This window comes from Pseudomonas wadenswilerensis, from assembly GCF_900497695.1.
Lineage (GTDB): Bacteria > Pseudomonadota > Gammaproteobacteria > Pseudomonadales > Pseudomonadaceae > Aquipseudomonas > Aquipseudomonas wadenswilerensis.
This window is the reverse complement of record NZ_UIDD01000012.1, coordinates 455,649-511,256: the sequence shown is the minus strand read 5'-3', so window position 1 is coordinate 511,256 and position 55,608 is coordinate 455,649. Positions and strand designations below refer to the sequence as shown.

52 protein-coding genes (2 of these 52 running past the window's edge) are annotated in these 55,608 nt (G+C 63.2%); 39 read left to right on the top strand and 13 right to left on the bottom strand.

The genetic code is table 11. From position 1 onward, the window contains the following. The 11 genes from CCOS864_RS27095 to CCOS864_RS27045 all read left to right on the top strand — a co-directional run. A protein-coding gene (locus CCOS864_RS27095; protein WP_115089469.1) for a TonB-dependent receptor crosses the window boundary here: on the top strand, window positions 1–2,261 show its 3' portion. Its footprint begins 82 nt before the window's first position; only the last 2,261 of its 2,343 coding nucleotides appear in the window; its start codon lies off the left edge, out of view; its stop codon occupies window positions 2,259–2,261. A 247-nt stretch (window positions 2,262–2,508) separates the two neighbouring features. Further along, a complete protein-coding gene (locus CCOS864_RS27090; protein ID WP_115089468.1) occupies window positions 2,509–3,309 on the top strand; it encodes an energy transducer TonB in 801 nt (266 codons plus the stop codon). Window positions 3,310–3,337: 28 nt separating this feature from the next. Next, on the top strand, window positions 3,338–4,066 hold the full coding sequence (locus CCOS864_RS27085) for a MotA/TolQ/ExbB proton channel family protein (protein ID WP_115089467.1): 729 nt from the start codon (window positions 3,338–3,340) through the stop codon (window positions 4,064–4,066). Between the two features lies 1 nt (window position 4,067). After that, window positions 4,068–4,469, top strand: coding sequence for an ExbD/TolR family protein (locus tag CCOS864_RS27080; protein WP_045201768.1), 402 nt, complete (start codon window positions 4,068–4,070; stop codon window positions 4,467–4,469). A gap of 210 nt (window positions 4,470–4,679) precedes the next feature. After that, complete coding sequence (locus tag CCOS864_RS27075; RefSeq protein WP_115089466.1) at window positions 4,680–5,261, top strand: alpha/beta hydrolase; 582 nt, start codon at window positions 4,680–4,682, stop codon at window positions 5,259–5,261. Between the two features lie 69 nt (window positions 5,262–5,330). After that, window positions 5,331–6,272, top strand: a complete 942-nt coding sequence (locus CCOS864_RS27070) for a sigma 54-interacting transcriptional regulator (RefSeq protein WP_115089465.1) — start codon at window positions 5,331–5,333, stop codon at window positions 6,270–6,272. Window positions 6,273–6,448: 176 nt separating this feature from the next. After that, entirely contained in the window at window positions 6,449–7,234 is a 786-nt protein-coding gene (locus CCOS864_RS27065; RefSeq protein WP_115089464.1) for a MetQ/NlpA family ABC transporter substrate-binding protein, read from the top strand. Window positions 7,235–7,684: 450 nt separating this feature from the next. Beyond that, the gene (locus CCOS864_RS27060; protein ID WP_038997719.1) at window positions 7,685–8,350 is read left to right on the top strand and encodes an amino acid ABC transporter permease; all 666 of its coding nucleotides are present in this window, start codon (window positions 7,685–7,687) and stop codon (window positions 8,348–8,350) included. Continuing rightward, a complete protein-coding gene (locus CCOS864_RS27055) occupies window positions 8,331–8,990 on the top strand; it encodes an amino acid ABC transporter permease (protein ID WP_115089463.1) in 660 nt (219 codons plus the stop codon). Before CCOS864_RS27060 ends, CCOS864_RS27055 begins: the two co-directional genes overlap by 20 nt. Then, entirely contained in the window at window positions 8,987–9,760 is a 774-nt protein-coding gene (locus CCOS864_RS27050; protein ID WP_115089462.1) for an amino acid ABC transporter ATP-binding protein, read from the top strand. The genes CCOS864_RS27055 and CCOS864_RS27050 overlap by 4 nt, the downstream gene beginning before the upstream one ends. Next, window positions 9,757–10,635: a transporter substrate-binding domain-containing protein gene (locus CCOS864_RS27045; RefSeq protein ID WP_115089461.1), complete on the top strand. Its 879-nt coding sequence runs from the start codon at window positions 9,757–9,759 to the stop codon at window positions 10,633–10,635. Before CCOS864_RS27050 ends, CCOS864_RS27045 begins: the two co-directional genes overlap by 4 nt. Window positions 10,636–10,748: 113 nt before the next feature. Here CCOS864_RS27045 and CCOS864_RS27040 read toward each other — a convergent pair whose 3' ends face one another. Next, window positions 10,749–13,118, bottom strand: coding sequence for a penicillin acylase family protein (locus CCOS864_RS27040; protein ID WP_115089460.1), 2,370 nt, complete (start codon window positions 13,116–13,118; stop codon window positions 10,749–10,751). Between the two features lie 84 nt (window positions 13,119–13,202). On the opposite strand from CCOS864_RS27040, the gene CCOS864_RS27035 reads away from it, so the two are divergent. Further along, on the top strand, window positions 13,203–13,751 hold the full coding sequence (locus CCOS864_RS27035; protein WP_115089459.1) for a sugar O-acetyltransferase: 549 nt from the start codon (window positions 13,203–13,205) through the stop codon (window positions 13,749–13,751). Here CCOS864_RS27035 and CCOS864_RS27030 read toward each other — a convergent pair. Continuing rightward, entirely contained in the window at window positions 13,748–14,317 is a 570-nt protein-coding gene (locus CCOS864_RS27030; protein WP_115089458.1) for a DUF6436 domain-containing protein, read from the bottom strand. The two genes, CCOS864_RS27035 and CCOS864_RS27030, sit on opposite strands and share 4 nt — an antisense overlap. 98 nt (window positions 14,318–14,415) lie before the next feature. Here CCOS864_RS27030 and bipL point away from each other — a divergent pair, with 98 nt between their 5' ends. Then, window positions 14,416–15,357: a phospholipase BipL gene (gene bipL / locus CCOS864_RS27025; RefSeq protein ID WP_115089457.1), complete on the top strand. Its 942-nt coding sequence runs from the start codon at window positions 14,416–14,418 to the stop codon at window positions 15,355–15,357. Here bipL and CCOS864_RS27020 read toward each other — a convergent pair whose 3' ends face one another. Continuing rightward, on the bottom strand, window positions 15,358–16,107 hold the full coding sequence (locus tag CCOS864_RS27020) for a DUF2059 domain-containing protein (protein WP_115089456.1): 750 nt from the start codon (window positions 16,105–16,107) through the stop codon (window positions 15,358–15,360). A gap of 114 nt (window positions 16,108–16,221) precedes the next feature. Here CCOS864_RS27020 and CCOS864_RS27015 point away from each other — a divergent pair, with 114 nt between their 5' ends. Both CCOS864_RS27015 and CCOS864_RS27010 read left to right on the top strand, forming a co-directional pair. After that, the gene (locus CCOS864_RS27015) at window positions 16,222–16,854 is read left to right on the top strand and encodes a 2OG-Fe(II) oxygenase (RefSeq protein WP_115089455.1); all 633 of its coding nucleotides are present in this window, start codon (window positions 16,222–16,224) and stop codon (window positions 16,852–16,854) included. A gap of 1 nt (window position 16,855) precedes the next feature. Beyond that, window positions 16,856–17,338, top strand: coding sequence for a 2-thiouracil desulfurase family protein (locus CCOS864_RS27010; protein ID WP_115089454.1), 483 nt, complete (start codon window positions 16,856–16,858; stop codon window positions 17,336–17,338). A 72-nt stretch (window positions 17,339–17,410) separates the two neighbouring features. Here the strand turns inward: CCOS864_RS27010 and CCOS864_RS27005 are convergent, their stop codons facing one another. Beyond that, on the bottom strand, window positions 17,411–18,184 hold the full coding sequence (locus CCOS864_RS27005; protein ID WP_115089453.1) for a transporter substrate-binding domain-containing protein: 774 nt from the start codon (window positions 18,182–18,184) through the stop codon (window positions 17,411–17,413). 226 nt (window positions 18,185–18,410) lie between these two features. On the opposite strand from CCOS864_RS27005, the gene CCOS864_RS27000 reads away from it, so the two are divergent. Then, window positions 18,411–18,887 (top strand): DUF4399 domain-containing protein, encoded by a 477-nt coding sequence (locus CCOS864_RS27000; protein WP_115089452.1) that lies wholly within the window; start codon window positions 18,411–18,413, stop codon window positions 18,885–18,887. Window positions 18,888–18,944: 57 nt separating this feature from the next. Here the strand turns inward: CCOS864_RS27000 and serA are convergent, their stop codons facing one another. Then, window positions 18,945–20,174, bottom strand: a complete 1,230-nt coding sequence (gene serA, locus CCOS864_RS26995; protein WP_115089451.1) for a phosphoglycerate dehydrogenase — start codon at window positions 20,172–20,174, stop codon at window positions 18,945–18,947. 172 nt (window positions 20,175–20,346) lie between these two features. Between serA and CCOS864_RS26990 the strand changes: the two genes are divergently transcribed. The 4 genes from CCOS864_RS26990 (at window position 20,347) to CCOS864_RS26975 (ending at window position 24,532) form a co-directional block, all read left to right on the top strand. After that, window positions 20,347–21,744: an FAD-binding oxidoreductase gene (locus CCOS864_RS26990; RefSeq protein WP_115089450.1), complete on the top strand. Its 1,398-nt coding sequence runs from the start codon at window positions 20,347–20,349 to the stop codon at window positions 21,742–21,744. Window positions 21,745–21,785: 41 nt separating this feature from the next. Next, window positions 21,786–22,451 (top strand): fumarylacetoacetate hydrolase family protein, encoded by a 666-nt coding sequence (locus CCOS864_RS26985; RefSeq protein WP_115089449.1) that lies wholly within the window; start codon window positions 21,786–21,788, stop codon window positions 22,449–22,451. Window positions 22,452–22,601: 150 nt separating this feature from the next. Next, entirely contained in the window at window positions 22,602–23,534 is a 933-nt protein-coding gene (locus CCOS864_RS26980; RefSeq protein ID WP_115089448.1) for an SdiA-regulated domain-containing protein, read from the top strand. Between the two features lie 86 nt (window positions 23,535–23,620). Continuing rightward, window positions 23,621–24,532 (top strand): SdiA-regulated domain-containing protein, encoded by a 912-nt coding sequence (locus tag CCOS864_RS26975; RefSeq protein ID WP_115089447.1) that lies wholly within the window; start codon window positions 23,621–23,623, stop codon window positions 24,530–24,532. Between the two features lie 93 nt (window positions 24,533–24,625). On the opposite strand, the gene rpiA is transcribed toward CCOS864_RS26975, so the two are convergent. Continuing rightward, window positions 24,626–25,297, bottom strand: a complete 672-nt coding sequence (gene rpiA / locus CCOS864_RS26970; RefSeq protein WP_010222132.1) for a ribose-5-phosphate isomerase RpiA — start codon at window positions 25,295–25,297, stop codon at window positions 24,626–24,628. Between the two features lie 136 nt (window positions 25,298–25,433). Here rpiA and ilvA point away from each other — a divergent pair, with 136 nt between their 5' ends. After that, window positions 25,434–26,948, top strand: a complete 1,515-nt coding sequence (ilvA, locus tag CCOS864_RS26965; protein WP_115089446.1) for a threonine ammonia-lyase, biosynthetic — start codon at window positions 25,434–25,436, stop codon at window positions 26,946–26,948. Between the two features lie 41 nt (window positions 26,949–26,989). After that, entirely contained in the window at window positions 26,990–27,418 is a 429-nt protein-coding gene (locus tag CCOS864_RS26960; RefSeq protein WP_115089445.1) for a DUF2269 family protein, read from the top strand. Between the two features lie 64 nt (window positions 27,419–27,482). On the opposite strand, the gene CCOS864_RS26955 is transcribed toward CCOS864_RS26960, so the two are convergent. Beyond that, complete coding sequence (locus CCOS864_RS26955) at window positions 27,483–28,139, bottom strand: histidinol-phosphatase (RefSeq protein ID WP_115089444.1); 657 nt, start codon at window positions 28,137–28,139, stop codon at window positions 27,483–27,485. 140 nt (window positions 28,140–28,279) lie between these two features. Here CCOS864_RS26955 and CCOS864_RS26950 point away from each other — a divergent pair, with 140 nt between their 5' ends. Together CCOS864_RS26950 and ptsP are read left to right on the top strand one after the other, a co-directional pair. Then, window positions 28,280–28,759 carry an RNA pyrophosphohydrolase gene (locus tag CCOS864_RS26950; protein ID WP_010222140.1) on the top strand — a complete coding sequence of 160 codons (480 nt, stop codon included), beginning with the start codon at window positions 28,280–28,282 and terminating at the stop codon, window positions 28,757–28,759. Window positions 28,760–28,781: 22 nt separating this feature from the next. Next, a complete protein-coding gene (ptsP, locus tag CCOS864_RS26945) occupies window positions 28,782–31,061 on the top strand; it encodes a phosphoenolpyruvate--protein phosphotransferase (protein WP_115089443.1) in 2,280 nt (759 codons plus the stop codon). A gap of 98 nt (window positions 31,062–31,159) precedes the next feature. On the opposite strand, the gene CCOS864_RS26940 is transcribed toward ptsP, so the two are convergent. Next, window positions 31,160–31,906 (bottom strand): NRDE family protein, encoded by a 747-nt coding sequence (locus tag CCOS864_RS26940; protein WP_115089442.1) that lies wholly within the window; start codon window positions 31,904–31,906, stop codon window positions 31,160–31,162. Window positions 31,907–32,035: 129 nt separating this feature from the next. Here CCOS864_RS26940 and CCOS864_RS26935 point away from each other — a divergent pair, with 129 nt between their 5' ends. The 3 genes from CCOS864_RS26935 to CCOS864_RS26925 are packed head-to-tail and all read left to right on the top strand — an operon-like array spanning window position 32,036 to window position 34,661. Continuing rightward, window positions 32,036–32,818, top strand: a complete 783-nt coding sequence (locus CCOS864_RS26935) for a sulfite exporter TauE/SafE family protein (RefSeq protein WP_115089441.1) — start codon at window positions 32,036–32,038, stop codon at window positions 32,816–32,818. Window positions 32,819–32,832: 14 nt separating this feature from the next. Continuing rightward, window positions 32,833–33,642: a prolipoprotein diacylglyceryl transferase gene (gene lgt / locus CCOS864_RS26930; RefSeq protein ID WP_115089440.1), complete on the top strand. Its 810-nt coding sequence runs from the start codon at window positions 32,833–32,835 to the stop codon at window positions 33,640–33,642. 47 nt (window positions 33,643–33,689) lie between these two features. Next, window positions 33,690–34,661 carry a thymidylate synthase gene (locus CCOS864_RS26925; protein WP_115089439.1) on the top strand — a complete coding sequence of 324 codons (972 nt, stop codon included), beginning with the start codon at window positions 33,690–33,692 and terminating at the stop codon, window positions 34,659–34,661. 110 nt (window positions 34,662–34,771) lie between these two features. On the opposite strand, the gene cadR is transcribed toward CCOS864_RS26925, so the two are convergent. Beyond that, window positions 34,772–35,215: a Cd(II)/Pb(II)-responsive transcriptional regulator gene (gene cadR, locus CCOS864_RS26920; RefSeq protein ID WP_010222147.1), complete on the bottom strand. Its 444-nt coding sequence runs from the start codon at window positions 35,213–35,215 to the stop codon at window positions 34,772–34,774. 82 nt (window positions 35,216–35,297) lie between these two features. On the opposite strand from cadR, the gene CCOS864_RS26915 reads away from it, so the two are divergent. The 7 genes from CCOS864_RS26915 to CCOS864_RS26885 all read left to right on the top strand — a co-directional run bounded on the left by CCOS864_RS26915 (window position 35,298) and on the right by CCOS864_RS26885 (window position 44,335). Beyond that, window positions 35,298–37,559 carry a heavy metal translocating P-type ATPase gene (locus CCOS864_RS26915; RefSeq protein WP_115089438.1) on the top strand — a complete coding sequence of 754 codons (2,262 nt, stop codon included), beginning with the start codon at window positions 35,298–35,300 and terminating at the stop codon, window positions 37,557–37,559. A gap of 7 nt (window positions 37,560–37,566) precedes the next feature. Next, window positions 37,567–38,436: a LysR family transcriptional regulator gene (locus tag CCOS864_RS26910; RefSeq protein WP_045201837.1), complete on the top strand. Its 870-nt coding sequence runs from the start codon at window positions 37,567–37,569 to the stop codon at window positions 38,434–38,436. 206 nt (window positions 38,437–38,642) lie between these two features. Then, entirely contained in the window at window positions 38,643–39,707 is a 1,065-nt protein-coding gene (locus tag CCOS864_RS26905; protein ID WP_115089437.1) for a putative 2-aminoethylphosphonate ABC transporter ATP-binding protein, read from the top strand. Window position 39,708: 1 nt separating this feature from the next. Then, window positions 39,709–41,433, top strand: a complete 1,725-nt coding sequence (locus CCOS864_RS26900) for a putative 2-aminoethylphosphonate ABC transporter permease subunit (protein ID WP_115089436.1) — start codon at window positions 39,709–39,711, stop codon at window positions 41,431–41,433. Between the two features lie 39 nt (window positions 41,434–41,472). Then, window positions 41,473–42,498 (top strand): putative 2-aminoethylphosphonate ABC transporter substrate-binding protein, encoded by a 1,026-nt coding sequence (locus CCOS864_RS26895; RefSeq protein WP_115089435.1) that lies wholly within the window; start codon window positions 41,473–41,475, stop codon window positions 42,496–42,498. A gap of 119 nt (window positions 42,499–42,617) precedes the next feature. Then, window positions 42,618–43,745 carry a TIGR03364 family FAD-dependent oxidoreductase gene (locus CCOS864_RS26890; RefSeq protein WP_115089434.1) on the top strand — a complete coding sequence of 376 codons (1,128 nt, stop codon included), beginning with the start codon at window positions 42,618–42,620 and terminating at the stop codon, window positions 43,743–43,745. Between the two features lie 2 nt (window positions 43,746–43,747). Beyond that, window positions 43,748–44,335 (top strand): phosphonate degradation HD-domain oxygenase, encoded by a 588-nt coding sequence (locus CCOS864_RS26885; protein WP_115089433.1) that lies wholly within the window; start codon window positions 43,748–43,750, stop codon window positions 44,333–44,335. A gap of 4 nt (window positions 44,336–44,339) precedes the next feature. On the opposite strand, the gene CCOS864_RS26880 is transcribed toward CCOS864_RS26885, so the two are convergent. Beyond that, the gene (locus CCOS864_RS26880; RefSeq protein ID WP_115089432.1) at window positions 44,340–45,704 is read right to left on the bottom strand and encodes a GTPase/DUF3482 domain-containing protein; all 1,365 of its coding nucleotides are present in this window, start codon (window positions 45,702–45,704) and stop codon (window positions 44,340–44,342) included. Beyond that, entirely contained in the window at window positions 45,697–47,088 is a 1,392-nt protein-coding gene (locus tag CCOS864_RS26875) for a DUF2868 domain-containing protein (protein WP_115089431.1), read from the bottom strand. The genes CCOS864_RS26880 and CCOS864_RS26875 overlap by 8 nt, the downstream gene beginning before the upstream one ends. 63 nt (window positions 47,089–47,151) lie before the next feature. Between CCOS864_RS26875 and CCOS864_RS26870 the strand changes: the two genes are divergently transcribed. After that, window positions 47,152–47,670, top strand: coding sequence for a dihydrofolate reductase (locus CCOS864_RS26870; protein ID WP_115089430.1), 519 nt, complete (start codon window positions 47,152–47,154; stop codon window positions 47,668–47,670). A gap of 101 nt (window positions 47,671–47,771) precedes the next feature. Here the strand turns inward: CCOS864_RS26870 and CCOS864_RS26865 are convergent, their stop codons facing one another. Further along, window positions 47,772–49,163, bottom strand: coding sequence for an L-cystine transporter (locus CCOS864_RS26865; protein ID WP_115089429.1), 1,392 nt, complete (start codon window positions 49,161–49,163; stop codon window positions 47,772–47,774). 240 nt (window positions 49,164–49,403) lie between these two features. Between CCOS864_RS26865 and CCOS864_RS26860 the strand changes: the two genes are divergently transcribed. The 4 genes from CCOS864_RS26860 (at window position 49,404) to CCOS864_RS26845 (ending at window position 54,583) form a co-directional block, all read left to right on the top strand. Continuing rightward, complete coding sequence (locus CCOS864_RS26860; RefSeq protein ID WP_115089428.1) at window positions 49,404–50,459, top strand: HAD family hydrolase; 1,056 nt, start codon at window positions 49,404–49,406, stop codon at window positions 50,457–50,459. Between the two features lie 80 nt (window positions 50,460–50,539). After that, window positions 50,540–51,073 (top strand): RNA polymerase sigma factor, encoded by a 534-nt coding sequence (locus CCOS864_RS26855; protein WP_115089427.1) that lies wholly within the window; start codon window positions 50,540–50,542, stop codon window positions 51,071–51,073. Between the two features lie 29 nt (window positions 51,074–51,102). After that, window positions 51,103–52,047: a FecR family protein gene (locus CCOS864_RS26850; RefSeq protein WP_115089426.1), complete on the top strand. Its 945-nt coding sequence runs from the start codon at window positions 51,103–51,105 to the stop codon at window positions 52,045–52,047. A 130-nt stretch (window positions 52,048–52,177) separates the two neighbouring features. Beyond that, the gene (locus tag CCOS864_RS26845) at window positions 52,178–54,583 is read left to right on the top strand and encodes a TonB-dependent siderophore receptor (RefSeq protein ID WP_115089425.1); all 2,406 of its coding nucleotides are present in this window, start codon (window positions 52,178–52,180) and stop codon (window positions 54,581–54,583) included. Between the two features lie 164 nt (window positions 54,584–54,747). Here the strand turns inward: CCOS864_RS26845 and ilvD are convergent, their stop codons facing one another. Next, on the bottom strand, window positions 54,748–55,608 hold the 3' end of the coding sequence (gene ilvD, locus CCOS864_RS26840) for a dihydroxy-acid dehydratase (protein ID WP_115089424.1). The gene runs 981 nt beyond the window's last position; the window shows 861 of its 1,842 coding nt (coding positions 982–1,842); its start codon lies off the right edge, out of view; it ends in the stop codon at window positions 54,748–54,750.

The following is a 55,608-nucleotide window of genomic DNA, read 5'->3' as shown; positions in this document are numbered from 1 at the left end:
CCCACTGGTTGCCGGCCCAGGCCGCAGAATCGGTAAAGCCTGAGGTCAAGGCCAGCGACAGTCAGCTCAAGACCGTCACCGTCACCGCCCGGCGCCGCGAAGAGAGCGCGCAGAGCGTGCCGACGCCGATCAGCGTGCTCGACGGCCAGGCCCTGGAAAGCCAGCGGGTCTATCGCATCCAGGACCTGCAGCAACTGGTGCCCAGCGTCAACGTCGCTTACATGCATGCGCGCCAGTCCAGCGTGTCGATTCGCGGTCTTGGCAACAACCCGGCCAGTGATGGCCTGGAAGGCAGCGTTGGCCTGTACCTGGACAACGTCTACCTCGGCCGCCCGGGCATGGCGGTGTTCGACCTCATGGACATCGAGCAACTGGAAGTGCTGCGTGGCCCGCAAGGCACGCTGTTCGGCAAGAACACCACCGCCGGGGTGATCAACATCAGCACCCGTGCGCCGAGCTTCACCCCCGAGCGCAGCATCGAAACCTCGGTGGGCGAGGATGGCTACTTCCAGACCAAGGGCACCCTGTCCGGGCCCTTGAGCGAGACCCTGGCCGGGCGCATTTCGGCCTACCGCACGCGCAACGACGGCGACATCAAGAACGAGTTCGACGGCCACACCCTCAACGGCGGTTCGCGCCAGGGCTTTCGCGGCCAACTTTTGTACAAGCCCAACGAGCAGTTCAACCTGCGCTGGATCGGCGACTACAACGAAGAGGATTCCAGCGCCGGCACCCGCCTGCTGTACAGCACCGGGCCGACCATCAATGGCGTCAACCGCTATGAAGCGCGGGCCCAGGCGGCCGGGGCGACGCTGGTCGATGGCAGCAAGCGCAAGGTCAATCTCGATGACGATCAGCAGGTCACGGTGTTCCAGGGCGGTACTTCGCTGGAAGCCAACTGGACCCTGGCCAACGACTTCACCCTGACCTCGGTGAGCTCCTACCGCTGGTGGGACTTCACCCCGCGCAACGACGATGGCCTTAACGTACCGGCGGCCTACAACGCCGGGGTCTCGGTGCGCGATAAACAGTACTCGCAGGAATTTCGCCTGGCCTCGCCCACTGGCGGCTTCTTTGACTATGTAATCGGTGCCTACTACTTCGGCTCGGATCTGGATAACAAATCCTTCGTTCATTACGGTCCGCAGGCCGATATCTGGAACGGCACGCCGGCCGGCGCATTGGCCAACGTCAGCAGTGTCGGCAAGGGGCATATCGAGACCGACAGCTTCGCCCTGTTCGCCCAGGGCACCTGGCACCTCACCGAGCGTCTGGACTTCACCGCCGGGGTGCGCGGCACCTATGAAGAGAAAAGCGCCTGGGTCGATCGCGCCGCGCCGGTGGGTGGTGCAGCGGTTGCAGGCGCTGCGGCAACCGCGCGCCAGGGCCGGGTTGGCGCCTATGATTCCGGCGACCTCAACCAGTACAGCACCAGCCCTTCGGGCTTGCTCAACCTGAGTTATCGCTTCACCGATGACCTGCTCGGCTATGCCACTTTGTCCCACGGCGAGAAGTCCGGTGGCGTCAACCTGGCGGTGGGCACGGCGCCGGTGGCGGGTGCCGACTCGCTGCTGATCGGCACCGAGCGCGCCAATAACGCCGAGCTGGGCTTGAAGAGCACCCTTTGGGACCGCCGTCTGCAGCTCAACGCCAACCTGTTCTGGACTGAGGTGCACGGCTACCAGACCAACGCCTACGACGACGCCAACCGCGTGCAATACCTGACCAACGCCGGCTCCGTGCGCTCACGCGGGGTGGAGCTGGAAAGCACCCTGATCCCGGTGCGCGGTCTGACCCTGAACCTCAATGGCTCCTACAACGACGTTCGGTACCTGTCCTACAAAGACGCCCCGTGCGCGCCGGAAGTCGCCTTGCAACCGGGTGCACCTGCGGCATGCGACTTGAGCGGCCATCAAGTGGTCGGCGCGTCGAAATGGATCGCCAACGCCAATGGCCAATACCAGTGGGACCTGGACAACGGCCTGCAGCCTTACGTCACCGCCAGCTACGCGTTCCGTTCCAAGGCGGTGGGTACGGTCGAGGATTCGGACTTCGCGCAGATCCCCAGCTATGCCGTGGTCAACCTGTCCACCGGCCTGCGTGGCGACCTAGGCCAGGGCCAGTGGGACGTCTCGCTGTGGCTGAAGAACGCCTTCGACAAGACTTACTACACCACCCTCTGGAGCGCGGCCAACGGCGGCTATGAAGGCCTGCTGGGCACCCCGCGAACCTTGGGTGTAACTGGCCGCTACGACTTCTGAAACGGCGTTTTGCCATGCCTTTGCCGAATATTTTTCATGCCGTAGAGGCATGGCGTTTCAGGTGATTAGCGCCAGCCCTTGAATGGCGCGGCTTAGAGCGGTTCGGTTGATTTGTATATGTGTTTTTGTTCTATCTATAACCTTAAAAATTACTTTAAGACATAAGTAACAGAAGTTGATGATCCACCCCAGCGAAGGCAACTGACCTGCCTTCGACGAAACGCACTCACGTCCCAGGAGTTGATCAATGGGTAATGTCCAGACCGCCGCCAGTGCTCACGATGTGCTTTGGCGCCAGACGCCGAGCGGCGAGCTGGTCGACCTCGGTCGCCCGCTGCGGTTGCCGCTGGCGCAGTTGCGCCTGCAAAGCACACCGAAAAGCGCGCTGAGCCGTCGGGAGAAAATTCTGCTCGGGGTGTTTGCCCTGGCCTTGCACGGAGCGGTGGCGTACTGGGTCAGCCAGGCGCCAACCCCGGTGTTGCCGGTGGTACCGCCGGAAATTCCGCCGATGACCATCGAGTTTTCGCAACCGGCGACCCCGGCTGTCGAGCCGCCACCGCCGCCACCGCCGGCAGTGGTCGAGCCGCCGCCACCGGTCGTCGATGAACTGGCCGCCAAGCCTGCACCGAAACCTGTACCCAAGCCCAAGCCTAAACCTGTGCCCAAACCGGTACCCAAACCTGTGCCCAAGGCTGTCGAGCAACCGCCTGCACCGCCACAACCGGCAGCACCGCCAACGCCTCCCGCACCCGCGGCGCCAGCCCCGGTGACGCCGGCTTCGGCCAACGCCGGGTACCTGAAGAACCCGGCGCCGGAGTACCCGTCGCTGGCCCAGCGTCGCGGTTGGGAAGGCACGGTGTTGTTGCGGGTACAGGTGCTGGCCAGCGGCAAGCCGGGAGATATCCAGATTCAGAAAAGCAGTGGCCGCCAGCAACTCGACGACGCCGCCCTGGCGGCGGTCAAGCGCTGGAGCTTCGTCCCGGCCAAGCAGGGCGACGTAGCCCAGGACGGCTGGGTCAGCGTACCCATCGACTTCAAGATCCGCTAATTCGCGCTAACAGAAGAGAGTATTGATCATGACTGTATTGGCATCCCCCCTCGAATCCATCGAAAGCGCGGTGATCTGGCTGCTGGTGGGCTTCTCTGTCGTCACCTGGGGCCTGGCCCTGGTCAAGGGCGTGCAGTTCGTGCGCCTGAAGAACCAGGACAAACGCTTCCACAAACAGTTCTGGGCGGCTTCAAGCCTGGATTCAGCTGCCGAACTCAGCCATGCACAACCCGGTGCCGCAGCCCGTGTCGCCCAGGCCGGTTATGCCGCCATTGCTGTCGGTGAACCCGGCCAGCAGGCCAGTGACCTGAGCCAGGCGATCAACCATCAGGACCGCCTCGAACGCGCCCTGCGCCAGCAGATCGTTCGTGAGCGCCGTTCGCTGGAAACCGGCCTGGCGGTAGTCGCCAGTATCGGCAGCACCTCGCCCTTCATCGGCCTGTTCGGCACGGTGTGGGGGATCATGGAAGCACTCAAGGGCATCAGCGCCGCAGGCTCGGCGAGCCTGGAAACCGTGGCCGGGCCGATCGGTGCGGCGCTGGTCGCCACCGGTGTGGGTATCGCCGTCGCGGTGCCGGCGGTACTGGTCTACAACTACTTCCTGCGCCGCCTGAAGCTGACCGCCGCCGACCTTGATGACTTTGCCCACGACTTCTACAGCCTGGCGCAGAAGAGCGCGTTCCGGGTGCTGGTGCACCCTGCTGCCTACAAGGCCGTAGCCGGCCAGAACACCCAGAAAGTGAAGGAGGCATCCTGATATGGCCTTCTCGACCCAGGACAGTGACGAAGTACTCAGCGAGATCAACGTAACGCCGCTGGTGGACGTGATGCTGGTGCTGCTGGTGGTGTTCATCGTCACCGCGCCACTGCTGACCAACGCCATTCCGATCAACCTGCCCAAGACCGAGGCCGTGGCCCCGGTGGAGCAGAAGGACCCGCTGGTGGTCAGTATCGACGGTGGCGGCAAGCTGTTCATCAACAAGGACGAGATCCAGCCCGATCTGCTGGAAACCAACCTGCAGGCGGCCAAGGCCAAGGACCCGGAGCTGCGCGTGCAACTGCAGGCCGACGATGGCGTGAATTATGGGGAAGTGGCACGGGCCATGGCCTCGATCGAACGTGCGGGTATCACCAAGCTGTCGGTGATCACCGCTCGCTGAGCAACATCTCTCAGGCAATGCTTCAGGGACCGGTCCTTCGGCAGGGGGTGGTCCCTTTTTTTATGGACCCTGTAGGAGCGGGCTTGCCCCGCGATTAGCCCAGTCCTTTTTGCAGTTTGGTTATTAATAAATAGCTTCTTATTCCTTTACGAATATAACCACCCCCCTATACTTGGCCTCATGCACGCAAACGCAGCAGGAGGCGTCCCCATGCGCAACGAGTCGATCCGTTACCTGATTGTGCCGGGCTGGCAAGGTTCGCCAGACGATCATTGGCAAACTCACTGGCAGCAGGTGCTGCCCAACAGCGCCCGGGTCGAACAGGCCGACTGGTTGACCCCGCAGCGCCAGGACTGGGTGGCCGTACTCGAACAAGCCGTGGCTGCCGAGGAATCGCCAGTGATCCTTATCGCTCACAGCCTGGGTTGCATCACCGTTGCCCATTGGGCGGCACAAGCCAGCGCGACCCTGTTGCGCCGCGTACGGGGTGCCTTGCTGGTGGCCCCGGCGGACGTCGAACGCCCGACCTGCGCACCGGCGCTGCGTAACTTCGCACCAATTCCCCAACTGCTGCTGCCGTTCCCCAGCCAGGTGGTCAGCTCTGACAACGATCCGGCCGTGAGCGCCCCGCGGGCCATGCAGCTGGCCCGTGCCTGGGGCGCCGAGACGGGCTTTCTCGCCGGTGCCGGGCATATCAACGTCAAGTCCGGGCACCGCCGCTGGGAGCAGGGTTTCGCCTACCTGTACCGCCTGCAGAACCGTCTGGAACAGCACGCCCTACGCCGCGCCTGAGCTTCAGGCGCTGACCATTTGCCTTGATTCGAACGCCCGGCCGGATAGCGCCAAGGGCGGGAGTTTGCCATGAGTAATCACGACACCTTCGGCCAGCCTTTGCTGACGTTTCCTGAACTGGACAAGAGCCCGTTGAGCATCCGCGCCAAAGCGCTGGTGTTCGTCGACCCGCGTTCGCGGCAACTGCGCGAGGAGCTCGAGCTGCTCGCACCCCTGGCCCTGCCGGTGCTGATCCGCGGCGAGACCGGGACCGGCAAGGAGCTGCTGGCCAGGCAGATTCACCGCGCCAGCGATCGCGGCGGGTTATTTGTTTCGGTCAATTGCGCAGCGATCAGCCCGACCTATGCCGACGCCGAACTGTTCGGTTACAGCGCCGGTGCCCACAGCGGCGCGGCCAGCAGCCGGGCAGGCTGGTTTGGCTCGGCCAATGGCGGCACCCTGTACCTGGACGAAATCGCCGACTTGCCGCTGCCGATCCAGGTCAAGCTGCTGTCGGCACTGGAGAACCGCGAAGTCACCCGCGTCGGTGCCCAGCAACCGAACCCGGTGGATGTGCGCCTGGTCGCCGCGTCGAGCATTGACTTGGCTGAGGCGGTGCGCGCCGGCAAGTTCCACGACCGCCTTTACCACTACCTGCGCGAAGGCCGGTTGGAGCTGCCGGCCTTGCGCGAGCGGGTTGGCGATATCCTGCCGCTGGCCGAGTATTTTGTCGGAATCTACAGCCCGCGGCTGAACCTGGCGGTGCCCTTGATCAGCGATGCGGCGCAGCGGGTGCTGGAGCTGCACAGCTGGCCGGGCAATACCCGGGAGCTTGAGAACGTCATTCACTTCGCGCTGCTGGTCAGCAGCGGTGAAGAAATCCTCCCGCAGCATCTGAACCTGCCGACACCGTTGAGCGCTCTGACCAGCCAGTTGGAGCAGTTGCTCAGCCTTGGCGAGCCGGGTGAGCGCAGTGCGCTGCAACAACTGCTGGAGAAGACGCTGTTGCGCCTGGCGCAACCAGTCGCCTGACCCCATGCATGGGGTGCATGGAGGCGTCCGTTAAAAATGGAATAAGTAGCTAAATAAAAGATATTGTTCCGGCATAAAAAATCTCGGTATTGTCCGCTTCAAGCCAGCTAGCAAAGTGCTGGCAACCCTCACCTTCGCCGTCGCCCGATGGCCGTGTATTCGAATAAGGACTGCGCATGAAAAAGGCTCTGTTGTTGACTGCTCTGGCGGCCGCTCTGTCGGTTGCAGGTTTTGCCCAGGCGGGTGAGAAGCTGGTAGTTGCCGCTACCCCGGTTCCGCATGCGGAAATCCTCGAGCTGATCAAGCCAACCCTGGCCAAGGAAGGTGTGGACCTGGAGATCAAGGTATTCACCGACTACGTGCAGCCTAACGTGCAGGTCGACCAGAAGCGCCTGGACGCCAACTACTTCCAGACCCTGCCGTACCTGAAGAACTTCAACGAAGGCAAAGGCACCCACCTGGAAACCGTGATTGGCGTACACGTCGAACCGTTCGGCGGCTACTCGAAGAAGGTCACCAAGCTGAGCGAACTGAAGGACGGCGCTACCGTTGCCATCCCTAACGAAGGCAGCAACAGCGGTCGTGCCCTGCTGCTGTTGCAGAAGGCTGGCCTGATCACCCTGAAGGATCCGAAGAACGCCCTGGCGACGCCGAAGGACATCGCCGAGAACCCGAAGAAGCTGAAGTTCCGCGAGCTTGAATCGGCCATGCTGCCGCGTGTGCTGGATCAGGTCGACCTGGACATGATCAACACCAACTACGCCCTGGAAGCCGGCCTGAACCCGGCCAAGGATGCCCTGGTGATCGAAGGCGCTGATTCGCCGTACGTGAACTTCCTGGTGGCCCGTCCGGACAACAAGGACAGCGACGCCATCCAGAAGCTGGCCAAGGCACTGACCAGCCCAGAAGTGAAAACCTTCATCGAGAAGAAGTACAGCGGCGCGGTACTGCCGGCGTTCTAAGAGGCTACACACACATCCTGTGGGAGCGGGCTTGCCCCGCGATGCGATCTACCAGTCAAATCGCATCGCGGGTCAACCTTGCTCCCACAGTGCATTCAATTCCCCGCATTGACCGCCCGGCGCAATGCCGTCAGCCACTTGATCAGTTCTTTTGCATCGAGAGTGGGGGCGCTATTCATCCTTTGTCTTCCTTGTTGGTGTGATGGGTCGACAGCGCTTGGATAGCATTTGCAGCAGAAAGATCCCGCCACCGCCAAGGATTTCGCAGGTTAGCTGTTTGAGTGATATCAATATGCAATAAAGGTATTTAAATAAATATTTTTATACCTTTAGAGTCTACTTATTGTGCTCACCCGCACTGACAACCCCTGTGTAGAGCCGCCCGTTACCCTCGGGCCGGTCCGAGATCCTGTCCATGTCGCATCGTCATCGTCTGCCGAGGCTCACTCCATGAGCTTCGACTTCGCCTTTATCCTTAGCACATTGCCAGCCTTTCTCAAGGCGGTGGGGGTCACACTGCAAGTCGGCCTGATCGCCATCGGTACTTCGCTGCTGGTGGCGCTGGTCAACGCCGCGATCCTGGTTTACCGCACGCCGTACCTGCAGCGCCTGGTAAAGCTCTACGTGGAGCTGGCGCGTAACACGCCGCTGCTGATCCAGCTGTTCTTCGTCTACTTCGCCTTGCCGGAACTGGGCCTGAAGATTTCCGGTTTTGCTGCGGCGATCATCACCATGACCTTCCTCGGCGGCGCCTACCTGACCGAGGTGCTGCGCGCCGGCGTCGAGGCGGTGCCTGTGGCGCAACTGGAGTCGGGGCGCTCGATCGGCCTGTCGGAAGGCCAGTTGCTGCGCCATGTGATCCTGCCTCAGGCGGGGATCCTCAGCCTGCCGGCGCTGTTCGCCAATTTCATCTTTTTGCTCAAGGAAACCACCGTGGTGTCGGCGGTGGCGGTGCCAGAGATTCTCTATACCACCAAGAGCTACATCGCCCTGTATTACAAGACCTACGAGATGCTCGCGGTGTTGACGCTGATTTGCGTGCTGCTGTTTCTGCCACTGTCGCTGCTGCTCAGCCGCCTGGAACGGAGGCTGCAACATGGCCAGTTCGGGTCTTGAGTTGTTGCTGGTGTCCTTGCCGCAACTGGGCAAGGGCGCAGCGCAAACCCTGGCGATCTCGGCGCTGAGCATCCTCTTCGCCACCCTCGGCGGCGTGTTCTACGGCGTGTTGGCGACCTTGGGCAAGCGCAGTGTGAACGTGCTGCTGCGCATTTACCTGGAGCTGTTCCGGGCGATCCCGGTGCTGGTCTGGCTTTACCTGCTGTTCTTCGGCCTGCCGATTTTCTTTGCCGTGAGCATCCCGAGCTTCTGGTGTGCGGTGCTGGTGCTGTCGTTGTGGGGCGCCAGCGAAGTGGGCGAGGTGGTGCGTGGCGCGCTGCAGTCGTTGCCACGCGGGCAGCGCGAAGCCGGGCTGTCGATCGGCTTGTCAGGTGGGCAGTTGTACGGCTACGTCCTGCTGCCCCAGGCGCTCAAGCGCCTGACCCCGCCGACCATCAACATCTATACGCGAATCATCAAGACCAGCTCGCTGGCGGTGCTGATCGGCGTGGTCGATGTGATCAAGGTCGGCCAGCAGATCATCGAGCGCACCTACGAGTCGGTGCTGATCTACGGCGCGCTGTTCCTGTTTTTCTTCTTTATCTGCTACCCGCTGTCAGCCGCCTCGCGCGCGCTGGAGCGCCGCTGGACGCACGCATGAGCGCACTGATCGAGTTCAAGGGCTTCAACAAATTCTTCGGCGAGCAGCAGGTGCTCGACCACGTCGACCTGCAGGTACGCAGCGGTGAAGTGGTGGTGATTCTCGGCCCCAGCGGCTGCGGCAAGAGTACCTTGCTGCGTTGCCTCAACGGCCTGGAAACCGCCCACAGCGGCAGCCTGCGCCTGGCCGGTGAAGAGCTGCTGGCGCCTGGCACTGACTGGCGCCAGGTGCGCCAGCAGGTCGGCATGGTGTTCCAGAGTTATCACCTGTTCGGCCATATGAGCGTGATCGACAACCTGCTGCTCGGCCCGCTCAAGGTGCAAAAGCGCGAGCGCCGCGAGGCCCAGGCCCAAGCTGAAGCCTTGCTGGCCAGGGTTGGCCTGCTGGACAAGCGCGACGCCTTCCCGCGTCAGCTTTCCGGTGGCCAGCAGCAACGCATCGCCATCGTCCGCTCGCTGTGCATGAACCCGCAAGTGATGCTGTTCGACGAAGTCACTGCCGCGCTAGACCCGGAAATGGTCAAGGAAGTGCTGCAGGTGATCCAGGGCCTGGCCCGCGACGGCATGACCCTGCTCATCGTCACCCATGAAATGGCCTTCGCCCGCGCGGTGGCCGACCGCATCGTGTTCATGGAGGCCGGCAGGATCCTTGAACAACGCGACCCCGAGAGCTTCTTTACGAACCCGCAGACCGCACGCGCGCAGCAGTTTCTGGAGAAATTCTCCTTTGTTGAAAGCCTGCCCAAAACTCCCGCAAAGGAACTGTCATGAAAACTGCCAAGACTTCGAAACTGCTGTTGTCGTTACTCGGCCTGGCCTTGCTGGCCGGTTGCAACAAGGCTGAAGAACCGGGCAAACCGGCCGCCGGTGGCGCTGCCCCGGCCACCAGCTACCTGGAAACCATCAAGGCCCGCGACAAGCTGATCGTCGGCGTATTCACCGACAAGCCACCGTTCGGCTTTGTCGATGAGGCCGGGCGCTATGTCGGTTTTGATACCGACATCGGCCGTCAGTTTGCCAAGGACCTGCTCGGTGACGAGAACAAGGTCGAGTTCGTTGCCGTTGAGCCGGCCAGCCGTATTCCGTTCTTGCAGAGCGACAAGGTCGACCTGATCCTGGCCAACATGACCGTAACGCCGGAGCGCAAGGAAGCGGTGGAATTCACCAACCCCAACCTGCGCGTTGCCGTGCAGGCCCTGGTGCCGGAAGGCAGCAGCGTGAAGAAGCTCGACGACCTGGCCGACAAGACCATCATCGTCACCACCGGCACCACTGCCGATATCTGGCTGACCAAGAACCATCCGGACTGGAAACTGCTCAAGTTCGAGAAGAACACCGAGTCGCTGCAGGCCCTCGCCAGCGGTCGTGGTGATGCTTATGCCCAGGACAACTTGATCCTGTTCAGTTGGTCGAAGCAGAACCCGGGCTACCGCGTGCTGGAAGAAAAACTCGGCGAGGAAGCGCCGATTGCGCCGGCAGTGAAGAAGGGCAACATCGAGTTGCGTGATTGGGTCAACGCCGAGCTGGCGCGCCTGGGTGAGCAAAAGTACCTGCTCAAACTGTATGACCAGTATGTGCGCAAGGAACTGAGCGATGACACCCCGCCTGAGAGCGTGATTGTCGAAGGCGGCAACTGGCAGGGCTGACCCTTTGGGGCTGCTGGCGCAGCCCATCGCCGGCAAGGCCGGCTCCCACAATGAACTTGTGTCCACCGGACCTGTGGGAGCTGGCGTTGCCAGCGATGCAAGGCGCAGCCTTGCTAATTCCGGGGCACCAGCTTCAAGGTGCTCTGCGCCGGAATCACCCCCATCTGCGCCTTGTGGTACCGGCCCTCGATATAGTCCTTGGCCTGGTCGCCATAGTGCGGGTCAAACAATACTCCGCTTTGTCCGACCGGGTTGATGGTCAGCGCCTGGCCGGCATCGGCAAAGTCGATCAGCCGCCGTGTCGAAGGCCCATAGGTCACCGGCCACGGTGCCGGGCCGATCTTCGCCGACAAGTTGTTCGGCACCTCGTGGGTACCCGGCGCGGCGAACGGTCCGACGTTGAACAACAGGTTCAGCGGCTTCTGCAGCCCCAGCGGGTGGTTGTGAGTCAGGGTATGAGCCTTGCCCCATTGCCAGCCGGCCGGGTCGTTGCCGAAGGTATCGCGCAGGTGCGCCAGGGTTTTGCGCCAGGCCTGCTTCACCGCCGTATTGCGATCACTTTGTTCGCTGCTGCCCTGTTTGTCCCACCAGGGTGACTTGGCGTCGGCTGCCAGGCGTGGCAACGCGGCATCGATGGCGCGGGTGCTGATCAGGGTCTGGAACCAGGTATCGCCCAGTTCGTCGTGCAACGCGGTGTAGGCCAGGTCGTAGAGGAACTGGTTGAACAGCGTGGCACTGACCGAGTCCACCGGATAGTCGCCGTTCCACGCCGCCAGTTGCTCGACCAGCTCCTTCTCCTGATCACCCTCGGCCACTTCACGCAGCACCGAAAGCAACGGTGCCAAGGTGCGCGGGCCGTAGTCGGTGATGGTGTCCAGTTGCAGGGCCTGGCTGTTCTGCTGGTCCCATTTGGTCTGAGGGTCGGCCAGGTGCTGGTTCAGGCGTTGGCCACGGTCGGCCAGGTTGTAATAGCCCGGGATCGGCATGCTCGCCGGCGGCTGGAAGTTGGCCGAGACGATGTAGCCGCTGGCCGGGTTCTCCGCCTGGGGGTTGGCGCTGAAAGGATAGAAGCCGAGCTTGTCGGCCTGCGCCGTGCTGCCGTCGAGGATAAAGCCCGGGTTGACGCCTTCGGGGCGAATCGGCAACTGCGCTGCCGCCCACCAGCCGATATCGCCACGGGCATTGGCCCACACCAGGTTCAGCCCCGGCGCCTGAATCTTCGCCGCTGCGGCGCGCATCTTGTCCAGGGTATCGGCGCGGTTGACCTGGTAGAAACCCTCGAGGATCGGGTTCTCGGTTTCCAGGAACGCCCACCACACGGCAATCGGCGTCGGCCCCGCCGTATCGCCCAGCACCGTGTTGACGATCGGGCCGTGGGGCGAGCGGCGCAGGGTGATGCTCACCGGCGCCTCGTTCTTCACCGCGATCTGCTCCTGGGTCTGGCTCAGGGTCTGCCACTGGCCGTTGACCTTGACCTGCTCGGGGTTGTCGGGGTTGACCTGTTCGGCGATCAGGTCGACGTCGTCGTTCTGGAACATGGTCAGGCTCCAGCCGAAGTCGCGGTTGTGCCCAAGCGACGCGAAGGGGTTCAGCGCCTGGTGATAGCCATAGAGGTTGAAGCCGGGTGCGGTCAGTTCCGCCTCGTACCACACCGACGGCACGGCAAAGCTGATGTGCGGATCGCCGGCCAGCAGCGGTTTGCCGCTACGGGTGCGGCTACCGGAAATCGCCCAGGCATTGCTGCCTTCGTACTGGGGAATGCCGGCGTCACTCAGGGCTTGCTGGCTGAGTTGCGCCAGCTGCTGCAGGCTCTTCCAGTCGCTGGCAGCCAGCGGCGGCTTGCTGGCCAGCGCACCTTGCGGGTTCCAGTCCAGGTCGAAGATCTTCAGGTAGTCGGCACCCAGTTGGTCGCGGATGTAAGTCAGCGCCGGTTCCGTGCGAAATGCCGCGGCAAAGCTATAGGCCATGTAGCCGGCAATACTGATGGTGTCCTGGGCGGTGAAGGGGCGGGGCTTGATCCCCAGCACGTCGAACTCCATCGGCTTGGGATGGTTGTCCTGCCAGGCGTTGACGCCCTCCAGGTAGGCCTGCAGGGCAAGCCAGGCCGGCGAGCTCTTGTCCTGGCGCTCGACATACAGCTCGGCCTGCTCGCGAATGCGCAGGCTGCGGAACAGGGTGTCGGTACCCAGCAGCTTGCTGCCGAAGATCTCGGCCAGCTCGCCACGGGCCAGGCGGCGGATGATCTCCATCTGGAACAGGCGGTCCTGGGCATGCACATAGCCCAGGGCGCGATACAGATCAGCCTCGTTCTGCGCCTGGATATGCGGCACGCCACGGGTGTCATAGCGCACGCTGACCGGCGCTTGCAGGCTGCTCAGGGTGACCTCGCCTTCGCGTTGCGGCAGCTTGTCGTGCACGTACCAGTAACCGCCGCCGGCGGCCGCGGCAATGACCACGGCGAGGAAGGTCAGGCTGCGCTTCATCGTGACTCCTTGTGCTTTTTAGCGGATCTTGTGGTCCGATCATCGAGGTAAAGCCGGACAGAGGATAGCCCCAAAGGAGGGAAGATGAATCTCAGCGAAAAGCAGAAGATGCTCAGCGGCCAGCTCTATCACGCCGGCTGCCCGGAGCTGCAGGCCGAACAGATCGCCAACAAGCACTGGATGCAGCGCTACAACAACAGCGCGGAACTGCTCAACGAGCAGCGTCACGGTTTGCTGGTCGAGCATTTCGGCGAGGTCGGTGACGGTGCGGTGATTCGCCCGCCGTTCTACTGCGACTACGGCTACAACATCAGTGTGGGCGCCAACGTGTTCATGAACTTCAACTGCGTGATCCTCGACGTTACCCCGGTAAGCATCGGCGATGACTGCCAGATCGGCCCGGCGGTGCAGATTTATACCGCCGACCACCCGCTGGACCCGGAACTGCGCCGCAGCGGCCTGGAAAGCGGGCGGCCGGTGAAGATTGGCAACAACGTCTGGATCGGCGGTGGCGCGATCATTCTGCCGGGGGTGACGGTGGGCGATAACGCAGTGATCGGTGCCGGTAGCGTGGTCACTCGCGATGTACCGGCTGGTGCGACCGTGGTTGGCAATCCTGCGCGGGCGCGCTAGGGCTGCCAGGGGCAGTAGCAGCCCACCGCCATGGTGTGGGTGGCGCTGACTGCCCGGCCCTGGCTCAAGGCCAAAAGGATCGGCTCGATGAAGCTGTTGCTCGAGTTGCAGGTCGCGCCTTCGCTGTAGGGGCCGAAGTAGGCCAGTTGCCCGTTGCGGTCCCAGATCGCCACGCCGGGGGTGGCTGGCAGGTGTTCGGCGCCGGGCAACCCGGCCAGGGGCTTGAGCGCGCTCAGGGTGGCGGGCAGCTGGCCGCGTGTGCCGGGTTTTTGTACCACATAGAACTCCACGCCCTGGGGACCGAAGTGCTCGATCAGTTCGCCCAGATGCTGCTGGTTGCCGACGTTGCACGGGCAGGCCGGGTCCCAGAAGTGCACCAGGCGGATCGGGCCGGGGCCGGCAATGTTCGCCGGCAGTTGCAGGCGGTCGCCGGAAAACAGCGCGGTCTGGTTGTCGAAGGTGCGCAGGTAACGGCTCTGGAAGCTGTCGTAGGCCCACCACAGGCCGGCGCCGCAGAGAGCGGCGAGCAACAGGCCAAGCAGGGTGCGCAGGGTCGAGCGGGGCATGTGGGCAATGTCCGAAAAAAGTTGCCTAGCTTGCCATGCTGGCGACGACAGATGAGTATCACAGGTCAATAACCCGCTTTTGCGTCTGGAAATCTTCTATGCCCGCGTCATTTCAGTCCGACTCCCTACGTGCTAGCCTGTCCTCCCTGGCGGCGCGGCAGCCGTTGTCGACGCAGGCCCAGGCCTATCAGCGTTTTTACGGCTTGGACCTGCCAGTCCGTGACGCAGCACCGCAGAGCTGGCTGGGACGCTTCGACGTCGCCGGTTTCGAGGTGGTCGGCCAGGTGTGGCTGCCGGCTGCGCCGGTGGCGACGCTGATTCTGCTGCACGGCTTTTATGACCACATGGGCCTGTACCGGCATGTCATCGATTGGGCGCTGGATCAGCAGTATGCGGTGATCTCGTGCGACCTGCCCGGGCACGGACTGTCCAGTGGCGAGCGGGCCAGCATCGATGATTTCAGTGCCTATCAGCAGGTACTGCAAGCGCTGTTCGAGCAGGCGCGTAGCCTGGAGCTGCCGCAGCCCTGGCATCTGTTCGGGCAGAGTACCGGTGGTGCAATCGTCGTCGACCACCTGCTGCATCGCGGCGCCGAGAGTCCGGCCCAGGGTGAGGTGATCCTGCTCGCGCCGCTGGTGCGGCCACGCGCGTGGCGTTGGTCGAAATTCAGTTACCGGGTGCTCAAGCCCTTCGTCAACGGTATCGAGCGGCGCTTCAGCGAGAACAGCAACGACCCGACCTTCCTGCCGTTCCTGCTGGCCGACCCGTTGCAGCCAAGGCGCCTGCCGACGGCCTGGGTGGGGGCATTGCTCGATTGGGTCAAACGCATTGAAGCGGCGCCGGTCAGCCCGCGCCAGCCGCTGATCATCCAGGGCGAATGCGACATGACCGTCGACTGGCCGCACAACCTCAAGGTGCTGGGGGAGAAGTTCGCCGCGCCGCAGATCCTGCTGATCCCCGAGGCGCGGCATCACCTGGCCAACGAGCTGCCGGCGATCCGCGCGCGCTACTTCGACTTCATCGATCAGCGCCTGGGCTGATCACTTCAGCTGCGAGGTGTCCTGGCCAACCGCAAGGCCGGCGCGAATCGCCGCCAGGGCTGCCTTGTAGTAGGCCTTGCCTTCGGCGGACTCGGCAAAGGTGGCGAACTCTTCCAGCTCGGCATCGGACAGGTCGCGATAGACGTACAACAAGGTGTTGTTCAGCTCGCTGCCGATCTGCTCCATCAAGCGCTGGCGCTGGCCGTCGAGCAGGCTTTGGGCCTGGCCGCCACCGAGCAGGCCGGGGATCATCTGGCTGAGGCTGTCGGCGGCAACCCCGGCGATCGCCAGGCTGACCTCGGCACCGGCTTCACGGGCGGGCAGGGCCTGGGCCAGGTGGCCGATGACCAGCTGGCGGTTGTCGCTGGCCTGGACCTTGGGCAGGCCCTTGGCATTCTTGGCCAACTGGTCACGGCGGGTGGCGAGCAGTTCGGCGGCGACGATCTTGCGCCCCAGCGGCGACTGGAAGAAGGCCAGGGCCGGGGCCGGATCGCTGAGATTGGCGCGCAACTGGGCCTCGGCGCGTTTATCCACGGCCTGGGCCTGGAAGCGCTGGTTGCTGTTATTGACCAGCGCCTGGTACACCGCAGGCGGCAGGCTATTGCGATAGCGCTGCTGGGCGGCATCGAGGGCATCGGTAAAGTGGGCGCGCTGCTCGGGCCAGCCGGCGACCTTGTAGAGTTGGTCGAGGCTGTCTGCCCAGACAGGCGTGGTGCAGATCGTCATCAGCAGTAAAAACAAACGGTGCATTCAGGGCTCCTGTCGGCAGGGCGCTATTGTCCTTGCCATGGCGGGGCTTTGTCGAGAAGCCATTGCACTCTCTCGGCCAAGTGGCGCTGTCGGATTTCGCGGTAGATCGATACTATGCGCGACATGCACATATCCCCTGATGACCCCCTGCTGTTGCGCATCGTCGACGACCTGGCCACCCGTGGCTGGTCGCAGCAAGATACCTTTCTTCCAGAGTCTCTGACCCTGGCGCTGGCGGCCGAGTGCCGCAAACGCGCCGCCGAGGGCGAGCTTGCACCAGCAGCCGTGGGTCGGGGCGTTGCCCAGGAGGTCCGCGAGGGCATCCGCGGTGATCGTATCCAGTGGCTGGAGCCCGGCCTGGCCGCGCCTTGCGACCACTACCTCGAGCTGATGGACAGCCTGCGCCTGGCTCTTAATCGCGGTCTGTTTTTGGGCCTTGAGGACTTCGAGTGTCACTTCGCCCTGTATCCACCGGGGGCCTTCTACCGCAAGCACGTCGACCGCTTTCGCGATGACGACCGGCGCATGGTCTCTGCGGTGATCTACCTCAACCAGGATTGGCAGCCCGAACACGGCGGCCAGTTGCGCATGACCCTCAAGGGCGACGTCGAGCACGACGTGCAGCCGATCGGCGGTTGCCTGGTAGTGTTCCTCTCCGGCGAAGTGCCCCATGAGGTGTTGCCGGCCCAGCGCGATCGCCTGTCACTTACCGGCTGGTTCCGCCGCCGTGGCAACGAGCCGTTCTGAGATGCACAAGGTTCTGGTCAGTGCCTGCCTGCTCGGTCAGCCGGTGCGTTATGACGGGCGCGCCAGTGGCCATCCGGATCTGCTCCAGCAGTGGCAGGCCGAGGGACGGATCGTGCCTTTGTGCCCTGAAGTGGCTGGCGGGTTGCCAACGCCACGGCCACCGGCGGAGATCCCCGGTGGCCAGGGCGCTGCGGTGCTTGAGGGGAATGCCCAGGTGCTGACCATCACGGGTGAGGATGTCAGTGCGCAGTTTCTGGCCGGGGCGCAACTGGCGCTGGCGCTGGTGCGCCGTCATGGCATCCGGATTGCGGTGCTCAAGTCCGGCAGCCCGTCGTGCGGCAATGTGCTGACTTATGACGGGACGTTCAGCGGCACCAAAGTGGCGGGCGAGGGCGTAACCACGGCGCTGCTGCGCCGCGAAGGGGTGCAGGTGTTCAGTGAGCTGGAGCTTGAGGCGGCGGAGCTGGCTCTGAAACAGCTTTGATTCGAAGGCCTCATCGCTGGCAAGCCAGCTCCCACAAGGGTCAGCGATGGGCTGCAAAAAAGCCCCACTCACTTACTGCTTCGGCGGCTTGCTCGCATCCATGCCAAACCACTTCTGCGACAACTCGCTCAGCCGGCCGTCAGCCTTGATTCGCTGCAGGGCGTTGTCCACAGCGCTCTGGAACGCCGGGTTACCCTTCTGGAACGGAATCGCCAGGCTCAGGATCGGTCCCACCGTTGCGCCTTTGCTTACCGGCTGCTGGCTGTCGCGAATGGCATAGGGCACCAGCAGGCGGTCGCTGATGGCCGCATCGATCTGGTCGTTGGCCACGTCCTTGATCGGCTGGGTGGCATCCGGGTAACTGCGCAAGTCCACACCTTCTACCCCCCGGGCCTGTTCGGCGAACTGGCTGCCCTGGACGACGCCCAGGCTATGGCCCTTGAGTGCGTCAAGGGTGCTCAGTGGGCGCTTTTCTTCTTTGCGTACGATCAACTGGGCGCTGGAATAGGCGTATGGCTCGCTGAAGTCCAGGCGTTCCTTGAGCTCCGGGGTCGCGGCGACGTGGTTGAGGGCGATGTCGTATTTGCCGCTTTCAACACCTTGCAGCAAGTCGTTGGATTCAACCACGACAAAGTCGGCGCGCAGATCGAGTTCTTTGGCCAGCAACTCCCCCAGCTCGACTTCAAAACCGCTCAGCTTTTTGTTTTCGTCCTTGAAGTTGAACGGCGCCATGTTGGCTTCTACGGCAATGCGCAGTTCACCACGGTCGTTGATGTCGTCGATCAGCTCGGCCTGTGCCCATGGGCTGAGCAGCGTGGCAAGTAGTACCCCAATGGCAAAACGCATTTAAGCCCCTTGAATGCTTGGCAGTGAAATCGAGTCGCCGCGACTTTCTGTAATTGTCACGGTCGAACGCAACTTAGGACCACGTCAGGTGCAGGATGTTTAACTGGCGGCGAAATTTTTTCTGTCAGCGTTGTTAAACATGTTTTGACGCATTTGGACTATGGTAATCCACCATTGCCGTTCGTTCAGTGGCAAGGGTTATTGAAGTAAAACACAGGAGAAGTGAATGAAAAGCCTATTTTCGCGTGCAGCCGTCGCCGGATTGCTGATGGGTGTCTCGGCCTTTGCCGCTGCCGCCGATGGCCTGAAAAGCCAGGAGCCGCCAAAAGACGCCAAGGTCTTCATTGTTTCCCCGGCCGATGGCGCCACGGTCGACAAGACCTTTACCGTCAAGTTCGGCATCGAGGGCATGGAGCTCAAGCCAGCGGGTGATCAGACCCCACACAGCGGTCACCACCACTTGCTGGTGGATGTCGACCAACAGCCTGCGGCCGATCAGGTGCTGCCAACCAGCCTGCTGCCGGAAAACAACGCACCGCTGCCGGCTGGCCCGCAAGTGCTGCACTTCGGCAAGGCACAGACTGAAGTAAAACTGACCCTGACCCCGGGCAAGCACACCCTGCAACTGGTGCTGGGCGACAAGTTCCACGTGCCGTTCAAGCCGAGCGTCGAGTCGAAGAAGATCACCGTTACCGTCAAGTAAGGCGGGCATAAAAAAGGGAAGCCATCACGGCCTCCCTTTTTTTGTCGCACGGAAAACTTAGAACAGAACGCGGGAGCGGATGGTGCCCTTGATCTGTTGCAGTTTTTCTTGCGCCAGGTCCGAGTACTCGGCATCAACGTCGATCACCACGTAACCGACTTTCTCGTTGGTCTGCAGGAACTGACCGGAGATGTTGATCGCGTTTTCGGCGAACACTTTGTTGATTTCGCTGAGTACACCCGGAATGTTTTCGTGGATGTGCAGCAGACGGTGCTTGCCCGGGTGCGCCGGCAGGGCCACTTCAGGGAAGTTGACCGACGACACGGAAGTACCGTTGTCGCTGTACTTGACCAGCTTCTCTGCCACTTCCAGACCGATGTTGGCCTGGGCTTCAGCGGTGGAGCCGCCGATGTGCGGGGTCAGGATCACGTTGTCCAGGCCACGCAGCGGGCTTTCGAACTCTTCGTCGTTGGAGCGCGGCTCGACCGGGAACACGTCGATGGCGGCGCCGATCAGGTGCTTGTCCTTGATCGCAGCAGCCAGGTGATCCAGCTCGACCACGGTACCGCGGGCGGCGTTGATCAGGATCGAGCCTTTCTTCATCGCGCGGATTTCTTTCTCGCCGATCATCCATTGGGTGGATGGCAGCTCAGGCACGTGCAGCGAGACGATGTCGGCCAGGCCCAACAGCTCGTTCAGGCTGGTGACCTGGGTAGCATTGCCCAATGGCAGCTTGGTCAGCGGGTCGAAGAAGAACACCTGCATGCCAAGGCTTTCGGCCAGGACCGACAGTTGGGTACCGATCGAGCCATAGCCGACGATGCCCAGCTTCTTGCCGCGGATCTCGAAGGAGTTGGCCGCGCTCTTGATCCAGCCACCACGGTGGCAGGAAGCGTTTTTCTCGGGGATGCCGCGCAGCAGCAGGATCGCTTCTGCCAGCACCAGCTCGGCCACCGAACGGGTGTTGGAGTACGGTGCGTTGAACACGGCGATACCGCGTTCGCGAGCGGCGTTCAGGTCAACCTGGTTGGTACCGATGCAGAAACAGCCGACAGCGACCAGTTTCTTGGCGCAGTCGAAAACCTCTTCGGTCAGTTGAGTGCGCGAGCGGATGCCGATGAAGTGGGCATCGGCGATCTTTTCTTTCAACTCAGCGTCGGGCAGAGAACCGGTGAGGTACTCGATGCTGGTATACCCGGCGGCCTTGAGGACGTCCACGGCGGATTGGTGGACGCCTTCGAGAAGAAGGAACTTGATCTTGCTCTTATCGAGAGAAGTCTTGCTCATCTGCGTAAACCTGTGTCCCGGAGAAAAATGGCAGGGAAGTGAAGCTCTCGCAGCATCGGCCTGAAGCACGATCAGCGGGGGGCGTATGCTAGCATGAGTACCCCCCGATACGCCCATCCCTGGGACGTGAAGAGTGCTCAGGGTGACTATGAATAGTTCGAGAGTTCTATCGATGACCGATCTTGCGCTGATTGATGAGCTGATGACCCTGGTAGAGCCCGGCAAGGTGCTGACCGACGCGGCCTCCCTTGAGGCCTACGGCAAGGATTGGACCAAGCACTTCGCTCCGGCGCCCTCGGCCATCGTCTTCCCCAAGAGCATCGAGCAGGTTCAGGCCATCGTGCGCTGGGCCAACCAGCACAAGGTCGCCCTGGTGCCGTCGGGCGGTCGCACCGGGCTGTCGGCTGCAGCGGTAGCGGCCAATGGCGAGGTGGTCGTGGCCTTCGACTACATGAACCAGATTCTCGACTTCAACGAATTCGACCGCTCGGTGGTCTGTCAGCCGGGGGTGGTTACCCAGCAGCTGCAGGATTTTGCCGAGGACAAGGGCCTGTATTACCCGGTCGACTTCGCGTCGGCAGGCTCCAGCCAGATTGGCGGCAACATCGGCACCAATGCCGGCGGGATCAAGGTGATTCGCTACGGTATGACCCGTAACTGGGTGGCTGGCCTCAAGGTCGTCACCGGCAAGGGTGACCTGCTCGAGCTGAACAAGGACCTGATCAAGAACGCCACCGGCTACGACCTGCGTCAGCTGTTCATTGGCGCCGAAGGCACCCTGGGCTTCGTGGTCGAGGCGACCATGCGCCTGGACCGCGCGCCGAACAACCTCACGGCCATGGTGCTCGGTACCCCGGACTTCGATTCGATCATGCCGGTGTTGCACGCATTTCGTGGCAAGCTCGACCTGACGGCATTCGAGTTCTTCTCTGACAAGGCCCTGGCCAAGATCATGGGGCGCGGCGATGTGCCGGCACCGTTCGAGACCGACTGCCCGTTCTATGTATTGCTGGAGTTCGAAGCCAGCAACGAGGATGTGGCCAATGACGCCCTGGCCACTTTTGAGCACTGCGTGGAGCAGGGCTGGGTGTTGGACGGCGTCATGAGCCAGAGCGAACAGCAGCTGCAAAACCTCTGGAAGCTACGCGAGTACATCTCTGAAACCATCTCGCACTGGACCCCATACAAGAACGATATTTCGGTCACCGTGTCGAAAGTGCCGGCGTTCCTCAAGGATATTGACGCGATCGTCGCAGAAAGCTATCCGGACTTCGAAGTGGTTTGGTACGGCCACATTGGCGACGGCAACCTGCACCTGAACATCCTCAAGCCGCAGAACCTGAGCAAGGACGAGTTCTTTGCCAAGTGCGCGACGGTGAACAAGTGGGTGTTCGAGACCGTCGAGAAGTACAACGGCTCGATCTCTGCCGAGCACGGCGTCGGCATGACCAAGCGTGACTATCTGACCTACAGCCGCTCGCCGGTCGAAATCGAGTACATGAAAGCAGTGAAGGCAGCGTTCGATCCCAACGGGATCATGAACCCGGGCAAGATCTTCGCTGTCGAGTAAGCCACAGGCACAAGAGCATCCAATAGCGCCAGGAGTCGGTAATGAGCTATCAGCACCAGTATGTAGACGGCACGCGTATTCACTATCCGCTGGGCAAGGTGGTGTGCATCGGGCGCAACTATGCAGAGCACGCCAAAGAGCTGGATAACCCTATCCCTAGCGAGCCGCTGCTGTTCATCAAGCCGGGCAGTTGTGTGGTGCCTCTCGACAGCGGCTTCAAGATCCCGACTGAACGCGGTTCGGTGCACTACGAGACGGAAATTGCCGTGTTGCTCGGCAAGTCGCTGTCTACCAATCCGACCGAAGAAGAAGTGCTCGACGCCATCTCCGGCTTCGCCCCGGCCCTGGACCTGACCCTGCGCGACCTGCAGGCGCAGCTGAAGGAAAAAGGCCTGCCGTGGGAACGCTCCAAGTGCTTCGATGGCGCCTGCGTACTGCCGCCGTTCGTGCCGGTCAGTGCCTTTGAAGACCTGACCGACATCGGCATCCGCCTGACCCTCAACGGTGAAGTGCGCCAGGACGGCAACAGCGCGCTGATGCTCAACCCGATCGTGCCGATGATCCAGCACATGGCCACGCAATTCTCGCTGCTGGCCGGCGACGTGATCCTCACCGGTACCCCGGTTGGCGTCGGCCCGCTCAATCCTGGCGACAAGCTGGTGGTCGAGCTACCAGGCGTCAGCCGTTTCGAAAGCCAGGTGCTTTAACCTGTTGGCATGGCAGCCAGAATCACCGGCTGCCATGCTGCCCGTCGGCTTTTGCCATTTTTTTCACAATCGATGCGGATAATGCTTGCGGACCTGGCTCAGCGAACGTGCCGGTAATGTGTTATCAACTGGCAAAAAGAGCACAACCCCATGGCCACTCCTCTTCCTTCGAGTAATTCCCTGCCGCCTGCGCGCAAGCGTGGCCTGGCCTTGCGCTGGTCCACCTGGCTGGTTGCCGCAGCGATCATCGGTTACGGCGTGGCGATTGCCATGCATTGGGATGACCGTGGCCTGCTCTGGTTGCAGGAGCGTTTCGAAAGCAAGATTGAGCAACAGGCCAGCATCTGGCTGCCGGACTACCAGGTCGATATCGACGCCAAAGTGCTGCCAGGCATGGAGGATGATGAAGCTTCCGACCTGTCCTACAACCCGGTGAGCAAAACCCTGTTCGCGGTCATGGGCAAGAATCCCTTTCTGGTCGAGCTGACCCTTGAAGGCGACGTGCTGCGCAAGATGCCGCTGGTGGGCTGGAGCAATCCTGAAGGGGTGGCCGTGCTCGAAGGCGGGCGCTTGGCGATTGTCGATGAGCGCGATCACAAGTTGACCATCGTCACCCTCAATGCCGATACCCGTTCGCTGAATATCGCCGACTTCCCGCAGTTTGACCTCGGCCCATCGGAAAACCAGAACAAGGCCTTCGAAGCCGTGGCCTGGGACCCTTTGCAGCAGCGCATCATCCTCGGTGAAGAGCGGCCGCCGGCACTGTTCACCTGGAACAGCGACGGCCACAGCCCGCTGACCGGTGACAAGAAGCCGCTGCCCAGCGACGAGCTGGACCTGCGCAACCTCTCGGCGCTGGGCGTCGATCCGCGTACCGGGCACCTGCTGGTGCTGTCCGCCGACTCCAACATGCTCCTGGAGCTGGACGAGAAGGGCGAGCAGGTCAGCTTCATGACCCTGCTGGGCGGCTTCAACGGCCTGAAGAAGCGCATTCCACGCGCTGAAGGCGTGGCGATGGACGAGCATGGCACGCTGTACATCGTCAGTGAGCCGGATCTGTTCTATCGTTTCAAAAAGCCCTGATTTCAGATTTTTCCTACGTCAGGTTTTAAGTTTCGCTTCAGTTGAGTGTGGGAAGATTCAGGCTGTCACCTAAAGAGTCCACCTGAATGCGCCGCTACATCCGCCTGCCGCTGATTTTCCTGGTATTGAGCCTGTTCGCCTTGCTCCTGGTCGCTGTGGCCGGGCAGCAGTACCGTCTGTTCGAACGCGGCTGGTTCAACGTCAAGACCTGGTGGCAGCCGTTCGAGCAAAGCATTGGTCTGGACCAGTACAAGGTAGTGCTTGAAGCCAAGCCTATCGAAGGCCTAGATGAAGACATTTCGGCGCTGACCTTCGACCCCGATCGCAATAGCCTGTTTACCGTTACCAATAAACGCCCTGAGCTGATCGAGCTGTCGCTGGACGGGCGCATTCTGCGGCGCGTGCCGTTGACCGGGTTTGGCGACCCGGAGGCGGTGGAATACGTCGGCGCCAACACTTACGTGATCACCGACGAGCGTGAACAGCGCCTGATTCGCGTGCGTCTGAACGACAGCACGCCGTTTCTCGACGCCAAGGATGCCGAGCAGCTGACCCTGGGCATTGGCCTGAACGGCAATAAGGGTTTCGAAGGCCTGGCCTATGACTCGGCCGGCAAGCGCTTGTTCGTGGCCAAGGAGCGCGACCCGATGCTGATCTACGAGGTGCATGGTTTCCCCCATGACAACCCGGAACAGCCGTATGCGGTGCATGTGGTACAGGACCAGAAGCGTGATTCGCGGCTGTTTGTGCGTGATCTGTCGAGCTTGCAGTTCGATGAGCGCAGCGGCCACTTGCTGGCGTTGTCGGATGAGTCTCAGCTGGTGCTGGAGCTGGACGTGCAGGGCAAACCGCTGAGCACCTTGTCACTGCGCAAGGGCTTTCAGGGCTTGAAGAAGAGCGTGCCGCAGGCCGAAGGCATCGCCATGGACGATGCCGGGACCATTTACCTGGTCAGCGAGCCGAACCTGTTTTACGTGTTCAAGAAGCCGACCGAGTAGGTTTCATCGCGGGGCAAGCCCGCTCCCACAAGCAGAACCTGTGGGAGCTGGCTTGCCAGCGATGGGCTGCAAGGCAGCCCCGAATCAGACACCTCAGGCCTTGAGGCTCTTGACCCCTTCCGAAGTGCCCAGCAACAGCAAATCCGCCGGCCGCGCCGCGAACAGGCCGTTGGTGACCACGCCGACAATCGCATTGATCTGGCTTTCCAGCTCGACCGGGTTGGTGATCTGCAGGTTGTGCACATCGAGAATGATGTTGCCGTTATCGGTCAGCACGCCCTCGCGGTACACCGGGTCGCCGCCGAGCTTGACCAGCTGGCGCGCCACGTGGCTGCGGGCCATGGGGATCACTTCGACCGGCAGCGGGAAGGCACCCAGCACCGGCACCAGCTTGCTGGCGTCGGCGATGCAGATGAAGGTCTTGGCCACGGCGGCAACGATCTTCTCGCGGGTCAGGGCCGCGCCACCGCCCTTGATCAGGTTCAGGTGCTCGTCGCTTTCGTCGGCGCCGTCGACGTAGAACTCCAGGTCGCTGACGGTGTTCAGCTCATACACCGGAATACCATGACCCTTCAGGCGTGCAGCGGTCGCTTCGGAACTGGCCACGGCGCCGTCGAAGGCGGTCTTGTGCTTGGCCAGGGCGTCGATGAAGCAGTTGGCGGTCGAACCGGTGCCGACGCCGACGATGCTCTTGTCGTCGAGCTTGGGCAGAATGAAATCGACAGCGGCCTGGGCGACAGCCTGTTTGAGTTGGTCCTGGGTCATGCGGGCTCCGAAGCGGGGAGGAGTATCGTGAAGGTGCGTAGTATAGCGGCTAAAACCCCTGCCTTGCTGTGGTCGCCCGACAGGGCGCTGGGGTAGACTCGCAAACCTCGCCCAACCGCTCAGTGATGCTTTCCCGATGCTCGAACAGTACGTCAAGAAGATCCTCACCTCGCGCGTTTACGACGTTGCCGTCGAAACTCCGTTGCAGACCGCCGGCCAGCTGAGCAAGCGTCTGGGCAACAACATCCTGCTCAAGCGTGAAGACTTGCAGCCGGTGTTCTCCTTCAAGATTCGCGGTGCCTATAACAAGCTGGCCCAGCTCAGTGCTGAGGAACTGGCCCGTGGCGTAGTCACCGCATCGGCCGGCAACCATGCCCAGGGCGTGGCCCTGGCGGCCCGTGAGCTGGGGATCAAGGCCACCATCGTGATGCCCAAGACCACCCCCGAGATCAAGATCGAAGGCGTGCGTTCGCGCGGTGGCAAGGTGGTGCTGCACGGTGACTCGTTCCCGGAAGCGCTGGCCTATTCGCTGAAGCTGGTGGACGAAAAGGGCTTTGTCTACATCCACCCCTATGACGATCCGCACACCATCGCCGGGCAGGGCACCGTGGCCATGGAGATTCTGCGTCAGCACCCGGGCCAGCTGGACGCGATCTTCGTCCCGGTCGGTGGCGGCGGCCTGATCGCCGGCATCGCCGCCTACGTGAAGTACCTGCGCCCGGAGATCAAGGTGATCGGCGTCGAGCCGGACGACTCCAACTGCCTGCAGGCCGCCATGGCCGCGGGTGAGCGTGTGGTGCTGGCGCAGGTCGGGCTGTTTGCCGATGGCGTGGCAGTGGCGCAGATCGGCCAGCACACCTTCGACATCTGCAAGGACTACGTCGACGAGGTGATCACCGTCAGTACCGACGAGATCTGCGCGGCAATCAAGGATATCTACGACGATACCCGCTCGATCACCGAACCTGCCGGGGCCCTGGGTGTTGCCGGGATCAAGAAGTACGTCGAACTCAATGGCGTGACCGGGCAGACCCTGGTCGCCATCGATTCCGGCGCCAACGTCAACTTCGACCGCCTGCGCCATGTCGCCGAGCGGGCCGAATTGGGCGAGGGCCGCGAAGCCATCATCGCCGTGACCATTCCCGAGCAGCCAGGCAGTTTCAAGGCCTTCTGCGAGGCGATCGGCAAGCGCCAGATCACCGAATTCAACTACCGCTACCACGCTGATGGCGAAGCGCACATCTTCGTCGGCGTGCAGACCCACCCGGACACCGACCCGCGCAGTGCGCTGATCCAGAGCCTGACCGAGCAAGGTTTCCCGGTACTCGACCTGACCGATAACGAATTGGCCAAGCTGCACATCCGCCATATGGTCGGTGGCCATGCTGCGCGGGTCAGCGACGAGTTGGTGCTGCGCTTCGAGTTCCCCGAGCGTCCGGGCGCGCTGTTCAACTTCCTCAACAAGCTTGGCGGGCGCTGGAACATCTCGATGTTCCATTACCGCAACCATGGCGCGGCCGATGGTCGCGTGGTCGCCGGCCTGCAAGTTCCGGATGATGAGCGCCACCTGGTCCCGGCAGCCCTGGCCAAGATTGGCTACCCGTACTGGGACGAAACCGATAACCCGGCGTACCGGCTGTTCCTGGGCTGAGCGTCTACGCTTTTGGGCAACGCCTGAGGAAGATAGAAGAAATGGAACTGCTGACTACCCTGAAAACCGCCCATATCCTGGCCACCGTGTTGCTGCTGGGCAGCGCGCTGGGGCTGGCGATCTGGACCTTTCTGGCGCGCCGCAAAGGTGACGCCAGTGCCCACACCCGGTTGATGGCCCGGCCGCTGGTGTTTGTCTGGCTGTTGATGGGCATCTGCCTGGTGAGCATGCCGTTCACTGGCTGGTGGCTGGTGCACCTGATCGGCTGGCCGTTGGGCCAGACCTGGGTGCTGGGTTCCAGCGTGATCTACACCTTCGGTGCGTTTAGCTGGTTCTGGCTGCTGGCGCGGGTCAATCGCCTGCGTACGGCACCGACCGTGGGCAACCCGAAGTTCACCCTGGCGCTGGCGGTGTTCAGCGGCGTCTGCTTCATTGCCATCGCCGGCTTAATGGGCGCCAAACCGGTCTGACGGGCCTCAGCGCGGCTCAAGCCCGCTCCTGTAGGAGCGGGCTTGAGCCGCGCTGAGCCACCCATCAATCCCGCAGGCTGATCACCTGCCAGCCGCGTTTCTCGGCTTCGGCGCGCAGGTTCGGGTCGGGGTCGACCGCCACCGGGTGGGTGACCTTCTCCAGCAGCGGCAAGTCGTTCATCGAGTCGCTGTAGAAGTAGCTGTCTTCCAGGCTGTAGCCGTTTTCCAGCAACCAGCGGTTCAGACGCGTAACCTTGCCTTCACGGAAGCACGGTATATCGGTACTGCGCCCGCTGAAACGACCGTCGAGCATTTCGCATTCGGTAGCCAGCAGGGTCTGAACGCCCAGGCGTTTGGCGATCGGGCCGGTGATGAAACGGTTGGTGGCGGTGATGATCACCAGCTTGTCGCCCGCGGCACGGTGCTTTTCCAGCAGGGCCAGGGCCTTGGGCAAAATGATCGGCTCGACGCAATCGCGCATGAAGTCGCGATGCCATTCGTCGAGTTGGGCCATTTCCGTGGTCGCCAGGATTTCCAGGGTGAATTCCAGGTAAGCGTTCAGGTCCAGCTTGCCAGCCAGGTAGTCCTGGTAGAACTCGTCGTTGCGGTTCTTGTAGGCGATCGGGTCGAGAATACCCCGTTCGCACAGGTAGTCCCCCCAGGCGTGGTCGCTGTCGCCACCGAGGAGCGTATTGTCCAGATCGAATAAAGCCAGGCGCATTTAAGTCACTCGCATAACATCTGAAAAGTCCCACAGAATACGGACTTTTCACATCGGTGCACATAAGGTAAACAGGCGCGTTGCTGGCCTTGTGACCTTTGTGGAACAATGCCGTGACATGCGTTTGCGAGGTTGCTGCCGTGATCGACCCCGATGGTTTTCGCCCCAATGTCGGGATCATTCTGACGAATGATCTTGGGCAGGTGCTATGGGCTCGACGGATCAACCAGGATGCCTGGCAGTTTCCCCAGGGAGGTATCAACCCCGAGGAAACGCCGGAAGATGCCCTGTACCGCGAGCTGAACGAAGAAGTGGGGCTGGAGCGAGATGATGTTGAAATTCTTGCCTGCACCCGCGGCTGGTTGCGTTATCGTTTACCCCAACGCCTGGTCCGTACCCACAGCCAACCGCTGTGCATCGGCCAGAAACAGAAATGGTTCCTGCTGCGCCTGGTTTCCAACGAGCAGCGGGTGCGAATGGACTTGACCGGTAAACCGGAGTTCGACGGCTGGCGCTGGGTCAGCTATTGGTATCCGCTGGGCCAGGTGGTGACATTCAAGCGCGAGGTTTACCGCCGCGCTCTCAAAGAGCTTGCCCCGCGCCTGCTGGCGCGCGACTGACGACGGAGTTCGACCCCGAGCCATGCTCAATACGCTGCGCAAGATCGTCCAGGAAGTTAACTCCGCCAAGGATCTCAAGACGGCGTTGGGGATCATTGTGTTGCGCGTAAAAGAGGCCATGGGCAGTCAGGTCTGCTCCGTCTATCTGCTCGACCCCGAGACCAACCGCTTTGTGTTGATGGCCACCGAGGGCTTGAACAAACGCTCGATCGGCAAGGTCAGCATGGCGCCCAACGAGGGTCTGGTCGGCCTGGTCGGTACCCGGGAAGAGCCGCTGAACCTGGAAAACGCCGCCGACCACCCGCGTTACCGCTACTTCGCTGAAACCGGCGAGGAGCGTTTTGCTTCCTTCCTCGGTGCGCCGATCATCCACCACCGCCGCGTGGTCGGGGTGCTGGTCATCCAGCAAAAGGAGCGGCGCCAGTTCGACGAAGGCGAAGAAGCCTTCCTGGTCACCATGAGCGCGCAGCTCGCCGGGGTTATCGCCCATGCCGAGGCCACCGGTTCGATCCGCGGCCTGGGCCGTCAGGGCAAGGGTATCCAGGAGGCCAAGTTCGTCGGTGTCCCTGGTTCACCCGGCGCTGCGGTGGGCAAGGCGGTGGTCATGCTGCCACCGGCCGATCTCGACGTGGTACCGGACAAGAGCGTCGATGACATCGACGCCGAACTGAAACTGTTCAACAACGCCCTGGAAGGGGTGCGCGAAGACATGCGCAACCTCTCCGCCAAGCTCGCCACCCAGTTGCGCCCGGAAGAGCGCGCGCTGTTCGACGTCTACCTGATGATGCTCGAAGACGCGGCCCTGGGCGGTGAAGTGGTGCAGGTGATCAAGACCGGCCAGTGGGCCCAGGGCGCGCTGCGCCAGGTGGTCGGGGAGCACGTCAATCGCTTCGAGCTGATGGACGATGCCTACCTGCGCGAGAGGGCTTCCGATGTGAAGGATCTGGGCCGGCGACTGCTGGCCTACCTGCAGGAGGCCCGTCAGTTGTCGCTGGTCTATCCCGACAACAGTATTCTCATCAGTGAAGAACTGACCCCGGCGATGCTCGGCGAAGTGCCGGAAGGCAAGCTGGTCGGCCTGGTCTCGGTACTGGGATCGGGCAACTCCCACGTCGCCATCCTGGCCCGGGCCATGGGCATCCCGACTGTCATGGGCCTGGTCGACCTGCCGTATTCCAAGGTCGACGGCATCGACATGATCGTCGATGGCTACAAGGGCGAGGTCTACACCAACCCCAGCGAAGTGCTGCGCAAGCAGTACGCCGAAGTGGTCGAAGAGGAGCGCCAGCTGGCCCAGGGCCTCGACGCCCTGCGCGAACTGCCTTGCGTAACCCTCGATGGTCACCGCATGCCGTTGTGGGTCAACACCGGCCTGCTCGCCGATGTCGCCCGCGCCCAGCAACGTGGCGCCGAAGGCGTCGGCCTGTACCGCACTGAAGTGCCGTTCATGATCAACCAGCGCTTCCCCAGTGAAAAGGAGCAGCTGGCGATCTATCGCGAGCAACTGGCGGCCTTCCACCCGCTGCCGGTGACCATGCGCAGCCTGGATATCGGCGGCGACAAGGCGCTGTCGTACTTCCCGATCAAGGAAGACAACCCGTTCCTCGGCTGGCGCGGTATTCGCGTCACCCTCGATCACCCGGAAATCTTCCTGGTGCAGACCCGCGCCATGCTCAAGGCCAGTGAAGGCCTGAACAACCTGCGCATCCTGCTGCCGATGATTTCCGGTATCCACGAACTCGAAGAGGCCCTGCACCTGATCCACCGGGCCTGGGGCGAAGTGCGCGACGAAGGCACCGACGTGCCGATGCCGCCGGTGGGGGTGATGATCGAAATCCCCGCAGCGGTGTACCAGACCCGCGAGCTGGCGCGCCAGGTGGACTTCCTCTCGGTCGGCTCCAACGACCTGACCCAGTACTTGCTGGCGGTTGACCGCAACAACCCGCGCGTCGCCGACCTCTATGACTACCTGCACCCGGCGGTGCTCCAGGCCCTGCAGAACGTCGTGCGCGATGCCCACGCCGAAGGCAAGCCGGTGAGCATCTGTGGCGAGATGGCCGGTGATCCGGCGGCGGCGGTGCTGCTGATGGCCATGGGTTTCGACAGCCTGTCGATGAACGCCACCAACCTGCCCAAGGTGAAGTGGATGTTGCGTCAGGTCAGCCTGAGCAAATCCAAGGAGCTGCTGGCCCAGGCCATGGGCATCGACAACCCGCAAGTTATCCACAGCTCGCTGCAGTTGGCCCTGAAGAACCTGGGCCTGGCGCGGATGATCGGGCCCGGGGTGGGCAAGGCCTTGTGATTTTGGGGCTGCTTTTTGCAGCCCATCGCTGGCAAGCCAGCTCCCACAATGGACCTGCATTCACCGACCCTGTGGGAGCTGGCTTGCCAGCGATAGCGTCAGACCTGCAAGCACACCTCCCCCAGATGCCCGCCAAGCGGCCCAAAACTGCGTTCCAGCAACCGTCGCCGACCATCCGCCTCGACAATCAGCACCGTACTGGCCCGCGTCCCGTAGTTCTGGCTGGCAATAAACACGCTCGACAACAAGCGCTCGGTACCCAACCCCACGCCGGTCTCCGGCAGCTCGCTGTCCGCCGCCGGCAGGTTATCCCCAAGCAATTCCAGCAAACGCTCCGGCTGCGGATCGGCCAGGTGCTGTTGCAACCCCGCCCGTGCCTTGAGCAGCTTCGGCCAGGGCGTATCCAGCCCGGCATTGGACACGCCGTAAACCCCTTCGCCCAGCAGCAGCGGCGTGGCTTGCCGGGCATTCAGGTAACCCAGATGCACGCTATCGGCGACCAGCAGGTTGAACCCCGAATACTGCTGGCTACGGCTGGCGACCTGGTCCAGATAAGCCTCAACCCCCAACTCACCGCGCAGAAACGCCGCCACCAGCTCGCCCCGTGAACGGGTGCCCTGGGGCTGCTGCGGGTCGCGGATATTGGTCAGCGCGGCAAAACGGCCGTTGGGCCCGACACCCAGCCAGGTGCCGCCGGCTTCAAGGTCTCGCCCGGCATAAACCCCGGGCGCATCCTCCCAGGCCCCCAGTACACGGCTGGGGCGGGCGTAGAACTCATCACGGTTGGCCGCGACGATCAGCGGCTGGGCATGGCCCGGCCGCCAGGCGAAAACGATCAGACACATAGGTGGACCTCTGTGTTTTTGCCCACTCTACCCATAGCGCCTGACGCGATCCATCGACTTAATGTGTCTTCACTAGAGCCGCAGGCCTACCTTCCGTTACCATGCCGGACTGAATTTACGGGGGCGACAATGGAATTCGTGCTCTATCTGGCGCTGGGCGCCTGCGCAGGCGTGCTGGCCGGGCTGTTCGGCGTTGGTGGCGGCATCATCATCGTGCCGGTGCTGGTATTGAGTTTCACCGTGCAAGGCTTCGACGCTTCGGTGCTGACCCACCTGGCGGTGGGTACTTCGCTGGCGACCATTGTCTTCACCTCGGTCAATGCCATCCGCGAACACCATCGCAAGGGCGCGGTGCAGTGGCCGATTTTCGTCTGGATGACCTTGGGCATACTGATCGGCGCCGGTATCGGCGCCAAGACCGCTTCGGCGATCCAGGGCCCGATGCTGCAAAAGATCATCGGTGTGTTCGCCCTGGTGATCGCCGCGCAGATGGCCCTGGACCTCAAGCCCAAGGCCAGCCGCGGCATTCCCGGCAAGCCCGGGCTGACTGTCGCGGGCAGCGTCATCGGCTGGGCCTCGGCGATCTTTGGCATTGGCGGCGGTTCGTTGACCGTGCCGTTCTTGACCTGGCGCAGTCTGCCCATGCAGCAGGCGGTGGCGACGTCCTCGGCCTGTGGTTTCCCGATTGCCGTGGCCAGCGCCCTGAGTTTCATCTGGCTGGGCTGGCACGACCCGCACCTGCCGGCGCACAGCCTGGGCTTCGTGTACCTGCCGGCGCTGCTCGGGATTGCCCTGACCAGTATGTTTTTCGCCCGCTTCGGCGCGCGCCTGGCGCATAAACTGTCGCCACGCTTGCTCAAACGGCTATTCGCCGCGCTGCTGTTCTGCGTCGGCCTGAGCTTTTTGCTTTAACGAGAGGAGTCACCATGCTGCCTTACCCGCAGATCGATCCAGTGGCAGTGGCCCTGGGTCCGCTGAAAATCCATTGGTACGGCCTGATGTACCTGATCGGCATCGGCGGCGCCTGGCTGCTGGCCTCGCGTCGCCTGAACCGCTTTGACCCGACCTGGAGCCGCGAAAAGCTCTCCGACCTGGTGTTCTGGCTGTCGATGGGGGTGATTGTCGGTGGTCGCCTGGGCTACGTGCTGTTCTATGACCTGCACGCCTATCTGGCCAACCCGACCTTGATCTTCGAGGTATGGAAGGGCGGCATGTCGTTCCACGGCGGCTTCATCGGCGTGATGCTGGCGGCCTTGTGGTTCGGCAAGCGCAACAACAAGTCGTTCTTCGAGCTGATGGACTTCGTCGCGCCACTGGTGCCGATCGGCCTGGGCGCCGGGCGCATCGGCAACTTCATCAACGCCGAGCTGTGGGGCAAGGCCACCGACGTGCCGTGGGCCATGGTCTTCCCGCCGTTCAGCGATCCGGCGCAGCTACCGCGTCACCCGTCGCAGCTGTACCAGTTCGCCCTGGAAGGTGTGGCATTATTCCTGATTCTCTGGCTGTACTCGCGCAAACCGCGCCCGACCATGGCGGTTTCCGGCATGTTCGCGCTGTTCTACGGAATTTTCCGCTTCATCGTCGAATTCGTGCGGGTACCCGACGCCCAGCTTGGCTACCTTGCCTTTGGCTGGTTGACCATGGGCCAGTTGCTTTGCGTGCCGATGATCCTCGGCGGCATCGGCCTGATCTGGTGGGCCTACAACCGCAAACCCACGGCCAAGGCCGCCGTTTGAATTTCCACGGCAGGGCGATCCCCTGCCGTCCTAGCTACAGGTAAGCCATGAAACAGTATCTAGATCTGGTCCGTGACGTGATCGAAAACGGCACCCTGCAGGGTAACCGTACCGGCATCCGCACCATCAGCCTGCCGGGCGCCATGCTGCGCTTCGACCTGCAGAAGGGCTTCCCGGCCATCACCACCCGCAAGCTGGCGTTCAAGTCGGCGATTGGCGAGATGGTCGGCTTCCTGCGCGGCGTGAAGAACGCTGGCGAGTTCCGCGATCTGGGCTGCAAGGTCTGGGACCAGAACGCCAACGAGAATGCCCAGTGGCTGGCCAACCCGTTCCGCCAGGGCCATGACGACCTCGGCGAGATCTACGGCGTGCAATGGCGCCAGTGGCCGGCCTACAAGCGCATCCCGCTGAGCAATCCGGCGGCCATCGAACTGGCCAAGAGCCAGGGCTTCCAGCAGATCGCCCAGGCCGAAGAAGACGGCGAAGCCTTTGTCGTGCTGTACAAGGCCATCGACCAGATCCGCCAGTGCATCGACACCATCCACAACGATCCGGGCAGCCGGCGCATCCTGTTTCACGGCTGGAACTGCGCCCAGCTCGACGAGATGGCCCTGCCGCCGTGCCACCTGCTGTACCAGTTCCACCCGAATGTCGAGACCAGGGAAATTTCCCTGACTCTCTACATCCGCTCCAACGACCTGGGCCTGGGCACGCCGTTCAACCTCACCGAAGGCGCCGCCTTGCTGTCGCTGATGGGCCGCCTGACCGGCTACACGCCGCGCTGGTTCACCTACTTCATCGGTGATGCGCACGTCTACGAGAATCACCTGGACATGCTCAACGAACAGCTCAAGCGCGAGCCGCTGGCAGCGCCGAAGCTGGTGATCAATGATCGCGTGCCGGAGTTCGCCAAGACCGGCGTGTACGAGCCGGAGTGGCTGGAGAAGATCGAACCGAGCGACTTCAGCCTCGAAGGCTACGAGCACCACGCGCCGATGACGGCGCCGATGGCGGTCTGAGTTCTGCCACTGAACTGGCTGGGCTGTCTGTGGGAGCGGGCTTGCCCCGCGATAGCGATCTGTCTTTCACATCGCCTCGCGGGGCAAGCCCGCTCCTACAGGTACCTCAATCAGTGCCCGTGGCTTCTGCCCACATGTGAATGCTCCGCCTCTGGCGCCGTCACCGCACCATTGACCTCAAGATGCTGCAGGATCGAGCACTGCACCTCCTTGGGATGGCAGTGCTGACGCAGTTCCAGCAGTTGTGCCTGCAGTGCCTGCAGCCCGTCGATGCGCGCCTTGACGTGCTGGATATGCTCATCGATCAACGCATTGACGCTTTCACACTGGTCTTCCGGGCTGTCGCGCAGGTGCAGCAGGCTGCGGATTTCTTCCAGGGTCATGTCGAGGGTACGGCAGTTGCGGATGAAGGTCAGGCGCTCGACGTGGGCCTGGGTGTACATCCGGTAGTTGCCCTCGCTGCGCGCCGGCTCCGGCAGCAGGTTTTCCCGCTCGTAGTAACGGATGGTTTCCACCGCGCAATCGGTGGCCTTGGCCAGTTCTCCGATCTTCATCTGCAAATACCTCGACAAGTGGCTTGACCCTATAGTGGCTACAGGGTGTTCACTTGGCAACAGGACATTTAAGGATGAACCCATGAACCAGCCTGTCAGCCACACCCCCGGTAAAGACTCCCACGGTCATGAGCACAGCCATGATCACGCCAAGCATGAACATGCCGAACACGCCCACAGCTGCTGTTCCCACGATGCCGCGCCGGCGCTGGTGCAGCTGAGCGAGGCGAGTAGCGCCGGTGCGCGGTTGAGCCGTTTTCGCATCGAGGCCATGGATTGCCCGACCGAGCAGACGCTGATCCAGAACAAGCTGGGCAAGCTGGCGGGGGTCGAGCAGCTGGAGTTCAACCTGATCAATCGCGTCCTCGGCGTGCGCCATACCCATGCCGACACCGTCGCCATTGAGCAGGCGGTTGCGTCGTTGGGCATGCAGGCTGAACCGCTGAGCGATTCCACCGAGGAAACTGCCGCTGCGCCTGCACCGGTGAAAAAGCATTGGTGGCCGCTGGCATTGGCAGGTGTGGCAGCGCTGGGTGCCGAGGCGATTCATTTCGCCGAACTGGCGCCTTCCTGGGTGGTTGCCCTGGTTGCCCTGGTGTCGATCCTCAGTTGTGGCCTGAGTACCTACAAGAAGGGCTGGATTGCCCTGAAGAACGGCAACCTCAATATCAACGCGCTGATGAGCATCGCCGTGACCGGCGCGGTGCTGATTGGCCAGTGGCCGGAAGCGGCCATGGTCATGTTCCTGTTCACCGTCGCCGAGCTGATCGAAGCGCGCTCGCTGGACCGCGCGCGCAACGCCATCGGCGGCTTGATGCAGTTGAGCCCGGACCTCGCCACCGTGCAGGACGCCGATGGCCAGTGGCGTGAGCTGGACGTCAAGCAGGTCGCCCTCGGTGCGCTGGTGCGGGTGCGCCCTGGCGAGCGCATCGGCCTGGACGGTGAGGTGGTCAGCGGCCAGTCGAGCATCGACCAGGCGCCGATCACCGGCGAGAGCTTGCCGGTAGAGAAGGGCCCGGGCGACAAGGTATTCGCCGGGACCATCAACCAGGCCGGTGCGCTGGAGTACCGGGTGACGGCGGCAGCCGGGCAATCGACCCTGGCGCGGATCATCAAGGCGGTGGAAGAGGCCCAGGGCGCGCGGGCGCCGACCCAGCGTTTCGTCGACCAGTTCTCGCGCATCTACACCCCGGCCGTGTTCGCCTTCGCCCTGGCGGTAGCGGTGATTCCGCCGCTGTTCATGGCTGGCGCCTGGTTCGACTGGATCTACCGCGCCCTGGTGTTGCTGGTGGTGGCGTGCCCGTGTGCCCTGGTGATTTCCACCCCGGTGACCATCGTCAGCGGCCTGGCCGCGGCGGCGCGCAAAGGCATCCTGGTCAAGGGCGGGGTGTACCTGGAAGGCGGGCGCAAACTCGACTTCCTGGCCCTGGACAAGACCGGCACCATCACCCATGGCAAGCCGGTGCAAACCGACCATGAAGTGCTTGAGCCGTTGTTCGAAGGCCGTGCCCAGGCGCTGGCCGCCAGCCTCGCCGACCGCTCCGACCACCCGGTATCCCGTGCCATTGCCGTGTTCGCCACTGAGCAGCAACTGCCCCTGAGTGAAGTGACGGCCTTCGAAGCCCTGGCCGGTCGCGGCGTACGCGGCGAGATTGACGGCGAGCTGTATCACCTCGGTAACCACCGTCTGGTCGAAGAACTCGGCCTGTGCTCGCCGCAGCTCGAAGCCCGGCTCGATGCCCTCGAGCGCCAGGGCAAGACCGTGGTGCTGCTGCTCGACAAGTCCGGCCCGCTGGCGCTGTTCGCCGTCGCCGACACGGTCAAGGAGAGCAGCCGCGAGGCGATTGCCGAATTGCATGAGCTGGGTATCAAGACTGTCATGCTGACCGGCGACAATCCGCACACGGCCCAGGCCATTGCCGCCCAGGTCGGTATCGACCAGGCCCACGGCAACCTGCTGCCGGCCGACAAGCTCAAGACCATCGAAGACCTGTACGCCCAGGGCCATCGGGTCGGCATGGTCGGCGACGGCATCAACGATGCGCCGGCACTGGCCCGGGCCGAGATCGGTTTTGCCATGGCTGCGGCCGGTACCGATACCGCCATCGAGACCGCCGACGTGGCGCTGATGGATGATGACTTGCGCAAAATTCCGGCCTTCGTCAGGCTCTCGCGCCAGAGTGCGGCGATCCTGACCCAGAACATTGTCCTGGCCCTGGGGATCAAGGCGATCTTCCTGGCAGTCACCTTCGCCGGCATGGCAACCATGTGGATGGCGGTGTTCGCCGACATGGGCGTGAGCTTGCTGGTGGTGTTCAACGGCCTGCGCCTGCTGCGTAAATAGAGGATGTATGTTGAGTTCCGAGTTGAAGGCCTTCTACATGGTTGCCCGCCTGGGCAGTATTACCCTGGCGGCGAAGAAACTCGGGCTCAGCCAGCCGACGGTGACCACGCAGATCCGCAACCTGGAAAGCCAGTACGCGGTCGAGCTGTTCTACCGCGGCGGTCGCCGTCTGACCCTCAGTGACGACGGCACGCGGCTGCTGCCGATGGTCAAGGCCCTGCTGCAGCAGGAAGCCGATATCGAGTTCTTTCTGCGTAACAGCGGCCAGGGCCAGGGCAGTTTGCGCATCGCCGCCACGGCGCCGTATTACATCCTCGACCTGGTGAAGATCTTCCGCGAGCGCCTGCCGCAGGTGGAGGTGTCGGTGGAGATCGGCAACTCCCAGCAGGTGCTGGAGTTGCTCGAAGACTATCGGGTGGACCTGGCTGCGTCTTCGCAACTGGTCGAGGATGCGCGCCTGGTGCGGCGGGTGCTGGGCACCGATCCGCTGGTGGTGGCGGTGCATCGCAACCATGTGCTGGCCAGCCGTGAATCGTTGCCGCTGTCGGCGCTGGCCGGGCACTGCCTGCTGGTGCGTGAGCAGGGCTCGACCACGCGCAAGCTGACCGAACAGATGCTGGAAGCGGCGGGGGTGAAGGTCGGGTCGCTGCTGGAGATTGGCAGCCGCGAGTCGATTCGCGAAGCGGTACTGCGCAATATCGGCATCAGCATCATTGCCCGCCATGAAGTACCGCATAACCCCGAGCTGCGGGTACTGAGCCTGGAGGGGGCGCCGCTGATGCATGAATACCTGTATTGCCTGAAGGAGCGGCGCCAGGCGCGGTTGCCGGCGGCGTTCCTGGGCCTGGCTCAGGAAGTGGCGGCGGTAGAGATATAGATAATCGCTGGCAAGCCAGCTCCCACAGGGTACTGCATGTACTGGACCTGTGGGAGCTGGCTTGCCAGCGATGCAAGGCGCAGCCTTGCCAACCGAGATCACACCAAAATCTGCCTATACCACTATCGGCAACTTTTGCCTCTGCGCCACAGAACCTTCGCATTGCCCGCCTAGCATGGCCCTCATTCGTTCGATGAGGTCCTGCCATGAACACTGCGGTCGCAAACCCAGGCGCACAGATGAAGGTGCGCGGTATCCACAAGCGTTTCGGCGCCTTTACCGCCCTGCACGATGTTTCCCTCGACGTCGCTGCCGGTGAACTGGTGTGCCTGCTTGGCCCCTCCGGCTGCGGCAAGACCACCCTGTTGCGTTGCATCGCCGGCCTCGAGCGCCAGGACCGCGGCACCCTGTACATCGGCGACCGCGACATCTCCGAGCTGCCACCTCAAGCCCGCGATTACGGCATTCTGTTCCAGTCTTACGCGCTGTTCCCCAACCTCACCGTCGAAGCCAACATCGCCTACGGCCTGGCCGGCAGCGGTCGCGACGAAGTGCGCCAGCGGGTGGCGCAGATGCTCGAGCTGGTGGGCCTGAGCGGCAGCGAGAAGAAGTATCCCGGCCAGCTTTCCGGCGGCCAGCAACAGCGGGTGGCGTTGGCTCGCGCCCTGGCGCCAGCGCCTTCGTTGCTGCTGCTCGATGAGCCGATGTCGGCCCTCGACGCGCGGGTTCGCGAGCACCTGTGCAGCGAACTACGCCAGCTGCAACGCCAGCTCGGCATCACCACCCTGATGGTCACCCACAACCAGGACGAGGCCATGCTCATGGCCGACCGCATTGCGGTGATGAACAACGGCCAGGTCGAGCAGTACGCCACCCCGCAGGAAATCTACGACAAGCCGGCCACGCCGTTCGTTGCCGAGTTCGTTGGCCAGGGCAACTGGCTGCCGTTCCAGCGTCACAGCGACAGCCATGCCCAAGTCGGTACGTTGAACATGCGCCTGGCCGACGGGGCCAACCAGGCCAGCAGCGGCCGCCTGTTCTGCCGCCCCGAGGCGATCAGCGTCAACCCGCCGGTGCATGAAGAAAACCTGTTCCCGGCGCGGGTGCGCGAGATCACCTTCCTCGGTAATCGCTGCCGCATGAGTTTTGAGCTCACCGAACTGCCGGGCCATGCCCTGCTTGCCGAAGTCGCCCCCGAGTCGATGCCGCGGCTGGGCTCCCAGGATATCTGGGTCGCCTTGCCGCCGCGCAGTCTGCAGGTGTTTGCCTGAGATGGCCGCGCCAATCGCCATGCCGATCGCACACGCGAAGGCAGCACAGCGCGCCGGTGTATCGCTGGGGGATCGACTGTTCGTGGTCGGCGGCAAGTGGTTGCTGCTGCTTCTGCTCACTGTCGCGGTCCTGATGCCACTGCTGGCGATCTTCTGGCGCGGTTTCAGCAGTGATGCCGGCCAGGGCGGTGGCCTGGTTGCCGCCCGCGAATTGTTTGCCAGTGCCAACTTCCACTGGTTGCTGGGCAACAGCCTGAAAGTCTCGCTCAGCGTTGCAGCCATTGTGGTGCCGCTGGCCTACCTGTTCGCCTACGCCCTGCAGCGCACGCTGATCCCGGCCAAAGGCCTGTGGCGCGGCATCTCATTGCTGCCGTTGCTGGCGCCATCGATGCTGCCGGCCATTGCCCTGGTCTACCTGTTCGGCAATCAGGGCCTGCTGCGCGGGCTGCTCAGCGACAATATCTACGGCTTCTGGGGCATTGTCCTTGGTGAGGCCATCTACACCTTCCCGCATGCGCTGATGATCCTGCTGTCGGCGCTGTCGCTGGCCGATGCGCGTCTGTTCGATGCCGCCTCGAGCATGGGCGCCGGGCCTTGGCGCGCGTTTCACAGCATCACCTGGCCGGCGACCCGGCAGGCGGTGTTCGCCGCCTTCTGCCTGGTGTTCACCCTGACCATCACCGACTTCGGTGTGCCGGTGGTGGTTGGTGGCGATTATCAGGTGCTGGCGCTGGAAGCCTACAAGGCGGTGGTCGGCCAGCAGCAGTTCGGCCGTGGTGCCTTGATCGGCATGGTCCTGTTGGTGCCGGCACTGCTCAGCTTTGCCGTCGATGCCTGGCTGCGCCGGCGCCAGGGCGATTCGATGAGCGGCCGTGCGCAAGTGTTCCAGCCACAGCCTTCGCGGCGTCGCGATGCCTGCTTCATGGCCGTGGTGATGCTGATTTGCGCAGTGCTGTTGCTGGTGGTGGGCATGGCGGTGTACTCCTCCCTGGTCAAGTTCTGGCCCTACAACCTGTCGCTGTCGCTCAAGCACTACCAGTTCGACGAAACCGCCGGTGGCGGCTGGCTGGCCTACCGCAACAGCCTGACCATGGCCCTGGGTACGGCGCTGATCGGCAGCGCGGTGATTTTCACCGGCGCCTACCTGATGGAAAAAACCAAGGGCCAGCGCGGCTTGAACCTGCTGCTGCGCTTGCTCAGCTTCGTGCCGATGGCGGTGCCGGGCTTGGTGCTGGGCCTGGGCTATGTGTTCTTCTTCAACCTCGCCAGCAACCCCCTGCATGTGTTCTACGGCAGCATGGCGCTGCTGGTGGTGTGCACCATCGCCCACTACCTGACCACCGCCAACATGACCGCGACCACCGCCCTGCGCCAGCTCGATGGCGAGTTCGAGGCCGCCGCGCTGTCGCTCAAGGCGCCGCTGTACCGGCATTTTCTGCGGGTCACCGTGCCGATCTGCCTGCCGGCATTGCTCGACATCATCCGCTACCTGTTCGTCTCGGCAATGACCACGGTGTCGGCGGCGATCTTCCTCTACAGCCCCGACACCATCCTTGCCGCGGTCGCCGTGTTGAACATGGACGACGCCGGCAACGTTGGCGGCGCCGCGGCGATGTCGACCCTGATTCTGCTCACCAGCGCCACTGTTTCGCTGCTCCTGGCCTGGGCCTCGCGCGGCCTGTTGCAACGCTCCCAAGCCTGGCGCCAGCGCGCGCCGGGTCACTGATTGCCTCTCCCAACCTGTACCGTTCAAAGGAACCGCATCATGTTCAAGCCACTTGCTCTTGCCGCTGCCGTCCTCACTGCGTTCAGCGTGCAGGCCTACGCCGCCGACACCCAGCTGACGGTCTACACCGCGCTCGAAGCCGAACAGCTCAAGAGCTACAAGCAGGCCTTCGAGAAGGCCAACCCGGACATCGAAATCAAATGGGTGCGGGATTCCACCGGCATCATCACCGCCAAGCTGCTGGCCGAAAAAGACCGCCCGCAAGCCGATGCCGTGTGGGGCCTGGCCGCGTCGAGCCTGGCGATCCTCGACCAGCAGGGCATGCTGCAAAGCTATGCACCGAAAGACCTCGGCAAGATCGGCGCCAACTACCGCGATGCCGCCAACCCGCCAGCCTGGGTGGGCATGGACGTCTGGGCCGCGACTATCTGCTTCAACACCATCGAAGCCGAGAAGCAGGGCTTGAGCAAACCGGTGAGCTGGCAGGACCTGACCAAGCCCGAGTACAAGGGCAAGATCGTCATGCCCAACCCGGCGTCCTCCGGCACCGGCTTCCTCGATGTCAGCGCCTGGCTGCAGACCTTCGGCGAGAAGCAGGGCTGGGCGTACATGGATGGCCTGCACCAGAACATCGGCCAGTACGTTCACTCCGGCTCCAAGCCCTGCAAGCTGGCGGCGGCGGGTGAGTTCCCGATCGGTATCTCCTTCGAATACCCGGCCGTGCAGCTCAAGCGCCAGGGTGCGCCGCTGGACATCGTCCTGCCGAAAGAGGGCCTGGGCTGGGAGATCGAAGCCACCGCAGTGATCAAGGGCAGCCAGCATGAAGACGCGGCCAAGCGCCTGGCCGACTTTTCGGCAAGCCCGGCGGCCATGGAGCTGTACAAGGAAAACTTCGCCGTGCTGGCCCAGCCGGGCATCGCCAAGCCGCAGACCGAACTGCCGGCTGACTATGAACAGCGCCTGATCAAGAACGACTTCGCCTGGGCTTCGCAGAACCGCGACAGCATCCTCGCCGAGTGGCGCAAGCGCTATGACGGCAAGTCGGAGAAGGTGGCGCAGCAGTAATACCGGGTTGGCTTCATCGCCGGCAAGTCCGGCTCCCACAGGTCCTCTGTGTTGCAGATATCTCTGTGGGAGCTGGCCTTGCCAGCGATGGGGCCACTGAATTTTCCAAGGAACCTCAGATGACCGATCTACTCATCGTCGGCGCCGGCATCCTCGGCCTGTCCCACGCCTACGCCGCCGCCCGGCGCGGGCTCAAGGTGCGGGTCTTCGAGCGCAGCGCCACGCCCCTGGGCGCCTCGGTGCGCAACTTTGGCCAGGCCCTGGTCACCGGCCAACCGCCCGGCCAGATGCTCGAGCTGGCCAAGGCCAGCAGCGGCATCTGGAAGCACTGGGCGCATCAGGCCGGCTTCGAGCTCAAGGCCAATGGCTCGCTGCTGTTTGCCCGTACCGCGCTGGAACTGGAACTGCTCGAAGCCTTCTGCGCCGAGCGTGCGCCACAACATGACTACCAGGTGCAACTGCTCAGCGGCGCCGCCCTGAACGACCTGTACGGCGGCCAGTTTCGCCACCACCGCGCCGCCTTGCGCGGGCTGCAAGACCAGCAGCTGTATTCACGCGAAGCCTTGCCGAGCCTGATCCGCTTCCTGCAGCAGGAGCTGGATGTACAGTTTCATTTCTCTACCCTGGTGCGCGGTATCGAACCGGGGCGGGTGTCGACCACGGCGGGAGATTTCAACGCCAAACAGGTTGTGGTCTGCTCCGGCCACGACTACCAGACCTTGCTCGCCGAACCCATCGCCGCCCTGCAACCGCAGGTCTGTCGCCTGCAGATGCTGCGCACCCGGCCGCGTTTCAAACTCGACCTGCAGCACGCATTGCTGACCGGCCTGAGCTGCGTGCACTACGGCGCCTTCGCCGACCTGCCGCAGGCCCAGGCGCTGAAAGCGCAACTGCAGGCCAACAGCCCGCACCTGCTGGAGCACGGCATCCACCTGCTGATCAGCCCGACGCCCCATGGCGAGCTGATCATTGGCGACTCCCATGCCTATGGCAGCGATGCTTCACCGTTCAACGCCGAGCAGGTCGACAACTGGATGATCGAGCTGGCCGAGCAGACGCTCGGCGGGCGCATTGAGGTGGTCGAACGCTGGCAGGGCGTCTATGGTTCTGGCGGGCCGGGGCCGTTTTCCTTGCTGCAGGTCGTGCCGGGTGTCAGCGCCGCGCTGATGCACAGCGGCGTCGGCATGAGCGTCGGCCCGGCCCTGGCCGAGCAACATATCGCCCGCTTGCTGGAGGAGAGCGACTGACCATGCCTAGCGCCGAACAGATAGTCAGCGAAGTCTTCGCCTTGTATCAGCAGCATGGCCATGAGGACTATATCGGCGAGCCGGTTTCGCAACTGGAGCACATGTCCCAGGCGGCGCAACTGGCATTGGCCGAGGGCTATGACGATGAAGTGGTGCTGGCGGCGTTCTTCCATGACATCGGCCATATCTGTGGCGGCGCCGAAGGCGACATGGGCGGTTACGGCGCGGTCAGCCACGAGCGGGTAGGCGCCAACTACCTGCGCCGCTGCGGCTTCAGCGAGCGTTTGGCCAGGCTGGTGGAGTACCACGTCGAGGCCAAGCGCTACCTGACCTTGCGCCAGCCGGGCTATTACCAGCGCTTGAGTGAGGCCAGCCGGCGCACCCTGGAGTATCAGGGTGGAGTGATGATCGAGGCCGAGGCCGATGCTTTCGAGCAGGATCCACTGTGTGCGGTGAGCTTGCGCATGCGTCAGTGGGACGAACTGGCCAAGGAGATGGATGTGCCGGTGATTGATCTGCAGCTGCTCAAGGGCAAGGCGTTGGAGCTACTGATCGCGGGGCAAGCCCGCTCCCGCATTGCCCCGCGATAGCGCCCTAAAGCTCTAGCAGCAGAGCATCGATCTGCTCCTGACGCTCCGCCTGATTGACCCTCGCCCCCGGATTGAGCGACGACCACTGCGGATGCGCCCGCGCCTTGCTCAGCGCTTCCGGCAATTTGCCTTCGCGCCAGGTCTGCTCCTGTGGTGTTGCCAGCTTGATCCGCTCCATCGCCGCATGGCCACGGGCGTCCAGGGCATGAATCAACTGGTGCTGACGCAGCGCCAACAAGCGCAACACGCTGTCATCCACCGTCAGTTCACGCTGGCCCTTGAGCTTGCCGAGCAGGCGCGAGCCATAGCTGCGGGCAGTCTGCAGGGCGCCACCGGCAATCGCCCCGGCCAGCGCCGCAGCACCGAGGGTCAGGCCGCCGACCAGCAAATCGACCCCGGCCCCGGCCGCCGCACCGGCCGCCACGCCGCTGCCCAGGCGCACACCGAGCAGCTTGAGGGTTTCCGGGTTGAACAGGTCATCGCCCCAGCGCCCGTCGAGCAAGGGCAGGTCGCTGCTGGCAGCGTCTTCCTTGCGAAAGGCATAGAGCTTGAGCAGTGCTTCGACGCAGCGTTGCTCGCGCTGGCGCACATCGCGGCGCAGGGTTTCGATGGCCACGGCTTCGGCGCCAGGTTCGGCGACCACGCTGCGCCGGCAGGCGGCGCAGTCGAGCAGCAGATCGGCGACCAGGCGCTTGGCGCTTTCACGTCGGGCCTGGCGCTGGGCCTGCTGATCGTCGATCAGGCGTTGCAGTGCGCTGCGGGAGTGCTCCAGCATCAAGGCCAGGCTTTCGTATAGGCGGCGCTCGCCGTCTTCCGGCGGGGCGACGCTGTCGAAGCGCACCAGCGCATGCAGACCCAGACGCGCCAGGGCTTCGCGCCAATCAGCTTCACGATGGTCGCTGCTGGCGACGAAATTGAGCACCGGCAACAGCGGCTTGCCGCACCCGGCCAGCACTTCCAGCTCGTCGCGGTATTTGGCCAGCACCGGCTCGCGGGCATCAATCACATACAGACCGGCATCGCTGGCCAGCAACTGGCGCAGCACCTTGGCCTCTTGTTCAAAACGCTGGCGTGCTTCGCTGCCCTGCAGAAAGCGCTCCAGCCGCGCCGGGCCGTCGAGGCGCTCGCCCGGACGCTCCAGGCGTTCAAGGTAATCGAGCAGGGCGATGGCATCTTCCAGCCCCGGCGTATCGTAGAGCTCCAGCAGCGGCTCGCCGTCTACCGACAGGCGTGCGCCTTCGACATGACGGGTGGTGCTCGGGCGATGGGAGACTTCGCCGAAGCCGACATCGCGGGTCAGCGTACGCAACAGCGAGGTCTTGCCGACGTTGGTGTGGCCGACCACGGCCAGTTTCAGCGGCTTAGTCATGGCCATGCTCCAGCCAGTTCAGCGGGGCGGTGTCGGCATAGTTCAAGCCGAGTTGCTCCAGGGCCTGGTGCCAGTCGCCCAGGCGGTCAGCGTCCAGCGCCTGGCCGGGCATCGCCTGCAGCAGCCAGATGCGCGTGGCCCCGGCATTACGCGCCAGCTCGGCGAGCAGCGCCAGGCTGCCGCGGTCGGGCGAGCGGCGCGGGTCGCAGGCAATCGCCAGGCGCGCCGGAGGAAAGCGGCTGAGCTGTTCGAGCAGCTTGTTGCGCGACTCGCGGCTGTCGAGGATGCCGGCGTTGCTTACCGCTGCTGGCAGGGCGGGTGGCCATGGGCGTTTGTCGTCCAGTTCCAGGCCGACCAGCAGGGCGCCATTGCTGTGTTCTTCGCCGACGCCACGGACAATCTGCGGCAGGGCATCAGGCGCGGCATCGTTGACGCCCAGGCGTTCGCTGCTGGGCATCAGGGCATCACGCAATTGACTGTAGCCGGGCAGGTTGAGGTCCAGTTGCAAGCGCGCCCGGCCACTGCGCCAGCGCCACAGGCACAAGGCGGCAAGCAGCAGGCGCGGGACGATGCCATACACCAGCAGTACCCCGAGCAACCAGCCGGCCCAGGCCTGGCGGGCCAGTTCCAGTGCCGGTTGAGTGTCGCCGCTGGCGCGGATCATGGCCACGTCCGGCACACTGAAGCCGAGCAACGCCGGCAGGGCACCCAGGGCCTGGGTCAAGGCCACGAAGGTGTCGGCGCCAAGAATGGTGGTTTCCCAGACAAAGCCATAACGCCGGGTCGCCAGCAGGACCAACAGCATCACCAGCGCCGTGCCCAGGGCCACCAGCCACAGGCTGTGCACCAGCAGGCCGAGCAGCCAGCGGTTGAGTTTTTGCCGTTGCAGCATCACCAGCAGAGCGGGAGCCAGGTGCGCGGCCTGGGCATCGCGGGCGAATTTCTCGCTGAGCCACAGCCACAGACGGCCAAGGCTGGCACCCTGTTCGCCGGCCAGGAAAAACCCCAGCAGCCAGCTCAGCAACAGCAGCAAGTTGAGCCCGAGCAGGCTGCCCAGGGCCCAGAACACGTTTACCGGGCGCTGGCTGTCGCCCAGGGCCGCCAGGGCCAGGCCGGCGCCGCTGAGCACGGCCAGTACCACCAGGGCCGCCAGTGCCAGGCGTGCGCCTTGTTTCCAGTGCTGCAGGGCGCTGCGCATGCCGTCGCGTTCGGCCAGCCACAGGGCGCGGCTTTCGATGCGCGCCGGCAGATCGCCGCCCGATTGGCGGGCGCGGCGGTTGGCTTCCTGGTCTTCCAAGGGGCCTGCATGTTCTTCGCGCAGGCGCACGGCTTCGGTGAGCCAGCGTTTGTCCAGGTCAGTCAGTGCAGTCACGCGGTCTTCCATTGATCAAGTCAGCCCAAAGCATAACCCAGGCATCGAAGATCGGGCTTTGCTATCCTCGCCGGCATGAAAACATCACTCCCCCTCAGCCTGATCGCGGCCCTCGCCGAGAACCGCGTGATCGGCATCGACAACAGCATGCCCTGGCACCTGCCGGGGGATTTCAAGTATTTCAAGGCCACCACCCTGGGCAAGCCGATCATCATGGGCCGCAAGACCTGGGATTCGCTTGGCCGCCCGCTGCCGGGGCGCTTGAACCTGGTGGTCAGCCGCCAGTCGGGTCTGCAGCTCGAAGGCGCCGAGGTGTTCGCCTCGCTCGATGAAGCCATGGTGCGTGCCGAGCAATGGGCGCTGGAGCAGGGCGTCGATGAGCTGATGCTGATCGGCGGCGCGCAGTTGTACACCCAGGCAATCGAGCGCGGCCTGGCGGATCGGCTGTACCTGACGCGGGTAGAGCTGAGCCCGGAAGGGGATGCGTGGTTTCCGCAGTTTGATCAGGCGCAGTGGACGTTGGCGTCGAGCCAGCCGAATGCGGCTGACGGCGACAAGCCGGCGTATCACTTCGAGGTCTGGGAAAAGGCCTGAAAAGCATCGCCGGCAACGCCGGCTCCCACAGTGTCTGGCATATGCACTAACTGTGGGAGCCGGCGTTGCCGGCGATGAGGCCCTTCAGGGCGACGCAGGACTCAGGAGTGCGTCAGCTGCGCATGCTCCTGCGCATCCAGCAGCGACTTGTCGGTCTGCTTGAGCATCTGGCTGGTAATCGCCCCGGCAGTCATCGAACCGTTCACGTTCAACGCCGTACGGCCCATGTCGATCAATGGCTCGACCGAGATCAGCAAGGCCACCAGCTCGACCGGCAAGCCCATGGCTGGCAGCACGATCAGTGCCGCGAAGGTCGCACCACCACCCACGCCCGCGACACCCGCCGAACTCAAGGTGACGATCGCCACCAGGGTGGCAATCCACAGCGGGTCAAATGGATCGATGCCCACCGCTGGCGCCACCATCACTGCCAACATCGCCGGGTACAAACCGGCGCAGCCGTTCTGGCCGATGGTCGCTCCGAACGATGCCGCGAAGCTTGCGATCGACTGCGGAATACCCAGGCGCAGGGTTTGCGCCTCGATGCTCAGCGGGATGCTCGCGGCGCTGGAGCGGCTGGTGAAGGCGAAGGTCAGTACCGGCCAGACCTTGCGGAAGAAGCGCAGCGGGTTCACGCCGCTCAGTGCCAGCAGCACGCCGTGCACCACGAACATCAGGCCCAGGCCGATGTACGAGACCACCACGAAGCTGCCGAGCTTGAGGATGTCGTCCAGGTTCGAGCTGGCCACCACCTTGGTCATCAACGCCAGCACGCCGTACGGGGTGAGCTTCATCACCAGGCGCACCAGGCGCATCACCCAGGCTTGCAGGGTGTCGATGGCGGCCAGGGCGCGGTTGCCCTTTTCGGCGTCATCCTTGAGCAGTTGCAGGGCGGCCATGCCGAGGAACACGGCAAAGATCACCACGCTGATGATCGAGGTCGGCTTGGCCCGGGCCAGGTCGCCTACCGGGTTGCTGGGGATGAACGACAGCAGCAGCTGCGGGATGTTCAGGTCGGTGACCTTGCCCACGTAATCGCTCTGGATCGCCGCCATGCGTGCGGTTTCGGCGGTGCCGGCCACCAGGCCTTCGGCGGTCAGGCCGAACAGGTTGGTCAGCACGATGCCGATCAGCGCGGCGATGGCCGTGGTGAACAGCAGGGTGCCGATGGTCAGGAAGCTGATCTTGCCCAGCGACGAAGCGTTGTGCAGGCGTGCCACGGCGCTGAGGATCGAGGCGAAGATCAGCGGCATGACGATCATCTGCAGCAACTGCACATAACCGTTGCCGACCAGGTCGAGCCAGCTGATGGTGGCCTTGAGGATCGGGTTGCCGGCGCCATAAATGGCATGCAGGGCAGCGCCGAACAACACGCCGAGGACCAGGCCGACCAGGACCTTCTTGGCCAGGCTCCAGTTGCCATGACGGGTTTGCGCCAGGCCTAGCAGCAAGGCCAGGAACGCCAGCAGATTGAGAGACAACGGCAGATTCATTGAAGCTCCAGGAAAAAAGGCGGGGCATCGCCTCTGTGTGCGATTGCGAACAGAAATGCTAACAGCATGAAAACGAACGAATTTATATCGAAATGGAATTTCGATAGTCGTTTTTGGAATAACGCCGCGTCGCAAACAGAATGCTTGTGGCCGCTCAGGGGCGTGCCGGTGTCGCTGTCGGGTCGGTGTGCATTACAGGCTTTGCTAGCGTGGGCGGGCCACTTTTCTGGAGAAATGCACATGACGTCTGCTCCGAAAATCCTCGCCGCCGGCCTGGCCCTGTTGCTGGCCGGGCACAGCTGGGCCACTGAACTCAAGCACTGGCCGGCCGAGGCTGCCAAACAACTGGACACAATGATTGCCGCCAATGCCAACCAGGGTAACTACGCGGTTTTCGACATGGACAACACCAGCTACCGCTTCGACCTCGAGGAATCGTTGCTGCCGTTCATGGAGAACAAGGGCCTGCTCAGCCGCGACAAGCTCGATCCGTCGCTCAAGCTCATCCCCTTCAAAGACACCGCCGAGCACAAGGAGAGCCTGTTCAGTTACTACTACCGGCTCTGCGAAATCGACGACATGGTCTGTTATCCCTGGGTCGCCCAGGTGTTTGCTGGCTTCACCCTCAAGGAGCTCAAGGGCTATGTCGACGAGCTGATGGCCTCGGGCAAGCCGGTGCCGAGCACTTACTACGAGGGTGATCAGGTCAAGCGCATCGACGTGCAGCCGCCGAAAGTGTTCGCAGGCCAAGCCGAGCTGTTCAACAAGCTGATGGCGAACGGCATCGAGGTCTACGTGATCAGCGCCGCCTCCGAAGAGCTGGTGCGCATGGTCGCCGCCGATCCCAAGTACGGCTACAACGTCAAACCGCAGAACGTGATCGGCGTCAGCCTGCTGCTCAAGGACCGCAGCAGCGGCGCCCTGACCACCGCGCGCAAGCAGATCAGTGCCGGCAGCTACGACCCGCAAGCCAACATGGGCCTGGAACTGACCCCGTACCTGTGGACCCCGGCGACCTGGATGGCCGGCAAGCAAGCCGCGATCCTCACCTATATCGATGAATGGAAAAAGCCTGTGCTGGTCGGTGGCGATACCCCAACCAGTGATGGCTACATGCAGTTCCATAGCGTCGACGTGGCCAAGGGCGGCATCCACCTGTGGATAAATCGCAAGGCCAAGTACATGGACCAGATCAACGGCATGATCGCCAAGCATGCAGCGGCGCAGGCCAAAGAGGGGTTGCCGGTGACGGCCGATAAGAACTGGGTGATCGTTACGCCGGAGCAGATTCAGTAAGCAAAATAGATATCAATTGCGAATTCATCTCATCTTCTGCTAGCGTGCGCTCACCTTGAGGTCCACCGCCAGGAAGTACCGTGTCTTCGTGGAATACGCAGATTGCCCGCTTGTTCGCCGAGCACAAGAAAGCGCTGGAAGCCTTTGTTGCGCGCCGCACGGGCAATTCGCAGGTGGCAGCCGACCTGACGCAGGAATCGTTCCTGCGCCTGGCGCGGCTGCCTGCCGACAAGAAGATCGACAACCTGCCGGCCTTTCTCTTCACCATTGCCAGCAACCTGGTACGTGACCATCAGCGCCAAGCCATTCGCCGCGAGCGCCTGGACGGCGGTGAACCCAGCGAGGAGCTGGCCTGCGAAACGCCTGGGGCCGACGAGCAATTGTCTGCGCTGCAGGAGCAAGCGCTGATGCACGAGGCCATCCAGGCCCTGCCCGAGGCGACCCGGCATATCTTCCTGCTTTATCATGTCGACGAATGTTCCTACCGGGAAATTGGCCAGCGGCTGCAGATTTCCCCGCGTAGTGTCGAATACCAATTGCGCCGTGCGCTGATCGACTGCCGGGCCTTTATCAAGGCGCGCTTGCTCAGCGGCACGCCGAGGTCGTGCCCATGAGCCGGCCAATTGCAGCGACGGATACCCCGATGACCGACCCACACGCCACGGATGCCGACGACCTGTTCGCCGAAGCCAGTGGCTGGTACTACCGCCTGCAGGCCGAAGACGTCACGCTCGCTGAGCGCGAGGCCTTCACTGCCTGGCTGGCCCGGGGCCCGGCACAGGTCCAGGCCTGGGACGAAGTGCTTGGCCTGCTGGGTGCGTTACGTGAGCCGGCGCGGCAGATACGCGACGCCCAGCGTGCGCGCTGGCGCCGGCCGCGGTTGCAGGTCTGGGCCAGTGCTGCAGCAGTGTTGTTGATGGTCGGTTTGCTGGCGTACAGCCCCTGGCCGGACCGCTGGCGCGCCGACTTTGCCACCAGCACCGGAGAGTCGCGCAACATTGCCCTGGCGGACGGTTCGCAACTTCAGCTCAACACTGACACGGCGCTGCAGGTCGAGTTGGCTGTTGGCGAGCGGCGGGTGCGGCTGTTGCGTGGCGAGGCCTGGTTCGATGTCAGTCATGACCCGGCGCGGCCGTTCGTGATTCGCTCGGGCGATGGCTGGGTCAAGGTCGTAGGCACGCGCTTCAGCGTGGCCCGGCAGGGTGACCAGACGCGCGTGCGGGTAGCTCAGGGCAAGGTCCAGGTCAGCGCCGACAATCACCGGACAGTGCTGCTCGAACCCGGTCGCGCAGTTGAGTATCGCGGCGCTCAACTGAGTTCCGAGCATGCTTTCGATGTGGCCGCCGAGTTCGCCTGGCGCCAACGCCAGCTGGTATTCCGCGAGCAGCCGCTGGTCGAAGTGGTCGATGCCCTCAACCGTTACTGGCCGGGGCAGACCCTGGTGCTGGGCGAGAGCCTGCGCCAGCGCAAGGTCTCGGGGGTGTTCGAGATCGACAAGCCCGAGGCCGTGCTCAAGGCCTTGACCCACACCCTGGGCCTGCGCGCCGAGCACTACACCTCGTACCTGCGCGTATTGCGTGAGGGCTGAAAAAATTCTTACGAAAGTTTCAGGGTTTCCCCAGCAGCTGACGTCCTTGATCTCGTAGGCGCAAATAATAAGCACTCTCAGACAGTGCGGCGCCACTTAACGACTTCGACGATTCTGGGGAGCATCACTGATGGAACACACCACCGCCACCCGGCGCCTGCCCGGCGTGCCGACCCTGCTGAGCCTGGCCATTGCCCTGGGCTGCGGCACACTGGCACTGCCGACCCTGGCTGCGCCTGCCGCGCAAGCGCAGGTCTATCGCTTTGAGATCCCGGCGCAATCGCTGGATGCGGCGCTGGCGGCCTTCAGTGCGGTAACCCGGGTGCAAGTGCTGGTCGGCGCCGAGGTCACTCAAGGCCTGCGCTCCCCGGGCTTGAGCGGCAGTTATCCACAGGACCAGGCACTGGCCCGGCTGCTGGCCGGCACTGGCCTGAGCGCAACCTACATCGATCGCGACAGCGTAACCCTGGAAAGACGCCAGGGCGATGACGCCGCGTTGCAGTTGGGCGCGACCATGGTCGGCGGCAAGGTGCTGGGCGCCACTACCGAAGGCAGCCAGTCCTACACCACAGGTGCGCTGACCATCGGCAAGGGGGAGCAAAAGCTCAAGGACATTCCGCAGTCGGTATCGGTCGTCACCCGTCAGCGCATGGACGACCAGAACATGAACAGCCTGCAGGACGCCATGCGCCAGGTCACCGGGGCGACGATCAAGAGCTACAACTCCGGCTCCAGCCTTAATGACGTGTATATGCGCGGTTTTCTGGTCGATCAGGTGCAGGTCGATGGCGTCTCGCAAATGACTGGCCAGGGCGACCTGATGACCAGCTTCGACCTGGCGATGTTCGACCGCGTCGAAGTGTTGCGCGGGCCTTCCGGCCTGTATCAGGGCGCCGGCGAGCCTGGTGGTACCATCAACCTGGTGCGCAAGCGCGCCCTCGGGCAGTTCGCCCTGAGTGGCGAGCTGTCGGCAGGCTCTTATGATCGCTACCACTCGACCGTGGACATCACCGGCCCGCTCAACAGCGACGGCAGCCTGCGCGGGCGCTTCGTTACCGCTTATGAGGACAACAAGTCCTTCGTCGATTACGCCCAGAACGAGCGGCCAATGGTTTATGGCCGGTTGGAATACGACGTGACCCCGGACACTACGCTATCCCTGGGCGGCGCCTATCAGAAAAACCACTCCACCCCGGCGTTCGGCCTGCCGGCTTACGCCAACGGCAAGCTGCTGGACGTCAAGCGCTCGACCTTCGTCGATGCCAAGTGGAATGAACTGGACGAGCACGTCTGGGAGAGCTTCTTCGAAGTCGATCACGCGCTGGAGAACGGCGGCCAGTTCAAGACCTCGTTGACCTACCGCGATGCCGAAACCCCGACCCGCAACTTCACCTGGAGCGACGGCGCGGTAGACCCGGCCACCGGCGCCAGCTCGGCCGTGGCCTACTCCTACTACACCCACATCAAGACCCTGGGCCTGGACAGCTTCGTGACCGTTCCGGTGGAAGCGTTCGGCCGTACCCACGAGCTGACCGTGGGCGCCGAGTACCAGCACCTGGACAAGGATTTCACCTACGGCGGCGGTGAATACTTCGACACCAACGTGTTCGACCCGGGCAGCATCAATATCCCCAAGCAGAAGTACGAAATGGACAACGGCAACTGGTCGAAATCGCACCAGTACGGCCTCTACGCCCGCACCAAGATCAGCGCCACCGACTGGCTGGACGTGATCCTCGGCAGCCGGGTGACCTGGTTCGAAAGCGATGCGCACAACGCCAACGCCTTCTTCAACAACTTCAACAGCACCGAGACCAGCATCAACCGCAAGGTCATCCCCTACGGGGCGCTGGTGGCCAAGCTGACGCCGGAGCTGTCGGCCTATGCCAGCTACACCAGTGTGTTCAAGCCGCAGACCGATGTGAATGCCGGTGGCCAGACCATCGCCCCACGCAAAGGCAAACAGTACGAAATCGGCCTCAAGCGTGAGTTTTACGATGGCCGTTTGAATGGCAGCGTGGCGCTGTTTCGCATCTACGACGAGAACCGCGCCGAGCTGGTGGCCAACAACCAGTACTACGAGCCGCAAGGCAAGATTCGCAGCCAGGGTTGGGAAACCGAACTGAGCGGCAACCTCACCGACAACTGGAGCATCAGCACCGGCTACGCCTTCACCATGCTCAAGTCGCTGAGTGGCGAAGACACCAACCAGGGCACCACCATCACCCCCAAGCACAACTTCAACCTGTGGACGCGCTACGAATTTGCCGATGGCCCGCTGAAGGACTTCAGCGTCGGTGGCGGGGTGCGGGCAGTGAGTGCCACCTACTACAAACGTGACGTGGACTTCGTCCAGGGCGGCTACAGCATCGCCACGGCCCAGGTGGGGTACAAGTTCAACCAGAACCTGTCGGCGACGCTGACGGCCAACAACCTGTTTGATCGTACTTACTATGAGCGGGTGGACAGTTCGTGGGGGTCGAACTTCTATGGCGAGCCGCGCAACCTGACCTTTAGCGTGCGGGCCAAGTATTGAGTGGGGCTGCCTTGCAGCCCATCGCTGGCAAGCCAGCTCCCACAGTGGCCCGGTGTACACAGCCACTGTGGGAGCCGGCTTGCCGGCGATAGGTCGCACCGCGTAAACCACAGGCATAAAAAAACCGGCGCACAAGGCGTCGGTTTTTGCACCGCCAGAACGACTTACAGCCCGTCGAGCAGCGCCTTGTTGCGGACCGCGCCCTTGTCGGCGCTGGTCGCCAGCAGGGCATAAGCCTTCAGCGCAGTGGTCACTTTGCGTGGCCGCGCTTCGACCGGTTTCCAGCCTTTCTTGTCCTGTTCCACTCGGCGCGCGGCCAGCTCTTCATCGCTGACCAGCAGGTTGATCGAGCGGTTGGGGATGTCGATCAACACCTTGTCGCCGTCCTGCACCAGGCCAATCGCGCCGCCGGCTGCGGCTTCTGGCGAAGCGTGGCCAATCGACAGACCCGAAGTACCGCCAGAGAAACGGCCGTCGGTGAGCAGTGCACAGGCTTTGCCCAGGCCTTTGGACTTGAGGTACGAAGTCGGGTAGAGCATCTCTTGCATGCCCGGGCCGCCCTTCGGGCCTTCGTAGCGGATGATGACGATGTCGCCTGCCTTCACTTCTTCAGCAAGGATGCCGCGTACGGCGCTGTCCTGGCTTTCGAAGATCTTCGCGTTGCCTTCGAAGACGTGGATCGACTCGTCGACGCCGGCGGTTTTCACCACGCAGCCGTCCAGGGCGATGTTGCCGTACAGCACGGCCAGGCCGCCTTCTTGCGAATAGGCGTGCTCGACGCTGCGGATGCAGCCGTTTTCGCGGTCGTCATCCAGGCTCGGCCAACGGGTCGACTGGCTGAACGCGGTCTGGGTCGGGATACCGGCCGGGCCCGCCTTGAAGAAATGGTGAACCGCTTCGTCGCTGGTCTGGGTGATGTCCCACTTGGCGATGGCTTCTTCCATGCTCGGGCTGTGCACGGTCGGCAGGTCGGTGTGCAGCAGACCGCCACGGGCCAGCGACCCAAGGATGCTGAAGATGCCACC

Coding starts and splice junctions, on each gene's coding strand:
- CCOS864_RS26935 (WP_115089441.1), top strand. CDS start 32,036: ATGGAATTCGTGCTCTATCTGGCGCTGGGCGCCTGCGCAGGCGTGCTG.
- CCOS864_RS27055 (WP_115089463.1), top strand. CDS start 8,331: ATGGCCAGTTCGGGTCTTGAGTTGTTGCTGGTGTCCTTGCCGCAACTG.
- CCOS864_RS27030 (WP_115089458.1), bottom strand. CDS start 14,317: ATGCCCCGCTCGACCCTGCGCACCCTGCTTGGCCTGTTGCTCGCCGCT.
- CCOS864_RS26845 (WP_115089425.1), top strand. CDS start 52,178: ATGGAACACACCACCGCCACCCGGCGCCTGCCCGGCGTGCCGACCCTG.
- CCOS864_RS27020 (WP_115089456.1), bottom strand. CDS start 16,107: ATGCACCGTTTGTTTTTACTGCTGATGACGATCTGCACCACGCCTGTC.
- CCOS864_RS26870 (WP_115089430.1), top strand. CDS start 47,152: ATGAAAACATCACTCCCCCTCAGCCTGATCGCGGCCCTCGCCGAGAAC.
- CCOS864_RS26880 (WP_115089432.1), bottom strand. CDS start 45,704: ATGACTAAGCCGCTGAAACTGGCCGTGGTCGGCCACACCAACGTCGGC.
- CCOS864_RS26905 (WP_115089437.1), top strand. CDS start 38,643: ATGAACACTGCGGTCGCAAACCCAGGCGCACAGATGAAGGTGCGCGGT.
- CCOS864_RS26860 (WP_115089428.1), top strand. CDS start 49,404: ATGACGTCTGCTCCGAAAATCCTCGCCGCCGGCCTGGCCCTGTTGCTG.
- CCOS864_RS26980 (WP_115089448.1), top strand. CDS start 22,602: ATGGCCACTCCTCTTCCTTCGAGTAATTCCCTGCCGCCTGCGCGCAAG.
- ilvA (WP_115089446.1), top strand. CDS start 25,434: ATGCTCGAACAGTACGTCAAGAAGATCCTCACCTCGCGCGTTTACGAC.
- CCOS864_RS27085 (WP_115089467.1), top strand. CDS start 3,338: ATGACTGTATTGGCATCCCCCCTCGAATCCATCGAAAGCGCGGTGATC.
- bipL (WP_115089457.1), top strand. CDS start 14,416: ATGCCCGCGTCATTTCAGTCCGACTCCCTACGTGCTAGCCTGTCCTCC.
- CCOS864_RS26865 (WP_115089429.1), bottom strand. CDS start 49,163: ATGAATCTGCCGTTGTCTCTCAATCTGCTGGCGTTCCTGGCCTTGCTG.
- CCOS864_RS26875 (WP_115089431.1), bottom strand. CDS start 47,088: ATGGAAGACCGCGTGACTGCACTGACTGACCTGGACAAACGCTGGCTC.
- CCOS864_RS26975 (WP_115089447.1), top strand. CDS start 23,621: ATGCGCCGCTACATCCGCCTGCCGCTGATTTTCCTGGTATTGAGCCTG.
- CCOS864_RS27065 (WP_115089464.1), top strand. CDS start 6,449: ATGAAAAAGGCTCTGTTGTTGACTGCTCTGGCGGCCGCTCTGTCGGTT.
- CCOS864_RS27010 (WP_115089454.1), top strand. CDS start 16,856: ATGCACAAGGTTCTGGTCAGTGCCTGCCTGCTCGGTCAGCCGGTGCGT.
- CCOS864_RS26955 (WP_115089444.1), bottom strand. CDS start 28,139: ATGCGCCTGGCTTTATTCGATCTGGACAATACGCTCCTCGGTGGCGAC.
- CCOS864_RS26890 (WP_115089434.1), top strand. CDS start 42,618: ATGACCGATCTACTCATCGTCGGCGCCGGCATCCTCGGCCTGTCCCAC.
- CCOS864_RS27050 (WP_115089462.1), top strand. CDS start 8,987: ATGAGCGCACTGATCGAGTTCAAGGGCTTCAACAAATTCTTCGGCGAG.
- CCOS864_RS27035 (WP_115089459.1), top strand. CDS start 13,203: ATGAATCTCAGCGAAAAGCAGAAGATGCTCAGCGGCCAGCTCTATCAC.
- CCOS864_RS26925 (WP_115089439.1), top strand. CDS start 33,690: ATGAAACAGTATCTAGATCTGGTCCGTGACGTGATCGAAAACGGCACC.
- CCOS864_RS27075 (WP_115089466.1), top strand. CDS start 4,680: ATGCGCAACGAGTCGATCCGTTACCTGATTGTGCCGGGCTGGCAAGGT.
- ptsP (WP_115089443.1), top strand. CDS start 28,782: ATGCTCAATACGCTGCGCAAGATCGTCCAGGAAGTTAACTCCGCCAAG.
- CCOS864_RS26885 (WP_115089433.1), top strand. CDS start 43,748: ATGCCTAGCGCCGAACAGATAGTCAGCGAAGTCTTCGCCTTGTATCAG.
- CCOS864_RS26850 (WP_115089426.1), top strand. CDS start 51,103: ATGACCGACCCACACGCCACGGATGCCGACGACCTGTTCGCCGAAGCC.
- CCOS864_RS26895 (WP_115089435.1), top strand. CDS start 41,473: ATGTTCAAGCCACTTGCTCTTGCCGCTGCCGTCCTCACTGCGTTCAGC.
- CCOS864_RS27005 (WP_115089453.1), bottom strand. CDS start 18,184: ATGCGTTTTGCCATTGGGGTACTACTTGCCACGCTGCTCAGCCCATGG.
- serA (WP_115089451.1), bottom strand. CDS start 20,174: ATGAGCAAGACTTCTCTCGATAAGAGCAAGATCAAGTTCCTTCTTCTC.
- CCOS864_RS27070 (WP_115089465.1), top strand. CDS start 5,331: ATGAGTAATCACGACACCTTCGGCCAGCCTTTGCTGACGTTTCCTGAA.
- CCOS864_RS26910 (WP_045201837.1), top strand. CDS start 37,567: ATGTTGAGTTCCGAGTTGAAGGCCTTCTACATGGTTGCCCGCCTGGGC.
- CCOS864_RS27080 (WP_045201768.1), top strand. CDS start 4,068: ATGGCCTTCTCGACCCAGGACAGTGACGAAGTACTCAGCGAGATCAAC.
- rpiA (WP_010222132.1), bottom strand. CDS start 25,297: ATGACCCAGGACCAACTCAAACAGGCTGTCGCCCAGGCCGCTGTCGAT.
- CCOS864_RS26900 (WP_115089436.1), top strand. CDS start 39,709: ATGGCCGCGCCAATCGCCATGCCGATCGCACACGCGAAGGCAGCACAG.
- lgt (WP_115089440.1), top strand. CDS start 32,833: ATGCTGCCTTACCCGCAGATCGATCCAGTGGCAGTGGCCCTGGGTCCG.
- CCOS864_RS26990 (WP_115089450.1), top strand. CDS start 20,347: ATGACCGATCTTGCGCTGATTGATGAGCTGATGACCCTGGTAGAGCCC.
- CCOS864_RS26940 (WP_115089442.1), bottom strand. CDS start 31,906: ATGTGTCTGATCGTTTTCGCCTGGCGGCCGGGCCATGCCCAGCCGCTG.
- CCOS864_RS27060 (WP_038997719.1), top strand. CDS start 7,685: ATGAGCTTCGACTTCGCCTTTATCCTTAGCACATTGCCAGCCTTTCTC.
- CCOS864_RS27090 (WP_115089468.1), top strand. CDS start 2,509: ATGGGTAATGTCCAGACCGCCGCCAGTGCTCACGATGTGCTTTGGCGC.
- CCOS864_RS27040 (WP_115089460.1), bottom strand. CDS start 13,118: ATGAAGCGCAGCCTGACCTTCCTCGCCGTGGTCATTGCCGCGGCCGCC.
- CCOS864_RS27000 (WP_115089452.1), top strand. CDS start 18,411: ATGAAAAGCCTATTTTCGCGTGCAGCCGTCGCCGGATTGCTGATGGGT.
- CCOS864_RS27045 (WP_115089461.1), top strand. CDS start 9,757: ATGAAAACTGCCAAGACTTCGAAACTGCTGTTGTCGTTACTCGGCCTG.
- CCOS864_RS26960 (WP_115089445.1), top strand. CDS start 26,990: ATGGAACTGCTGACTACCCTGAAAACCGCCCATATCCTGGCCACCGTG.
- cadR (WP_010222147.1), bottom strand. CDS start 35,215: ATGAAGATCGGAGAACTGGCCAAGGCCACCGATTGCGCGGTGGAAACC.
- CCOS864_RS26985 (WP_115089449.1), top strand. CDS start 21,786: ATGAGCTATCAGCACCAGTATGTAGACGGCACGCGTATTCACTATCCG.
- CCOS864_RS27015 (WP_115089455.1), top strand. CDS start 16,222: ATGCGCGACATGCACATATCCCCTGATGACCCCCTGCTGTTGCGCATC.
- CCOS864_RS26915 (WP_115089438.1), top strand. CDS start 35,298: ATGAACCAGCCTGTCAGCCACACCCCCGGTAAAGACTCCCACGGTCAT.